This window comes from Microcoleus sp. S13C4 (assembly GCF_036700865.1).
Classification (GTDB): Bacteria; Cyanobacteriota; Cyanobacteriia; order Cyanobacteriales; family Microcoleaceae; genus Microcoleus.
Map to the genome: position 1 here is coordinate 1 of NZ_JAUBPS010000010.1, position 57671 is coordinate 57671.

Annotated in this window: 38 protein-coding genes and 1 CRISPR repeat array (1 of these 39 running past the window's edge); of the genes, 23 read left to right on the forward strand and 15 right to left on the reverse strand. The window is 43.7% G+C overall.

The window, feature by feature from the left end; all coding sequences use genetic code 11:
- Positions 1-226: 226 nt before the first annotated feature.
- The 4 genes from QT996_RS06595 to QT996_RS06610 all read left to right on the forward strand — a co-directional run bounded on the left by QT996_RS06595 (position 227) and on the right by QT996_RS06610 (position 6472).
- Entirely contained in the window at positions 227-490 is a 264-nt protein-coding gene (locus tag QT996_RS06595) for an HNH endonuclease (protein ID WP_333045373.1), read from the forward strand.
- Between the two features lie 66 nt (positions 491-556).
- Complete coding sequence (locus QT996_RS06600; RefSeq protein WP_190739197.1) at positions 557-1252, forward strand: hypothetical protein; 696 nt, start codon at positions 557-559, stop codon at positions 1250-1252.
- Positions 1249-2010: a DUF1822 family protein gene (locus tag QT996_RS06605; protein ID WP_333045374.1), complete on the forward strand. Its 762-nt coding sequence runs from the start codon at positions 1249-1251 to the stop codon at positions 2008-2010. The genes QT996_RS06600 and QT996_RS06605 overlap by 4 nt, the downstream gene beginning before the upstream one ends.
- Before the next feature lie 58 nt (positions 2011-2068).
- On the forward strand, positions 2069-6472 hold the full coding sequence (locus tag QT996_RS06610; protein WP_333045375.1) for a CHAT domain-containing protein: 4404 nt from the start codon (positions 2069-2071) through the stop codon (positions 6470-6472).
- Here the strand turns inward: QT996_RS06610 and QT996_RS06615 are convergent.
- The gene (locus QT996_RS06615) at positions 6469-7581 is read right to left on the reverse strand and encodes an IS630 family transposase (RefSeq protein ID WP_333045376.1); all 1113 of its coding nucleotides are present in this window, start codon (positions 7579-7581) and stop codon (positions 6469-6471) included. The genes QT996_RS06610 and QT996_RS06615 overlap by 4 nt on opposite strands.
- Before the next feature lie 78 nt (positions 7582-7659).
- Between QT996_RS06615 and QT996_RS06620 the strand changes: the two genes are divergently transcribed.
- Positions 7660-8211, forward strand: a complete 552-nt coding sequence (locus QT996_RS06620) for a CHAT domain-containing protein (RefSeq protein ID WP_445304543.1) — start codon at positions 7660-7662, stop codon at positions 8209-8211.
- Between the two features lie 425 nt (positions 8212-8636).
- Here QT996_RS06620 and QT996_RS06625 read toward each other — a convergent pair whose 3' ends face one another.
- Entirely contained in the window at positions 8637-9611 is a 975-nt protein-coding gene (locus QT996_RS06625; protein ID WP_333045377.1) for a tyrosine-type recombinase/integrase, read from the reverse strand.
- A 96-nt stretch (positions 9612-9707) separates the two neighbouring features.
- Between QT996_RS06625 and QT996_RS06630 the strand changes: the two genes are divergently transcribed.
- On the forward strand, positions 9708-9974 hold the full coding sequence (locus tag QT996_RS06630) for a hypothetical protein (protein ID WP_333045378.1): 267 nt from the start codon (positions 9708-9710) through the stop codon (positions 9972-9974).
- Between the two features lie 9 nt (positions 9975-9983).
- Positions 9984-10160 carry a hypothetical protein gene (locus QT996_RS06635; protein WP_333045379.1) on the forward strand — a complete coding sequence of 59 codons (177 nt, stop codon included), beginning with the start codon at positions 9984-9986 and terminating at the stop codon, positions 10158-10160.
- 93 nt (positions 10161-10253) lie between these two features.
- Here QT996_RS06635 and QT996_RS06640 read toward each other — a convergent pair whose 3' ends face one another.
- A complete protein-coding gene (locus QT996_RS06640) occupies positions 10254-14294 on the reverse strand; it encodes a hypothetical protein (protein ID WP_333045380.1) in 4041 nt (1346 codons plus the stop codon).
- A 371-nt stretch (positions 14295-14665) separates the two neighbouring features.
- On the opposite strand from QT996_RS06640, the gene cas1 (QT996_RS06645) reads away from it, so the two are divergent.
- The 6 genes from cas1 (QT996_RS06645) to QT996_RS06670 all read left to right on the forward strand — a co-directional run bounded on the left by cas1 (QT996_RS06645) (position 14666) and on the right by QT996_RS06670 (position 27672).
- Positions 14666-16690, forward strand: coding sequence for a CRISPR-associated endonuclease Cas1 (gene cas1, locus QT996_RS06645; RefSeq protein ID WP_333045381.1), 2025 nt, complete (start codon positions 14666-14668; stop codon positions 16688-16690).
- A gap of 268 nt (positions 16691-16958) precedes the next feature.
- Positions 16959-24965: a CRISPR direct-repeat array (repeat unit 35 nt; unit sequence CTTTAGGCTTCTTCGGAAGTTGAATTAATGGAAAC).
- A gap of 229 nt (positions 24966-25194) precedes the next feature.
- Complete coding sequence (cas1, locus tag QT996_RS06650) at positions 25195-26265, forward strand: CRISPR-associated endonuclease Cas1 (protein WP_333045382.1); 1071 nt, start codon at positions 25195-25197, stop codon at positions 26263-26265.
- A gap of 72 nt (positions 26266-26337) precedes the next feature.
- Positions 26338-26616, forward strand: a complete 279-nt coding sequence (gene cas2, locus QT996_RS06655) for a CRISPR-associated endonuclease Cas2 (protein ID WP_333045383.1) — start codon at positions 26338-26340, stop codon at positions 26614-26616.
- Positions 26617-26687: 71 nt separating this feature from the next.
- A complete protein-coding gene (locus tag QT996_RS06660; RefSeq protein WP_333045384.1) occupies positions 26688-26957 on the forward strand; it encodes a hypothetical protein in 270 nt (89 codons plus the stop codon).
- 69 nt (positions 26958-27026) lie between these two features.
- A complete protein-coding gene (locus tag QT996_RS06665; protein WP_333045385.1) occupies positions 27027-27398 on the forward strand; it encodes a hypothetical protein in 372 nt (123 codons plus the stop codon).
- A gap of 43 nt (positions 27399-27441) precedes the next feature.
- Complete coding sequence (locus tag QT996_RS06670; protein WP_333045386.1) at positions 27442-27672, forward strand: helix-turn-helix domain-containing protein; 231 nt, start codon at positions 27442-27444, stop codon at positions 27670-27672.
- 482 nt (positions 27673-28154) lie between these two features.
- Here the strand turns inward: QT996_RS06670 and QT996_RS06675 are convergent, their stop codons facing one another.
- The 10 genes from QT996_RS06675 to cas10 all read right to left on the reverse strand — a co-directional run bounded on the left by QT996_RS06675 (position 28155) and on the right by cas10 (position 45002).
- Positions 28155-29903, reverse strand: coding sequence for a hypothetical protein (locus tag QT996_RS06675; protein WP_333045388.1), 1749 nt, complete (start codon positions 29901-29903; stop codon positions 28155-28157).
- Between the two features lie 115 nt (positions 29904-30018).
- On the reverse strand, positions 30019-31557 hold the full coding sequence (locus QT996_RS06680) for a hypothetical protein (protein WP_333045390.1): 1539 nt from the start codon (positions 31555-31557) through the stop codon (positions 30019-30021).
- 191 nt (positions 31558-31748) lie between these two features.
- Positions 31749-33464, reverse strand: a complete 1716-nt coding sequence (locus QT996_RS06685; RefSeq protein WP_333045392.1) for a CHAP domain-containing protein — start codon at positions 33462-33464, stop codon at positions 31749-31751.
- Positions 33465-33845: 381 nt separating this feature from the next.
- On the reverse strand, positions 33846-36005 hold the full coding sequence (locus QT996_RS06690; RefSeq protein ID WP_333045393.1) for a WYL domain-containing protein: 2160 nt from the start codon (positions 36003-36005) through the stop codon (positions 33846-33848).
- A gap of 107 nt (positions 36006-36112) precedes the next feature.
- Positions 36113-37741 (reverse strand): hypothetical protein, encoded by a 1629-nt coding sequence (locus QT996_RS06695; RefSeq protein ID WP_333045394.1) that lies wholly within the window; start codon positions 37739-37741, stop codon positions 36113-36115.
- 26 nt (positions 37742-37767) lie between these two features.
- The gene (locus QT996_RS06700; RefSeq protein ID WP_333045395.1) at positions 37768-39432 is read right to left on the reverse strand and encodes an RAMP superfamily CRISPR-associated protein; all 1665 of its coding nucleotides are present in this window, start codon (positions 39430-39432) and stop codon (positions 37768-37770) included.
- A complete protein-coding gene (locus tag QT996_RS06705; protein WP_333045396.1) occupies positions 39429-39854 on the reverse strand; it encodes a hypothetical protein in 426 nt (141 codons plus the stop codon). Before QT996_RS06705 ends, QT996_RS06700 begins: the two co-directional genes overlap by 4 nt.
- Before the next feature lie 16 nt (positions 39855-39870).
- The gene (cmr4, locus tag QT996_RS06710; RefSeq protein WP_333045397.1) at positions 39871-40749 is read right to left on the reverse strand and encodes a type III-B CRISPR module RAMP protein Cmr4; all 879 of its coding nucleotides are present in this window, start codon (positions 40747-40749) and stop codon (positions 39871-39873) included.
- Positions 40749-41921 (reverse strand): type III-B CRISPR module-associated Cmr3 family protein, encoded by a 1173-nt coding sequence (locus QT996_RS06715; RefSeq protein WP_333045398.1) that lies wholly within the window; start codon positions 41919-41921, stop codon positions 40749-40751. The genes cmr4 and QT996_RS06715 overlap by 1 nt, the downstream gene beginning before the upstream one ends.
- 3 nt (positions 41922-41924) lie before the next feature.
- The gene (gene cas10, locus QT996_RS06720) at positions 41925-45002 is read right to left on the reverse strand and encodes a type III-B CRISPR-associated protein Cas10/Cmr2 (RefSeq protein WP_333045399.1); all 3078 of its coding nucleotides are present in this window, start codon (positions 45000-45002) and stop codon (positions 41925-41927) included.
- A gap of 621 nt (positions 45003-45623) precedes the next feature.
- Between cas10 and QT996_RS06725 the strand changes: the two genes are divergently transcribed.
- From QT996_RS06725 to dnaB, 5 genes are all read left to right on the forward strand, one after another.
- Positions 45624-46004 (forward strand): HNH endonuclease, encoded by a 381-nt coding sequence (locus tag QT996_RS06725; protein WP_333045400.1) that lies wholly within the window; start codon positions 45624-45626, stop codon positions 46002-46004.
- A 109-nt stretch (positions 46005-46113) separates the two neighbouring features.
- Positions 46114-46719, forward strand: coding sequence for a Uma2 family endonuclease (locus QT996_RS06730; protein ID WP_333045401.1), 606 nt, complete (start codon positions 46114-46116; stop codon positions 46717-46719).
- A gap of 62 nt (positions 46720-46781) precedes the next feature.
- Complete coding sequence (locus tag QT996_RS06735; RefSeq protein WP_333045403.1) at positions 46782-48125, forward strand: helix-turn-helix transcriptional regulator; 1344 nt, start codon at positions 46782-46784, stop codon at positions 48123-48125.
- A gap of 1138 nt (positions 48126-49263) precedes the next feature.
- Positions 49264-50967, forward strand: a complete 1704-nt coding sequence (locus QT996_RS06740) for a hypothetical protein (protein WP_333045404.1) — start codon at positions 49264-49266, stop codon at positions 50965-50967.
- A gap of 120 nt (positions 50968-51087) precedes the next feature.
- Complete coding sequence (gene dnaB, locus QT996_RS06745; protein ID WP_333045405.1) at positions 51088-52443, forward strand: replicative DNA helicase; 1356 nt, start codon at positions 51088-51090, stop codon at positions 52441-52443.
- Between the two features lie 35 nt (positions 52444-52478).
- Here dnaB and QT996_RS06750 read toward each other — a convergent pair whose 3' ends face one another.
- Entirely contained in the window at positions 52479-53054 is a 576-nt protein-coding gene (locus QT996_RS06750; RefSeq protein WP_333045407.1) for a site-specific integrase, read from the reverse strand.
- Between the two features lie 43 nt (positions 53055-53097).
- Complete coding sequence (locus QT996_RS06755; RefSeq protein WP_333045408.1) at positions 53098-53280, reverse strand: hypothetical protein; 183 nt, start codon at positions 53278-53280, stop codon at positions 53098-53100.
- Between the two features lie 425 nt (positions 53281-53705).
- Here QT996_RS06755 and QT996_RS06760 point away from each other — a divergent pair, with 425 nt between their 5' ends.
- From QT996_RS06760 to QT996_RS06780, 5 genes are all read left to right on the forward strand, one after another.
- The gene (locus QT996_RS06760) at positions 53706-54053 is read left to right on the forward strand and encodes a hypothetical protein (RefSeq protein ID WP_333045409.1); all 348 of its coding nucleotides are present in this window, start codon (positions 53706-53708) and stop codon (positions 54051-54053) included.
- Entirely contained in the window at positions 54025-54339 is a 315-nt protein-coding gene (locus tag QT996_RS06765) for a helix-turn-helix domain-containing protein (protein WP_333045410.1), read from the forward strand. Before QT996_RS06760 ends, QT996_RS06765 begins: the two co-directional genes overlap by 29 nt.
- A 143-nt stretch (positions 54340-54482) precedes the next feature.
- Positions 54483-54677: a hypothetical protein gene (locus QT996_RS06770; protein ID WP_041623899.1), complete on the forward strand. Its 195-nt coding sequence runs from the start codon at positions 54483-54485 to the stop codon at positions 54675-54677.
- 457 nt (positions 54678-55134) lie between these two features.
- Positions 55135-56376, forward strand: a complete 1242-nt coding sequence (locus QT996_RS06775) for a hypothetical protein (RefSeq protein WP_333045412.1) — start codon at positions 55135-55137, stop codon at positions 56374-56376.
- Between the two features lie 209 nt (positions 56377-56585).
- Positions 56586-57671, forward strand: partial view of a DEAD/DEAH box helicase gene (locus QT996_RS06780; RefSeq protein ID WP_333045413.1) — the 5' portion only. Its footprint extends 342 nt past the window's final position; the window shows 1086 of its 1428 coding nt (coding positions 1-1086); it begins with the start codon at positions 56586-56588; its stop codon lies off the right edge, out of view.

Genomic DNA, 57671 nt, shown 5'->3' on the forward strand with positions numbered 1-57671 from the left:
CTCTGCAAAAATTGTTGTTTGAGAATGCACGCACGATTTGGCATAATGGAGAGAGATATTTTGGTTTGTAAGGCAATTATCTATGTATATCTTGCCTTACAGATTTTTTTTGGCTCACTTTTTCAGTGCCATTGACCAGTAGACTTTAAATTATGGCTGCGTAAATTTTTAGCAGGGAGCTGATACGTAAATGAACACGTAACAGCCGTGAGGCTCCCAAAGCTTTATGTCCCCAGCTTCTAGACGCAACAAGAGACGCCAACTTCTGCAACTGTACGGAAACCGCTGCCACTGGTGCAACAAGTCGATGCAGAAATCAGAAAGAACCATCGAACACTTACTCCCGAAAAGCCGAGGCGGGTCTAACGCGCTCTCTAACCTGCGTTTAGCCTGCTTCAGTTGCAATAATTCGCGTGGAAATAGCCTCGAACCTCCGGACGGCAAGAATTTACGCACACAAAGAGCTCAACCACATGAGAAAATAGCTTAGGATTTTCGCACGATCGCGAATTTTTATAGCTAATAAACAAAGTAACTTGCTCCTCAAAAAAGTCGCATGGATGACCTAGATGAACGATTAAGCACTCTAATTGCAGAGATCCGTCAAAATCCAGCTAAGAGTAGAAAAGGGCGAACAGCGAGGGACAAGCTATTACGGGAAATTCAACAACTACCAGGACTCAAAAAATCAGTCCATCAAGACTATCCTGAAGCCCTCAATCGTACTTTTGAATGGGTTAGTCGCGAGATTGCTAAATTTGAGCCGCGCCAATCTTCTGTTTCAAAAAGTTTGGTTAACTGGATCAACGGCTACCTGGGTTGGCGAATTCAAGATTTGTATTCTCCTGACAAAGATGCTCCAATTAGTTTAGAGGCGCCGATCGCAGCAGATATTGGAGAAACAACTCGGCTCGAACTATTACCCGATTTTACGCTCAGCGGGTTGGATGGCATGATTGAAAGTGCTCAGAAAGAAACTATTCAGCGAATTGGGCGCGAACTAGAACTTTACATAGAGGAAGATCCAGAAGGCAAGCTAAGAAATAGCTACCCTCGTTCTAACCCGGAGTGTAACTGCCAATTCCTCAGCATGAGAAGAGTATTAAAAGAACCTCCTGACAAGTTTCGAGACTTAGCAACAGAGTTAAAGGTTAATTACACAACCCTGAATTCTCACTGGAAGAGAAACTGTGAACTCTTGTTGCAAAAAAAAGCCATAACTCTAGGATATAAACAGGAACCACAACCATGAACATCGCAGAACTGCCTCTGTTAATAGTACCGCTAGACTTAAAAGCTCATGAAATGGCGCGACAGTTGGCAGCCGTTCAAAGTACAGTCCAAAAAGGAAAACGAGTTTACTTGAATGCACTGGCAGTTTACGCAGTTCACAGCTATTTAAAATGGCTGCAAATTGAAACAGATTTGAATTCTTCCGATAGCTTTAATCCAGCAAAAACGACACTAGCTAATGTCGCTGACTTGGTAATTCCTGGCATTGGCTCCTTAGAATGCCGCCCAGTTTTACCTGGTGAAAAAACCATCTTCTTACCCGAAGAAGTAATAGAAAATCGGATTGGATATGTGGGAGTACAGTTTAGCGATCGCCTTGACTCCGTGCAACTATTGGGATTTGTTCCCAGCTTAGATAGCTCAAATCCACCGCAACAAATAGCAGTAGCAGAACTGATGCCGCTCGACACTTTACTTGAACAGATTACTCGTTTAGAAGAAGCGATCGCCTTTTTAGAAACAGACGATCCAGTGGCGGTACAGGTACGTTCTACGATCCAAACTCAATCGCAGAGCAATATTGTTGCCCAATTAGAGCGTATTTATCGAACTTGCGACGAGTACGAGTGGCGGTATGCAGCGGGAGAGATGTTAGCTGGGAGTGCCGCACGAGGGGAATTTACTCGTGAAAGTGTAGATAGCGCTGACACTGATTTACAAGATTTAGCCGAAGCACTGCTGGAGAAGTTAGCAGAAATATGGAGAGATGCTGCGTAATTTTGGAGCGGATGGCTGATGTGTATATGTAGTCTCCCCTTCGTAACCTGTAAAGAATATGGCAAAAGGATTCGGCCCGAAGAAAGCTCCCCAAACGACCAAACGGCAGACAGCTTATTTCAAGCTGATTCAAGCGATCCTCGAATGTCCTGGTGGTAAGGAACTGAAGATGTTAAGGAAGCACCCGGACTTGGTGGATGTTGGTTTGGTGGAAATGATGGAAATGGTAGCGACAATGCTGGTAGCACAGAGGAAGATTTCTGGTGCTAATTTGTTAATCGATTTGGCTATTTTTATAACTGAAGAACTGGAATACAGGAATTTTTACACAGGAATAGATTGCTCACCAGTAAAAGGCTCTTTTGTTAAAGCTCCAGCTTTCTTGTGGGAAGTATTGCGGACAATTTTATTAAAAGGGGACGAACAAACAGCTTACCAGATACTAGCAATTAACTCAGACAAACTGAATGAAGATTTTTTGCAGCAATTTCGCCTCTGGATAGATTGTACACTCCTGAGAACCCAGCCAAAAATAACAAAAGCGATCGCGGCAGGTATTGGGTATTTCAGCGCGATCCTCTGGCATTTTCCACTGGGCAATAGAGCAATTAACCTGGAAATTGCGATCGCAGGTTTTGAAGGATCAGCCAAGATTTTGACTCGTGAGATTGAGCCACAAGTGTGGGCGACAACCCAAAGCGGTTTAGCCCCAGCATACCGCAATCGGATTTTGGGTGATCGCTCCGACAACCTTGAAAAAGCCCTCACCGCTTGCACCAATGCTTTGCAAATTTCCACTCGCGATACTTCTCCCCAAGAGTGGGCGATGGTGCAAAATAACCTCGGTCTTGTTTACAGTGACAGAATCGTCGGAGATGAAGCTGAGAATTTAGAAAAGGCGATCGCTTGCTATGAAGGAGCCTTGCAAGTTGTTAGCCGCGAGCGAACTCCTGAACTTTGGGGAACACTGCAAAATAACCTGGCACTTGCTTACACTCGCCGAGTTGAAGGATCTCGCGCACAAAATTTCGAGCAAGCGATCGCCTGTTATCAAGTTGCCTTAAAAGTTCGCACTGATTCTGATTGGGCTAGTAGCCAATTTCACCTCGGTCTTGCCTATAGCGAAAGGATTGTAGGGGACAAAATCCAGAACCAGGAACGGGCGATCGCAGCCTACCAAGCCGCATTACAAATTTATACTCCCGAAACCTATCCAGAAAGATGGGCTAAAACCCAGTTAGATTTGGGTTTTGCTTACCGCAAATTGGCACAAAGTGCTAATGCTTTAACCTGTTTTCAAGCCGCCTTAAAAGTCTTTACTCCTACTTCGTTCCCTAGAGAGTGCATCGAAACCGGACTTGAGTTGGGAAAGGTAGCATTGGCTACTGGCAAAAAGGCGGAAGCTTTTGAAGGTTTTGAGATTGTAATTGAAGCTGTAGAGATGATCAGCCGCTGGGGTGATTCTGAATCTTTACATCAAGAAATTCCCGAAAAATTTTCTGCTTACGCACAAATACTAGGGCTTTGCACGGACTGGGGAGAACTAAAAAAAGCCAGAGAATATGCTGAACGCTCAAGTTCTCCTGTTATTTTAGGCCTACTAGAAAATGTTCACCTCCAGCAAGTAAGTTCTATTTCACAGTTTCTTATTAAAGTCTTAGACACCGTTGCAAAAAACGAAAATAATCCGCAAGCTTTGTACCATATTCTCGAAGCAAACCTAGATAAACTGGACAACAGTTTTGTAGAACGATTAAGTCTAATAAAGTTTGATATATCTCAAGTAGGGCCAGGGGAAGCAATCAATTTAGCGGCAAGAGTTCTCAACTTTAGCAGCCTGATTGAAAATTTCCCCAAAGGCAATGCAGAAAACAACTGGAAGATTGCTAAGACAGGCTACGAAGTTGCAGCTACTGTTTTTACCAAAGAAGACTTCCCCGAACAATGGAATTTTATTCAACATAAAATCCGCCCTAATTTACCCTTTGAATTATTGCAAGTTATTTCCGAAACTCAAGCTAAAATTCGAGTTGATACTTTACTTGAACATGAGCGAGAGCAAATTGAGAAGTATTTTGTTAAAATAGCGCAAAAACTTATATCGTTGAAAGCTGATCCAGAACCCATAGACGAACTTTTTATCAAGTGGGTACAGAAAATATTGCTTGACGCTAACCAAGAGCAAATTGACGAAATTTTTGTTAAGGAGATGCCAGATGAAACCGATGCTATGCTATCTGAAGTCCCACCTGAAAAAAGAAAAGAAATTGCTTCTGGTATTTTGGTTTTAAGTTTACACATCCACCAATTAAAAAAAGGGAATGAGGCTAATAATTTAGAAATTGCGATCGCAGGTTACGAAATTGCTTCCACAGTCTTTACCCGTGAAGCTTTTCCAGAAGAGTGGGCACTTTGTCAGATGTTCCTCGGTAACACTTGCTACCGCCGTTTTAAGGGCGATCGCGCCGACAATCAAGAACAAGCGATTGCTTACTGTCAAGATGCCCTACAAGTATATACCCGCGAAGCTTTTCCGATACAGTGGGCAACGATTCAAAATACATTATCTCTTGCCTATGACAACCGAATTCGGGGAGATCGGTTAGAGAATGCAGAATTAGCGATCGCGGCTGGCGAAGCTGCAATGGAAGTTCGCACCCGCGAAGCAATGCCTGAAGAATGGGCCCAAGTGCAAAACAATCTGGGTATTATTTACTGCGATCGCATTTGTGGCAACAAGGCGGAAAACTTGGAACAAGCGATCGCTTGTTATCAAAACGCCCTGTTATTCCGCACCCGCGAAGAATTTCCTGAACTTTGGGCGCAAACTCAAATGAATCTGGCATCTGCTTACCGCCAGCGACTTCATGGCGATTGGGTAGAAAATGTTGAGAAGGCGATCGCAGCTAACAAAAAAGCATTACAAGTTTACACTCAAGACGAGTTTCCCGTAGATTGGGCTAGAGTAAAAATGAATCTGGCTAATGCTTATTTGCATCGACTTCAGGGCGATCCAAATGAGAATTTAGAAATAGCTATTGCCGCCCATAAAGCTGCCTTACAAATCTTTAACCAGGATGAGTTTCCTACAGAGTGGGCTATGGTTCAAATGAATCTGGGCAATAGCTACCTCAGCCTTGAGCGAAACGAAGAGGCGATCGCCTGTTATCGAAAAGCAATGGAAGTCTTCACGCCAACTGCTTTCCCAGTTGAGTGCCTGAAGACTGGAGAAATGCTAGGAAACAGAGCATTTGTAATGGGAGATTGGCAGTTAGCCATTGAGGGATACGGTATCGCGATCGAAGCCGTAGAAACCAGCCGTACTTGGGCAACTTCTGAATTTCGCCGCCAAGAAATTTTTGAAGAGGCGATCGACATTTATGCAAACATCGTGCAAGCTTGCATCAATAATAAGCAGTTAGATAAAGCTGTTGAATACGTAGAGCGCTCGCGCTCTAAACGCCTCGTAGACTTAATGGCAAGCAATGACCTCTATTCAAGTGCAGAAATTCCTGCTGAAATTCAACAGTATTTACAGGATTTTGAACAGCTACAGCAGCAAATTGACAAGGAACGAGGGCGCAATCAACCTAGCAACGACTTTGATAATAGCAAACTTGATAACAGCCGTGCAGCACTAGCAGCTTACAATCAAACAATAGCTTATCTGGAAGCTGAAAAACTCCAAATTTGGGAACAACTTCGCCGTTTAGATCCGGTGCTTGCGGGTCAAATTCGAGTCAATCCTCTCGAATTCCCATCCATCCAGAAGCTGATCGACAAACCTACTACTGCCATTCTGAGCTTTTACACCACTGCTAGCGACACCTTGATATTTGTGGTGCGGCAAAATGAGATTACCCTACACAATTGCATCGATTTAGGATTGGATGCTTTACACGGATGGATTTTCCCAAATTGGTTAGGAAAATATGTTGAGGATAAAGCTTCTTGGAAAGAAGAGTTAGTTGGGATGCTAACTGAACTGGCAAAACAGTTAAATTTGAACGATCTAATCTTATGGCATTTAGAAGGAATTTCGGAACTGATTATAGTTCCTCATGATGCCCTTCATCACATCCCTTTCGCTGCACTACCCATCGGAGACAACCGATATTTAGGAGAAAAATTTCTCATTCGTTACGCACCTAGTTGTCAAGTCCTAGAATTCTGCCAGCAGCGTCCTTCCCCCGGCAATAACCTAAACTGTGGCACTATTGAAGATGCGACGGACGACTTGCCTTGCGCCAGCTTTGAAGGAGAGCAACTAGCAGTCCTTTATAATATCCCAGACAATCAACGCTTAAAAGGTCGCCATCAAGCTACTGTTAGTAACTATCGAGAACTGGCGCAAACCGTCCAAATTCTCCATTCTAGCCACCACGCCCAGTCGCGCTTTGACAATCCCTTAGAATCGACATTAATTTTAGGAGATGGCTGCATTAAGCTGTCAAACATCTAAACTGCATTAACTAAGTTACCTTTATTTTTGATTTTTCGGTTCCATTTTATAATTAGTTCTCCTTCATTTAACAATTCATTCAACAGAGACTCTAGTTTTTCAATAGATTCAAATAATCTATTAGCAATATATTCCTTGGCGGAATGCCATACTAATTCAACTAAGTTGTAGTCAGGACTATACTTGGGCAAAAACTCTATGATTATATTCGGCATCTCTGCTGCTATTTTCTGCAAAATCTCTGCTTTTTTATGAAAACTAGCGTTGTCCAAAATTATTACCAATTTACAGCCTTTCTCTTCAAATTCTCCCGCTAAATTCCCTTGTAATATCCACTCGGCTCTTAAATCTCCATAAAAATTTTTGAGGACGGCATAAAAATTAGCAGCATTTCCAGATGGAATAAAATCCACCCATCTTTTCTTGTCTGAATACCTCACTCCGCCCATGACATTTATACGACCCTTTCGTCGCTCTCCTCTTTTCTTGCTTCGAGTCCCTTTTTTACACCAATTTTTTCTTCTAATTACTCTCAAACTAAATCCGCTCTCATCCCAAAACCATACCTGTAGAAGAGCTGGAAATTCTTTGGCTATTCTTAGATACTCAGCTAATTTATCTTTAAATAAACCCCTCTCTACGGTATCTTGCTTCTCCTCTAAGCTATATCTAGCCCAGATGTAAACATACTTTTTTGATTTTAAAATCCTCCTTACTTGGGTACTACTCAACTCGATTCCTGTCTTTTCCCCTAGATATATGGCAAGTCTAGCTGTTGTCCATCTTCCGAACTCATAACCATATTTCTCAGGTTCTACTTCAATGGTTTCTAGGAGTAAATTAATGTATTCTTCTGTAGCTTTTCGGTAGTTACCCTTCATCCGCTCATCTTTGAAACTGTCTAAATTCTCAGGCTCACCATGTCTGCTCCAATAAGCAACTTTTCTCAGAGAGCAGCCAATTAGTTCAGCAGTTTGAGCTTGTGTATTTCCGTTATTTAGTAACAAAAAAATCAAGGCTCTTTGCCGAATATCTGGATGCTCATGCTCTTTTAATGCTTGTTGTAGACTTTTTTTTGTCTCGCAATTGAGGAAGTTTTTAGTAGGCATTGACTTTTTCTAAATATCATCATATTATACTATGCAATATGCGTTTTAGATGCTCAACAGCTTACTTTAGGTCAGCTAATGACTCCTGCATGGCGTCTCCCTCAGTTGTCGGATGTATTTCTTTCCTGCTGCGAAACAGGATTGGGATTGACTGAAATTACTGGCGATATCCTTACTTTTTCAACTGCTTTTTTGTCGGCGGGAGCCAGAAGTGTTATCAGTACGCTTTGGGCTGTCGATGATTTAGCTACAGCACTTTTCTCGATCTTTTACTATCAAGAGTGGCAGCAGGGAAAGAATCGCCCAGAAGCTATGAGACAAGCTCAAGTTAAGTTGCGAGAGCTTGCGGGCAATACCTTAGTTGCTAGTTATAAACCCCAACTCACAGAACTTTTGAAACAGAAACGTGAAGAAACCCACACCCTCCGCAAAATATCCGAGGCAGAACGAAAGGCTTGCTCCTCCGGTTCCTCAGAATATCAGCAATGGGATGAAGAATACAAAAAGTATGATAAAATTGGCAAACAAATTTATCTATCTCTCAAAAATTTAGAGAAATCTTGTCAAGAATTAAAGCCGTTCTCTCACCCTTTTTACTGGGCCGCTTTTACCTGCACTGGGATTTGGTAAAATAGACTATTAAAGAGGAATTTAGCCACACCTGAATAAACCAGTATAGCAGTTCGTTCGAGCATTAGTTAGGAAAGTTCAACTAATTCCGCAGGAGCCTCACGTTTCACCGCAACGGGAGAGTGTGAGAGGAATGGGGGTAAAAGTTGGGGGTTCGATACCAGGTGCAGATTTGGGTTCGACTGCTTTAACAGTAGTGAGAGGAATGGGGATAAAAGTTGGGGGTTCGATACCCCCAACTTTTACAATTTCTTGGCTAGTATTCGCAGATAATCTCGCTCACAAATCATTTTGAGTCCTAAATACTGTATCGCAGTATTTCAACCATATTTCCTTGGACTAGGAGTGTGAGACGAGAGTTAACAGTTTCGATGAGTTTCCCATAGTCTTGTATTCGATTATTATCCGAACATATAAATCTAAACTTAGCGTACCAAACCAGCCAGCAGCCCCGACGCTTCCCGCTGCAAGCTCTGCCGATTATCATCGTAGCAATTAAGGACGTTCGAGCTCGTATGGCGGCTCAACTTCTGCGCCATTCGCGTATTGCCGTTGCTTGCATCTAACAGCGTCGTAATTGCAGCGTGGCGTATTCTGTGCGGGCTGATTCTTTTAGGAATTCCCGCAGCGGAGCAAGTTGAGAAAACAAGCTTGTAAATAGCGTACCCGCTCAACCTCAACCCGTATTCACGCTTTGTCAAAGCGATAAATAAAGGATCGAGGGGCATTGCAGCTCCCCGCACGCTCAGCCAATCAGAAATCGCATCTGCCGTCGCGCTATGCAAGTCAATTAGCTGCGCTTGAGTTCCCCTACCTTTGCCGTAAATATTCAAAGTTCGGGCTAGCGGGTCAAAGTCGCCTATATTGGCTCCGCCGAGCTCCCCCCGGCGCAACGCATTGTCCCACAGCAGCCGGAGAACTGCATAGTCGCGCTTTCCCTGGGGCGTACTCCGGTCGGGAATGGACAACACCGACTGCATCGCCGCCACATTCTCAGAAGCAACTCGGCCAAACCCTGTAGTATCCCGGTAAGGAACCACCTTCTCTCCTTCAACATCTACCAAACTCCACTCGCACTCGCCCACCTTCCGAGCAAAATTCACCAAACTTTTGATCGCCGCCAGTCGCCGATTAATCGTCGCTTCCTTGAGTCCCTTGTCGATTAGTTTGGCTTTATACTTGAGAACCACCGCGACAGCGGCGAAGCGGTTCAGCCGTAGAAACTCGCGTACCAATGCCGGGTGCGGTTCCTGCCCCGCCATTGTCGCAAAGAAATCGTACAAGTCTTTCTCATAAGCACGCCTAGTGTTGACAGAGCGCTTGGCAGCTAACAGCTCTGCCACTAGGTCCCGCGTCGAAGCTATTTCTCCAAAGGAATTAGCAGCGTGTTCTAAGTCCATAGCCGGTCTGATAATTTGACTTTCCAGACCAGATTACCCTCATTAGGGGTGCAAAAAGAAGGATAATTTACACCGCGAGCGACGAACGTACTAATAATGAGCGGCTTAAGCAAAACCCTTGCAGGTGCAGCGGCGCTCGCTGTACTCGATCGAACGAGTATAAATTTTGATGGTCAAACAATTAAAGCGGCCTCTTGGGGAAGTTCTGCCACCAGAGTTGCCTCCTCTCTCTCAAGAGGGCAACAGCACCTTTTCAACCTTTACAAACAACATGAAGTTGCCCGTTCACCGCTGGTGCGAGATGAGCGTGCGGGTTTCTCGGCCTCTTGGGTTGAAACCGTTATTCCTTTGCTAAAGCCTTAGAAGGGAGAGGTGCGACTGTCCTCAATAGCTAATACCGCTAAGCTCATTCGATCGCCAGATCAGACTTACCTGGGCGTACCGGATGATTTTATCGATCGCCCACTATTTAATGCAAGAGTGTTTGAGGAGCTTTTTCACGCGCGCGTGACGCGGGCTGATTGTCGCTCGGCTAACGCCCGCGAGTGACGGCAATCTGTCGATCGCACGCCTGTCGCGGGCTGACTGAATTTACTATCACATTTAGATGGAAAGTGCTGTATGTAGGCTACTGTCAAACTCTCAAGTTTCCCGATCGCGAATAATGCGACTTTTCACCTCGTTGGGAATTCTGCGATCGTTCAAAATCTCATCTAGCAGCGGTGAATTTTTGCCGCAGTCGTTTGCAACAGCCACCGCCACAGCGCACTGATTTGCTACCGGCATCAGCGAATCGCCAACAATCAAATCTTCTCTGACAATAGCAGCCAAAAACTCGGAGTCAAATTTAGCGAGTTTAGTCAGCAATCCTGTGACAACTAATTTATCTACTTTGCGGCTGATGTCTACAGTTCGCAGTAAGATGCGGGTGCAATTCCCAATCTGTGGCATGAGTTCTATCTTGTCTAAAAGAGCTATTTGATTTAAAGCAATCAGTGCTGAAGCTGCTCCCATGTTGATAACATCTTGATTGGAACTTTTAACAATTCTGCGAGTTAGCTCAAAGGTGGCTTCTGCTAAATTGGGGTCAATTGTATTTACCCCTGAAGGATGATTCCAAATGGCAGTGTCTATCAATTTGTATAAGAGTTGGACTATTTCCGCAGTCGAATCGTTTGCTAAAGTTTCAAAAACAGCCATAATTTCTGAGGTTGCAACTACTTGCGAGTTGACTTTTTCAATGAAAGCTTTCACACAGTTTTGGCGCACTCCAACGAGGGGAGACTTTGCTAAAATTAGTAGCAATTGCTGTAACTGGATCTGCTTTTTTTGTTCGGCGAGGGCGAGTATGGCTGCGGAGGCATCGAGGGCCACATCTCGCGAGGAATCTAAACACAGTTTGGCGAGTTCAGAAATAGATAACGAGTAGGGAGACGGCAATGCCTTGTCATTACTGGAATCCGCTGAGGTTAATGTCTTATCATTACTGAAATCTGCTGAGGGTAATGCCTTGTCATTACTGGAATCCGCCGACGGTAATGTCTTGTCATTACTGAAATCTGCTGAGGGTAATGTCTTATCATTACTGGGATCTACTGTATTTTCGGCTTGTTGGCGGTACAATTTAACTAGGGCCGATCGCACTTCTTTTGAATCCGCATTTTTTTGTAAGTAAGGTTCGAGTTGAGGAGGAACATTATTGAGTTTCTTAAGGATATTAGCTGTTTGTGATGCTGGCAGTGTGGGAAGTAATTGTTCGAGAATCTCTGCCAAAAGCTGCTGTATCGATAGGTTATTGGCAAGGGCATCTATCGCGCGAATGAATTCTACAGGAGCTCGATCTATCGCCGGCACAATCCACTGAACCAAAGCTAATTGCAGTTCGCTACTGAGGGGATGCAAACCATTACCATAAATTGCTAGTTCTCTGAATACTAAAGTAATAGTTGATGCTCGATTGGCTGGGATAGTTTCTATGGGGATTTTTAGTAAACTAGCAGCAACTAAATCAGTCGCACCACTGTGAACTGCTGATGTAATAGCAGCGAGATTGCGCCCCGTTAAATCCTCTATATCCCTTGGCAAGCTATCGCTGAATGTACTCTTTAAAATCGCTTCTAGCAAGGCTGTATCTGATGCAGCAGCGCGGCCGACAGCAGTGGCGGAAACCGCAGTCCAGTATTTGCCTAGTGGGGCGCGGAGTGCATCTTGCCAAGTGGTTCCGAAGAGTGTGTCGCCGGCAGCTAAAAAGTTTGGTAGCAGGCTGCTGAGAAGTTTTGTGGTGTTTTCTTGTTCTTTGAATTGTTCGGAAATTGGTTGAGAGATAATTGTTAGCAGAAATTCTCGCTGTACTGTTGCGGGAACGCCGGGAGTTAGGTAAAGTTCAATGACGGTAGAACGAACGTTGCCGCCGAAGAGAAAATAATATTTTTTAAGGCTTTTTAAAATTTCTAATTCTATGCTATCTGTCCGTTTATTCGCATAATTTTCACAAAAAACACCGATGAATTTTCCCCAAATTTGATAGCGTTCTTGTCGTCGTTTATTTTCGGTTGTTTGAGACTGTCGGCTATTTTCTGCTGTTTGTGGCTGTCGGTTATTTTTGGTTGTTTGTGGCTGTCGGTTATTTTTGGTTGTTTGTGGCTGTCGGTTATTTTCTGCTGTTTGAGACTGCGGGTTATTTTCTGCTGTTTGAGACAGTCGGTTATTTTCGGTTGTTGACGATTGTGGGTTACTTTCTGCTGTTTGCGGCTGTCGATTGGCGATGGCTGCTAGGGCTCGCTCAAATCGAGAAGTTTCAGCGGGCGATTCGAGATTTACCTGCAAAACTGGGGGGAACCGCCCTAGCAATTCGGCCGCTGTTTCCGCTGCTTTGTTAATTAGTTCCGGGCCGACATTTCCTAGCAGTTGTACTGCTACTTCCCAGGCGGCGTCTCTGTGGCGCTGCGGTGCTCCTCTGGCTGCTGCTAACAGGGTTTCTTGGAAGCTGTAGTCTCTGGTAAGGGCTATTCCTAGTAGGGACAGCAACACGGCTGAGGATTCCGGTTCGGTACGGGAAACACTGGCAAAGGTGACGGCGCGAAAAGGCAAAATTTTGGTTGTGTCTAATTCATCAGAAATTTGGTTGAATTCTGGTAGGTTGAGGAGGGTTAAAAGTTGGCGAAATATCGACCAAATATAATATCTGGAATCGGCTATTTTAGCAGCAATTAAATCATTTTTAAGTTGGTCTTTGGCTCGTTCGCCTGTTTCGCTGGCATTCATCCATCTGGCTACGGTATATTCTAAGAATGTTTGGTGAAAAAAACCAGATCGCTTTCCTCCTAAATCTTTAAAAATTCCGTCGCTTTTGAGTGAATTGTAAGCAGAAAATTCTGTTTCGCTGAGGTCTAAATCGCCCTCGTAAACAAAGTCACGCAATCTATCTCCAGAGTTTTCATACATTAATCGTGCTAGTTTCAGGCACAGTTTTTGTTTGGCGAGGCTGAGGTGTTCGGACTGCAAGTTGTGGCGAACTTTGGCAATTTTCCAATCCCAATATTTTTCGTATAGCTGGCTGACGGTTAAATCTTCGGGGACTGTTTCTTCAGCGGCGAACAAGTCGCAAAGTAAAGCCAGCAGCAAGGGGTGGCAGACGATTTCTTGTAGGGATACGCTGTCTGCGGAAAGGGCAATAATTTGGTTGGCAAAAGATTGCTGGCTTGCTAGAGTGTTGAAACCAGGTTTAGTCTTAATGAATTCTTGCGCTGCGGTTCTGACTTCTTCGCTGGTGAAGGGGGTAATTTTGCAGTTGTCGCTGACGCTTTCTCGGAATCCGGCAAAGCTTTCATGGTAGGGTTCAAAAAAGTTGCTGTAGTCGGTATCGCGGCAGGTGAAGGCGATTGTTGTGCCGATTTCTAAGAGTTGGGATAAAATGCCGCGCAACACCGAAACTAAAGGTTTTGTAAGCACGATGTCTAAAGTGTCAATCAGGAGAATGCCGCGATTTTGTTGGGCTGTTAGTTGTTGGGCAATTTCCACGATTGATTGTCGCTTAGCACTAATTTTTTCACCGACTTCTAGGGCAAAGGTTTCAGCGGATTCGATTAAATCGTCGCACCGGGCTAAGGCTAACCAGCCACTGTCTGATTCGGTTTGTTCGGCGTGTAGTTCATCGTAGATGCTGCCGAGAATGGTGCTTTTTCCGTATCCGGCGGCCCCTATAATTGGGACGATGCGGCGTTTGTTTTCAACGAATCCGGCGCGTATTTCTTTCAAGCATTTGGACAGCAGGGTTTCGCGGGGAATGGGGGGGAGAATGTAGGGAGTGAGGGCGGCCCTGGCGCGGGCGGCGCTGCGTTCGGTTGCTGCAAAGAGTTCGTCGCTGGGTGAGAGGTTGTAGCTGGTTGCTGATATTGTTTCTGATATTAGATTGGCGATACTTTCATCGGATACAGCGGAAGTTATTGTGTCTGATTCTGTTTTTAGACCAACTATTTCCTGCCAGTCGAGTTCTAGGGTATCGCAAATATCCATGAAAATCGATCGAGAAATCGCCTTGCCGGTAAAGAATCCGTTGATAGTTGACCAAGCTGCAATTAGCAGTTCAACGGCAAGTGCCTTCTGTGTCAAATGTTTACGCCCCAAAGCTCTTTTTGCGAGTTCGATTCCTTTGGCTGTTGCTTGGAGAGTGCGGTTTGACATAGGGGATGCGAAGAGTATTTGTATCAATTTAACCTGAAAGACTGCCAAAGAATTAAGTCAACTGGGCTTAAAAACTTAAGTCCTCTGAAAATAACATTTTGCACCATTCTCAAAAACAGGCAAGATGCCTGTTCCACAAAGACTGAATTTTCTTGTGGGGTGTAGGGGTTGGGCATCCTGCCCGCCCGTGTATTTCTTAGTCCGTGCAGGCGGACTTCGTTCGTGTAGACGCGGTTTCAACCGCCGAGTTTGAACGATACTTTCAACTCATACACGAACTCATATAAGTTTGTCAACCACTCAAATCTGAACTCAAACACCCCCCTGCAAAAATCGAAGTTGTAAGGTTTAAAACCCAATTTGGGGGGTACATGGAATTTACACCAGAACCTCTGCACGCGGCTTGGCAGCAAGTCCGCAAGCGTAGTCGCAGCGCTGGAATTGACGGCATTACGGTTGATTTGTTTGCCGGTGTTGCCCGACACCAGTTGCAGGTTTTGCTGCAGCAGTTGCAGCAGGAATGTTATTTTCCGCGTCCAGCTAAGGGTTTTTACCAGCCCAAAGCCAACGGCGACAAGCGTTTGATTGGTATTCCTACGGTTAGGGACAGAATTGTGCAGCGTTTTTTGCTGGACGAACTGTATTGGCCGCTGGAGGATGTTTTTCTCGATTGCAGCTACGCTTACCGTCCCGGCAGGGGCATACAGATGGCTGTCAAACACCTGTATTCCTATTATGGATTCGGGCAGGCTTGGGTAGTCAAGGCTGATATTGAGAAGTTTTTTGACAACCTTTGTTGGCCGCTGCTATTGAGTGATTTGGAGAAGTTGCAATTAGAGCCGATTTTGCGCCAGTTAATTCAACAGCAGCTTGGGTCGGGAATTGTTGTTAAGGGTCAGTGTTTGTATCCGAATCAGGGAGTTTTGCAAGGGGCGATTCTTTCCGGTGCTTTGGCTAATTTGTACTTGAACGAATTTGACCGGCTTTGTTTGAGTCACGGTTGGAATTTGGTGCGCTTTGGCGATGATTTTGCAATCGCTTGTGCCGATTCTATTCAAGCTAATCGCTGTTTGGAACAGATTAGTGCTTGGCTGGGCAGTTTGTATTTAAAACTTCAGCCAGAAAAGACGCGGATTTTTGCACCCGATGAGGAGTTTACTTTTCTCGGTTATCTGTTTCGCAATGGAGAGGTTTTTGCACCGGAACTCCCAAAAACTACGGCAAAGGGGAGAGTTTCGCGGGCTTCGGGAACTTCTTTTAGTCGGGCAGTAACTCGCAAAGTACCTGTGTTTTCTGGAAAGCCTTTGGCTTGCAGTATTTCTGTGAAGCGGATTGTTTTGCCACGCGCTAATTCGGAACATTTTTGGAGGGAACCTATGAGTACGTTGTATGTCACGGATCAGGGAGCTTATTTGAGCATTCAAAACCAGCAGTTTCAGGTTTATTACCAGCAGGTATTGCGGATAAAAGTTCCAGCTAGTCGGGTAAGCCACATTATTTTGTTTGGCTGCTGCAATGTGTCTCACGGGGCTGTATCTTGTGCGCTGCATCAGCGGATTCCGATTCTGTATTTGTCGCAGCGGGGTCGCTATTTCGGGCGGTTGCAACACGACGGGCGGGCCAAGGTGGAATATTTGACTAAGCAGGTAAGTTGTTCTATGAATCCTGAGTTTGTTCGCCTGCAAGCCGAGGCAATTGTCCGGGCGAAGCTGCATAATTCACGGATTTTGCTGATGCGATTGAACCGCTATCGCAAATCGAAGGATGCTAGTCAAACATCGGTTTTGCAGGCGGTGGAAATGCTGGAAATGCTAATGGAAAGTTTGCATTTGGCTGAGTCTATGGATGCGCTGCGGGGTTATGAGGGGAAAGCGGCGACTGTTTATTTTCAAGCTTTGGGTTCTTTGTTTTCGGGCCCGTTTGTGTTTGAAGTTCGCACTAAGCGCCCTCCTACTGATCCGATTAATAGTTTGCTGAGTTTGGGCTACACTTTATTAAGTCAGAATGTGAGTTCGTTTGTGGAAGCTGTGGGGCTGCACACGCATTTTGGGAATCTGCACGTGCCCCGCGACAATCACCCGGCTTTGGTTTCAGATTTGATGGAGGAGTTTCGGGCTCAGGTTGTGGATTCTCTGGTAACGTATTTGATTAATTCTCAGATTTTTATTGCGGATGATTTTACGCGGCCAGACGAACGGGGTGGCGTTTTTCTTCAACCTCATGCTTTGAAGAAGTTTCTCAAGCATTGGGATGAAAAGTTGCTGTCGGAGACGACTCATCCCCATACTGGTTATAAGGTGGCGTACCGTCGCTGTTTGGAATTGCAGGTGCGGGAGTACATCTCAGCGTTGATGGGAGAGGTTGAGGTATATCGGCCGATGATGTGGGATAAGTAGGGTTCGGTGGGTGAGAGAAAGGGATTTTTTCTCTGTTTGTTAGTTCCACGGTTGTCTAATTAGCTTTTTCGTGGGGGGTAGGTGATGTCTGAAACCCTTATTCTGTCGTTACCCCCCACGAATTTCTTTTGGGGTAAAGGTTTGGAAGCCTTATTTTACCGTAGGTTGCTGACTTGTTGAGAATATCCTGCTTTTATTGACTTTAAATTTTGACCCCCACGAAAAAGTGCTGTAGACTTATCTTAGGGTAAGGCTTCTAGGAGCTAGCCTTTAGGCTTCTTCGGAAGTTGAATTAATGGAAACCAGAACCGCCTTGCTCCTGGGCAGGGTAAGGGTAAAAATCCTTTAGGCTTCTTCGGAAGTTGAATTAATGGAAACGTCACAGTGAACGTGGTTGCTCCGTTTGTAACTGTACTTTAGGCTTCTTCGGAAGTTGAATTAATGGAAACACCCCAACAACCTCGCCGACTTCGACAGACTCGAAGTCTTTAGGCTTCTTCGGAAGTTGAATTAATGGAAACATCTGCAATATTAGCAGTCGTAAAAGTCCGAATGAAACTTTAGGCTTCTTCGGAAGTTGAATTAATGGAAACTTGAGGCTGAAGGAAATAAACCATTGAAACCTAAAGCTTTAGGCTTCTTCGGAAGTTGAATTAATGGAAACTTCTTCTTGTTGACACCAATCGCAAAGACCAGATTGTCCCTTTAGGCTTCTTCGGAAGTTGAATTAATGGAAACATCGACTTTGGAATACTGCTCAGCATAAGTGAATCCAGGCTTTAGGCTTCTTCGGAAGTTGAATTAATGGAAACACTATTGTTCCCGGAGTTCGGCATGCCACACTCTGGACATCTTTAGGCTTCTTCGGAAGTTGAATTAATGGAAACCCTTCGCCAGTAGCGGAGACTCGGATTTCATCTACTTTAGGCTTCTTCGGAAGTTGAATTAATGGAAACAGCTAATATTCGCGCGACACCTTTCTCACTGAATACAACTTTAGGCTTCTTCGGAAGTTGAATTAATGGAAACTCGGTTGGAGCGGGAGGCATGGTGGGTTGGGTCTGCTTTAGGCTTCTTCGGAAGTTGAATTAATGGAAACTGTGTTTGTGGTATCTGTTGGTTCGTCTGCATCTCCGCTTTAGGCTTCTTCGGAAGTTGAATTAATGGAAACCTAATCCAATTGTCTGAGCCATTTGTAGGCCCAAGTCTTTAGGCTTCTTCGGAAGTTGAATTAATGGAAACTTTAGGAAGTAAAAAAAGATTTTCCTTACCTTCAAGCTTTAGGCTTCTTCGGAAGTTGAATTAATGGAAACCTAGAAACATGTTTCAACTCAAAATCTACTTCAGCACTTTAGGCTTCTTCGGAAGTTGAATTAATGGAAACCTTGAGGGAAGAAAGTGAGAATAACCAAAACTAAAGCGCTTTAGGCTTCTTCGGAAGTTGAATTAATGGAAACTTAGCTGAAATTTTTACAGTTCTTTTATGCGAAACGGCTTTAGGCTTCTTCGGAAGTTGAATTAATGGAAACCAGACATACTACCTGAGAAATCGGCAAGCAAAAACAAATCTTTAGGCTTCTTCGGAAGTTGAATTAATGGAAACCTCTTCATGGCCTTCTGGATGGTTATTCCAGTAGTGCTTTAGGCTTCTTCGGAAGTTGAATTAATGGAAACTCCAAAAAGGGATGCAATAATGGACCCAACTAGAATGCGCTTTAGGCTTCTTCGGAAGTTGAATTAATGGAAACTCTGTTCTTAAATTCTGGCGAGAGCTTGAATAGAAACGACTTTAGGCTTCTTCGGAAGTTGAATTAATGGAAACTCAGGATCCTCAGGATCCCATTCGGGCTCATCATAGCTTTAGGCTTCTTCGGAAGTTGAATTAATGGAAACGCAGCTTCAACGGATTTTTTGGCTCGTTCTACTGCTTCTTTAGGCTTCTTCGGAAGTTGAATTAATGGAAACTCTTGGCGCATCATGGTGCCAGATCCGCCTGGCATAACTTTAGGCTTCTTCGGAAGTTGAATTAATGGAAACACCGATTGCCACTGCACCGATTACCTTCGGAACCAGCTTTAGGCTTCTTCGGAAGTTGAATTAATGGAAACCCACCTCATAGCAGCTTTGAACAGAGCTTTCATCAAAACTTTAGGCTTCTTCGGAAGTTGAATTAATGGAAACTTTATTGGAACCCGGGGGATTTGCTTTATGAGTCGGGACCTCTTTAGGCTTCTTCGGAAGTTGAATTAATGGAAACCTTCAATTTTTCCAACTCTTCAGGTGGAACAACTCGCCTCTTTAGGCTTCTTCGGAAGTTGAATTAATGGAAACCTTACTACCGTCGTCGGTAGTGCCATCGGGTACACCCTTTAGGCTTCTTCGGAAGTTGAATTAATGGAAACCTGGCTGGTGTGCAGCCTGTGCTGGGTGTGCTTCTTTAGGCTTCTTCGGAAGTTGAATTAATGGAAACGTTAGTAACAACTCCATCGTGTTACTGTTGCCATCTACAACTTTAGGCTTCTTCGGAAGTTGAATTAATGGAAACAAGTGACACCAGTGAAAGAAGTTGGAGCCATCATGGCTTTAGGCTTCTTCGGAAGTTGAATTAATGGAAACTCCAAAATCGGTAATTACGACCAGGTTTACTTCAGCTTTAGGCTTCTTCGGAAGTTGAATTAATGGAAACCACGACTTGTTCCGGTAATAGATTTGTGTGGATCTTCTTTAGGCTTCTTCGGAAGTTGAATTAATGGAAACCCGCCCAATCTTTATCTCCACTTCTATTCCCGTAACTCTTTAGGCTTCTTCGGAAGTTGAATTAATGGAAACGATTCGGTCAACACTTGAGAAGTGTCTTTTTTGATAGCTTTAGGCTTCTTCGGAAGTTGAATTAATGGAAACGGTAAAAGAAGTTGGAGCCATCATGGATGTACCAGTGGAGCTTTAGGCTTCTTCGGAAGTTGAATTAATGGAAACATTCCGCACTCGGGGCAGACCCAAGCTGCCATAGCGGCTTTAGGCTTCTTCGGAAGTTGAATTAATGGAAACGAGACCTTTACCTTCTCCCCATTCTCTGCCCCACAACTTTAGGCTTCTTCGGAAGTTGAATTAATGGAAACGTGCACAGCATCAGGTCCTGAGATGTTCATCATCTCAGCTTTAGGCTTCTTCGGAAGTTGAATTAATGGAAACGAGCGGTTGGAGCAGCCATACCGCCGGAAGGAAGAATTGCTTTAGGCTTCTTCGGAAGTTGAATTAATGGAAACTGTGGGTAAAGTAGCAACAGTAACTCCAGAAAAAAAACACTTTAGGCTTCTTCGGAAGTTGAATTAATGGAAACTTCCCGTATCCTCTGGTTCGTAATTTTTGGGAGTTGTCTTTAGGCTTCTTCGGAAGTTGAATTAATGGAAACTTTTTGTTGGTAACACCTTGGTGGATGTAATTGATAGCTTTAGGCTTCTTCGGAAGTTGAATTAATGGAAACAGATGTGCCTACAGTTGCATCTAAAGAGACAAAGTAAACTTTAGGCTTCTTCGGAAGTTGAATTAATGGAAACTTGGTGCTCCAGACTTTTTGAATCGTAGCATTAGATCCTCTTTAGGCTTCTTCGGAAGTTGAATTAATGGAAACTTAAATCAAAGGTTGAAGATATTCTCCTACCGCTTCTTTAGGCTTCTTCGGAAGTTGAATTAATGGAAACATTTTGGCAAACTTCAACTTGAAGAGAGTCAAAATTTCCGCTTTAGGCTTCTTCGGAAGTTGAATTAATGGAAACCTCAATCCAGCGGGTGTTAACCTGATGTTCAAAAAAATCTTTAGGCTTCTTCGGAAGTTGAATTAATGGAAACTTTAATCGAACATATTCATTATTTGCATCAACAACATCTTTAGGCTTCTTCGGAAGTTGAATTAATGGAAACCTCCTTCAGTGTAGCCTTTTTGATTGGCTATGCTTCTTTAGGCTTCTTCGGAAGTTGAATTAATGGAAACCTGATATTTCTGAGTGTCTTTTTTAACACGGTCAGCAGCCTTTAGGCTTCTTCGGAAGTTGAATTAATGGAAACTTTTCGGTCTTCCACTTGTGGTGGCGGTGATTCAGCTTTAGGCTTCTTCGGAAGTTGAATTAATGGAAACCCTTCGGTTTGAGTCTCTTAATTCCAGCAACGATTTCAGCGCTTTAGGCTTCTTCGGAAGTTGAATTAATGGAAACCTCTTCCTGTGAAGTATGTGAGACGATAAAAACAGTATCACCTTTAGGCTTCTTCGGAAGTTGAATTAATGGAAACTTCTCCTTCTGGATGTTGTGCTGTCACAGTCTTAACTTTAGGCTTCTTCGGAAGTTGAATTAATGGAAACTGTACAACAAAGTAATGTACAATACCCTCAGTCCAAGCACTTTAGGCTTCTTCGGAAGTTGAATTAATGGAAACCTTGATTTCCTAGATTGCCCAGGTTAGGATCAACTTCTTTAGGCTTCTTCGGAAGTTGAATTAATGGAAACATTATGTAATCAACCCCCTCCACACCTTTTTGTACAACTTTAGGCTTCTTCGGAAGTTGAATTAATGGAAACATTAAGAATATTATTAAGAAGCTCAAACATTTCAATCCTCTTTAGGCTTCTTCGGAAGTTGAATTAATGGAAACTTTAGGTGGATACTCGTATGAATTACCTTTCTCTTGGCTTTAGGCTTCTTCGGAAGTTGAATTAATGGAAACTCGAAGGAGAGATGGAACCACCGATTGGCAGTCCATGTCTTTAGGCTTCTTCGGAAGTTGAATTAATGGAAACAAGTTTTTCAGGAACAGTGACATATATACGATCAGTGAGTTCTTTAGGCTTCTTCGGAAGTTGAATTAATGGAAACGATCCGTAGCGACGCCGTGACCAGCATTGGGAGCATCTTTAGGCTTCTTCGGAAGTTGAATTAATGGAAACCTGACCCTGTACGTCTACCACTGAGCCAACAGAGCCTTTAGGCTTCTTCGGAAGTTGAATTAATGGAAACCTTGCTTTTGTTGCTCGGAGCTATTTTCGATAGGACTTTAGGCTTCTTCGGAAGTTGAATTAATGGAAACAAAAGAAGGTCGATCGACAGAGGACTTGTTACCACTTTAGGCTTCTTCGGAAGTTGAATTAATGGAAACAGTTAATAAAAGCTGGGTTTTTTCTGAACTAAAAATCTTTAGGCTTCTTCGGAAGTTGAATTAATGGAAACACTCTAACTTAAAACTAGTTTAAGATAGAAGGAGGAGGACTTTAGGCTTCTTCGGAAGTTGAATTAATGGAAACTCTGAGTATCTGCCATTACGATAACTAGCCATGTAAAACTTTAGGCTTCTTCGGAAGTTGAATTAATGGAAACAGCACAAACAAAAGCCAAAAAGCTCTCCAATCGCATGGTCTTTAGGCTTCTTCGGAAGTTGAATTAATGGAAACGCCTCCTCCGGGGTTTCCCCCGTTGCCGTCTGCCACTTTAGGCTTCTTCGGAAGTTGAATTAATGGAAACACAGTTGGCACATGTATTTCCGTTTTTTTTCGACGAGCTTTAGGCTTCTTCGGAAGTTGAATTAATGGAAACATCAAGTCGTGCAGCTGATGCTTTAGCTGCTTCTTCTGCCTTTAGGCTTCTTCGGAAGTTGAATTAATGGAAACCAATCATTGGGTGAATTATGTCTTGGAGACAACCCCACTTTAGGCTTCTTCGGAAGTTGAATTAATGGAAACTCCAGCTGCGTTAACCGCAGTGTAAGTCGCTTTGACAGCTTTAGGCTTCTTCGGAAGTTGAATTAATGGAAACCTGGACACTTATCGTTTATGCAGAAGAAGCGAGCTTTAGGCTTCTTCGGAAGTTGAATTAATGGAAACTAGGAAACAACGAACCTGACTTGATTTACACTGAGTCTTTAGGCTTCTTCGGAAGTTGAATTAATGGAAACAGTACCTGCAGTTGGAGGAGCAATTGGAGAAGCAAAACTTTAGGCTTCTTCGGAAGTTGAATTAATGGAAACTGTAAATTAAACTTCAATTCGACACAACAATCAAGACTTTAGGCTTCTTCGGAAGTTGAATTAATGGAAACTTTTGCCCTACATACGCCTCGAAAGATTCAAATCTCTCAACCTTTAGGCTTCTTCGGAAGTTGAATTAATGGAAACAATAACTTTACCATCCAGGATTAACTTTCCTAGAACTAACTTTAGGCTTCTTCGGAAGTTGAATTAATGGAAACTTGATTCCCGAACCATCCCAAAGACTTGGAGGGGTTGACCCTTTAGGCTTCTTCGGAAGTTGAATTAATGGAAACACCAACACTATAGCATTACTGCTATTTAAAAACAGACTTTAGGCTTCTTCGGAAGTTGAATTAATGGAAACAAGGGAATTATCAATATCAGCAGGCTGATCATTAGCTTTAGGCTTCTTCGGAAGTTGAATTAATGGAAACCGTTTGCATCAGCATTAGCCTGACAATCGGAACACAAGACGTCTTTAGGCTTCTTCGGAAGTTGAATTAATGGAAACAGAAACTGGTTGACCGTTCACGTAGCAGGTCAACTGCTTTAGGCTTCTTCGGAAGTTGAATTAATGGAAACTTGAAAATTTGACCAGCAGGCAGCATATTTTGCAATGCAGTTCTTTAGGCTTCTTCGGAAGTTGAATTAATGGAAACTTTGGTATTCTTTTCCTTGGACCTCGTTTGCCTTAATACTTTAGGCTTCTTCGGAAGTTGAATTAATGGAAACCTGACATAGTACCAGCGTCAAAATCAGCTTCAAGAGCTTTAGGCTTCTTCGGAAGTTGAATTAATGGAAACCCGTCAGATAGCTCGAACGAGTATCCACAGGATGGCATATCTTTAGGCTTCTTCGGAAGTTGAATTAATGGAAACCAGACCATGGCTACCCTTATTCGTGTACCTTTATAATCTTTAGGCTTCTTCGGAAGTTGAATTAATGGAAACGTTAACAGGAGGGTTGTTCATGGTAGATCCTGAAACATCAGGCTTTAGGCTTCTTCGGAAGTTGAATTAATGGAAACTTTGTAATTACTTTGTCCAAAACTCGCTTGTCCCAAAGAACTTTAGGCTTCTTCGGAAGTTGAATTAATGGAAACACTCCTGGCTTGGAAGTTTGCTTCTTCCCTTTTGGTCCTTTAGGCTTCTTCGGAAGTTGAATTAATGGAAACGTAGATGTTGATGACGTGGGTGGTTCCGTTTACGACTTTAGGCTTCTTCGGAAGTTGAATTAATGGAAACAGTGTTAGCAGTGCCGCCACGAATTGCTACGACCACTTTAGGCTTCTTCGGAAGTTGAATTAATGGAAACCTTTGGGCAGTAGGTGTAGTGAACATTGGTCTTCAAATCTTTAGGCTTCTTCGGAAGTTGAATTAATGGAAACCTATTTGACAGATGTGCCAGGAATTGGTTGGAAGACCGGAGGACTTTAGGCTTCTTCGGAAGTTGAATTAATGGAAACCGGAAGTTCAGTTATGCCGCATGTTGCGATCCACTGCTTTAGGCTTCTTCGGAAGTTGAATTAATGGAAACATCCCTCAGCATTTTGAAGTTTTTCAAGAGCTCTTTTCGTCTTTAGGCTTCTTCGGAAGTTGAATTAATGGAAACATAACTGCGAGTGAAGCTTCGTAATCCTTTGGCTTCTTTAGGCTTCTTCGGAAGTTGAATTAATGGAAACTAGAGATTGATCTCTAATTATAATCGGGCCAACATCTTTAGGCTTCTTCGGAAGTTGAATTAATGGAAACATTTTACTTATGGGTTTGAAACCAATTGCAAGAAAGACTTTAGGCTTCTTCGGAAGTTGAATTAATGGAAACCAGACATGGTGCCTGCATCGAAGTCAGCTTCTAAAGCTTTAGGCTTCTTCGGAAGTTGAATTAATGGAAACATTAAGACCTCTAAGCGTGTCGCGTAATTTATTAAATGCATCTTTAGGCTTCTTCGGAAGTTGAATTAATGGAAACTATAAAACTACGTCAGCCTTTCCAACAGATTTGCTGCACGTCTTTAGGCTTCTTCGGAAGTTGAATTAATGGAAACCTTTATCAGTTTGCTTGCCTTCTTGTGATTTAGCCTTTAGGCTTCTTCGGAAGTTGAATTAATGGAAACGCTCTTTCTAATGTGCAGAACTTGCACTTTGGCAAAAACTTTAGGCTTCTTCGGAAGTTGGATTAATGGAAACGAGGAGCACAGTTGGTCTGGATCGCCACAGTACCGGCTTTACGCTTGTTCGGAAGTTGAATTAATCCCAACTGATTAGCCCCAGAGAGTTGGGCGAAGTGAAACGCAGGGTTCGCTTCACTCAACCCAACCTACGAAACTCATATACGAACTCATATACACCCCCCTCGTACTCGAATACGAACTCAAATACCCCTCTGAGAACATAGAAATACAGGGCCCAAAGAGAGCGATAGAGAGCGAAACAAACATCTCTCAAACCGCCACTTAGCCCCAGTACCACATTCATCAGAGGGAAAACATGACCGCAGTATACATCACTAAACCCGGTTCAATTCTCAGCGTCCAACAACATCATTTCCAAGTAATCCACCGAGAAAACTTGTGTCAAAGCGTGCCAATCAAGCAAGTCACCCAAATTATTCTGTTTAGCCTTTGCCAGTTGTCACGTCAAGCCGTCAAACTAGCATCGTCCCGCAAAATTCCCATCTATTTTATCAGCCGCCAAGGCGAAGAATTGGGCAACTGCGAACCCCAACGCCAGCCTGAACGACCTGCAAAATATCGCTTCCAGCAACTCAAACGCCTGCAAGACCCAGAATTTGTTCGCGCTTTTGCTGAGAGCATTACTTGGGCAAAAATGCACAATGAAAGCGTATTGCTCCAGCAGTTGCACGTCAGCAGTGCTGCATTCGAGCCTGAAGTTTACCGCGCTTTTTTCAAATTGTTAATGGATGACTTGCCGATGGCTTATTCCATCGATGAGCTGCGGGAGTACGATGTCACCGCCGAAAGCTTTTATTATCCCGCCCTGGGTTCATTGCTACCCTTGCAATTGGGTTTTCGGTGGCGCGACTTGCAGCATCCGTCAGACCCCATTAACCGAATGCTAAATCTGGGAAATACCCTGTTGCACCAACAAACATCTACTTTTGTGCAGGTACTGGGATTGGATGCCGACATCAGCCATCTGCACGTTCCCAGCCAGCACCAAAAACCCCTTGTTTGCGATTTAATGGCAGAATTTCGCCCGATGCTGGTAGATGAATTAGCCGTCAACTTAGCCAAATCCCGCATCATTACCGCACGAGATATTATCCCTCAAAACGGTAGCGGAGCCTTCCTGTCGCCTCGCGCCCTCCAAACATTCATTCAGCATTGGGAAGAGAAACTGCGAACCTTGGTAACACATCCCCACGCAGGAACCGTTAGCTACCGCCACTGTTTGGAATTGCAAGTACGGGAATATATCGCCTGCGTGTTGGGGGACATTCAGCATTACCGACCGCTGGTTTGGACACTCCCCAAAAATAACGCTGCTGCCAATTCTAACGACTTGGAAGATGAGTATCCCGTACTGGTCAAAATGTAATATACCTCGACCATATTTCTTGTGGAACAGGCCGAAAAGCCTGTTCAAGACTAACTTTTCTGGGGATGTCTAATGTTTTACCTCATCTGCTACGACATTGTAGATGACCGCCGCCGCCTGAAAATTTCTAAATTATTAGAAACCTGCGGTTGCCGAGTTCAGAAGTCGGTTTTTGAGTGCGTGTTGGATGAAAAACGGCAAGAACAACTGCAAAAACGGCTGTTGAAATTGCTGAACAAACGGCAAGACCAAATCCGATTCTATCCTCTTTCTGCTCACTGTCGATGCAAGGTAACGGTGCTGGGAGTGCAACCAAAGTTTGCAATAGACGATGAGGCTTTCATTGTTTAGATAGCCGGGAAGTTCCTGATATTGGGAAAACGGGAGGATATATTTTCTCCCTTTTCCCCCTGGGGGGATTTATGAGCGATGAAGCTGCTAAATTTAGGCTGCGGTTTTCTCCAAAAGTCCAAAAACAACTGAAATCGCTCCCCGTTAAAGTTCAAAAGCAATACCGCAAAGCTTTTAAAACAATCGCATCTGAGGGCCCGGAATACAGAAGCTTGAGAACCCACCGATACAGACATCAAAAAGGTGAAGTTTGGGGTTCTGCGGCTTCGATGGCTCTGAGGTTTTACTGGAAGTATGCGGGAGAGCAAACAATTTCGATTGAGGAAATTGATTCGCACTAGCAGCGGTTGAGTGATTTTGGGAGATACCTCGCTGGCTCAATATCTGTCATCAAAAGGAAGGTGGAATCGATGCACAGCTATGAACTCAGGTTAATTCTGGACAGAGGTGGAGATTTAATTTCAGCACTACCACTAAAAGACTTGAGGAGAATGCCGCCTGCACTTAATTTATCGGCGAACTTGAACTTTACCGAAATTCATCCCCCACGCTTTGATTACGGCGAGATAGTACGCTGGGTGGGTGTTGGCGAAGAAGGTGACTGGGGGATAGTTATTGGCAATTTTTACAACTACGAACCACGTCGGTGCTGTTGGATTTGGTGCTACATAATTTGGCTGGCTGCTGATTCTAAGAGTGTGGGTTGGTGTCAGTTTGATACGGCGCAGGAGGAAGATTTGGAGGTTTTTGAGGATGAAAAAGCCGCGAAGTTTGACAAGTAGAGAGCGCAATTTGATTGCCGTTTACAGTCAATGCCAATTGGGTATGACACCAAGACAGTTTTATGCTAAATGGGGAGTGACTCATGAGGAAATCGCTTTTATTTGTTCTCGTTCAAATTCGACTGTACGGGGTTGGTTTAAGCGGGATAAGAGCCGAAGGTTTCCTACCGCTGTCGATTTGCGTCATTTGGCAGTAATGGACTTCCTGCTAGAGCATTTTGAGGAAATTCCCGGCGAACTCAGGAACCGGCTGTGTCCGCCTTCTCAAAGTTAAAAGTCAAAAGTTGGCACTCTGCTCTGCTTTTTTACTTTTAGTCTATATCACAAATCAGCCACTTTGTCAATATCACTCTGCCCTGTCTTTGAAAGTGCAGTTTCATTAAAGTCTTAGTATGGCTTCTTTGAAGTCGAATTAATGGAAACACCTGCATTTAGGTACCCTAAAGTACAAGCCGTTGGCGATTTCGCCAGCGGTTTTTACTCGTTACCAGATTCAGAGACTCTATAACAACAATTAACAATGTAGTAGGGTGCGTCAAGGAGGATTATTTTCGTTCTAAACTAACAATCTTACAACAGAGGCAGGGGCTAACAAACGGTGCGTCAGAACGAGAATTTTTGTGATAATTCAAAATTCCACAACTGACGCACCCTACCACTAGGAATGACGCACTAACAAACGGTGCGTCAGAACGAGAATTTTTGTGATAATTCAAAATTCCACAACTGACGCACCCTACCACTAGGCATAACGCACTATTTCAATTTGTCTCTTTCTAGGCGGTCTAGCACCCAAAAAATAATATCAGAATAAATGTAGTAGGGAGTAGTGCTGCTATACCCGACAAAAGATGGTTTGGCCATATCTAACAAGTCAAAAGTTGCGCTGCATATTTTACTCATTACCTGCAATATTTCCTCCGGGTTGCAAGTTTTCATCGCTTCTTGTCTTACTTGTTTGTCTGCCGATAAGCGGTCGGATTTTAACATTTCAGACATAGTTTGTTGCGATACACCTTTAGCTAAATGAATCATTTTATTACGTTTTTGAACCCAATAATCTAATATCATCAATGATTCTTTAATACCTTCCCAAATTTTCCTGTTTTTTCCTCTAACATCCACCAAGTTTTTAACCAGCCTATACTTACTGAAGCGGTTTCTCAGGAAATAAGGGTTAGTGTCCAAATTCCATTCTTTAAATTCAGGATTTTTTTTAGTTTCTTGCCGATAGAATTTATCCCACAGGTCAGGCTCAACTAAGTTTTTTTGCAACTGCCAATCATTGATATCGCCGACAAAGTATTGACGGCCATCTAAGGTAATAATTAAATAATTGAGCAACTCTTCCCAAAATGAACTCAAGCGCGCCAAAAAGTTGGCTACCTGATTTAATTCCCAGTAAATGCGACACTGAACATATAAATTCAGCCAAGCTTCATAATTTTGCTCTAACTCTGTCAGACCTATTATTGCCGCATTGGAGTTAAGAATATTTTGCGTGTCGCCACGGTCTAAATTTAAAAAAGATAAGCCCAAATTTAGGGCGGTAATTGCCGATTTGATCGCGGTTTGACTCTTTTCAATATCATCTTTATCTACTATTCCCGCCGGGAGTAAATTGAGACTATTTTGCCAATTATCGAGAATTAGAATAGCGCCGTCAAAATCCCATCGGCTAAGTAACTGCCTTACTGTGTCGTATTTTTGACTCCGCAGATGCCGCCAATACAAGGTGAGTTTGCACTCAGAAAGTTCTCCTTTTAAAATTTTCTCTAGGTTTAACTCGGGTTCGATAAAAACTAGGTTTTTAAAGTTTGAATCAATGGTTTTAATTTGTAAAGCTGTTACCATGTTACCGGTGCCGCCTTTGATACTGATTAGAACAAAGTTATTTTTAGCTCCAGTTTCATCGGGCACTAAATTGAGTTTTTCAGCAGTCGCAATTGCTTTGAGGTGTTGTTCGTAGTCGCTGAGTAGAGGTTCTAATTTGTTAGCTTCTATTGTGCTGTCGATAATTTTTTTTTCTAGTTTGAATGCTAGGTTTTGTAATTCCAGCCACCTTACTAGAATGTCATACAGATAAATTGTATCTTTTTCGTGTCCTTCTGGCTTTTGAGGTGTCACTTGGTTGGTCACAAATATGTAACCTTTGGTTGCGCCGAGACTGATGGCTTTTTGAATGGCGCCCCCAATGCGGACTGGTTTAATTCGAGGATGCCATTCACCCGGATTATCTCGGTACTTTTCCACCACAACTTGAGTTAATTCGCGGCTAGTTTGTTTGACGCCAACAGGAAATCCTAAATCACGGTAAAGAATGGTTTCAATATAGCTGCGCTGTTTTTCCCACAATTCTTTTAGCTTGGACGGCAATTTAGCAGTTTGTTCGCCTATGTTGGGTTCGTTAGACAAATAGTCGATCGGCAAATAGTAGTTTTCTCCTTCTATGGGGATTTGGATAGCGAGATCCGAAGTGCCGATATTTGCAATTAAGATAGTCATAAGGTTTGGGATTTTAGTTTGTATGCTGCTTGGAGGTATATATTAAGGTTTTAAAACCTAACATTCACATAAATTCGCGTACCTCATATTGGTGAGAAAGGCTATATCTAACTAGCTATTTTTTATCTCGCTGTTTGATGCGATTCAAAATCCAGTTCCAGCCGCCTGCACCCAACCAAGTTAGGAAACCGGCTGCTACTCCGGCTACTACACTTAATATTAGAACTAATACTGCTGGATGAATTGTATCTATTTTCCAAGTTGGTTGCAAGGTTAAGGGCTGTTGGATGTAGTTAGCAATGCTGGAGGCGATAATGCCGCCGGTACCTACGGCTACGCCGATAACTTGAATGGTGGTTTCTAAGCGGCGCGTTTGCTGCATCAGGGCGTATTCGTACATATCGCGCACTTCGTCGTTGACTTCTTGATATAATTCTTCTATTTGAAATACTTGATGCCACTGCCGGTAACAGCGGTGGTGGTGTTCGCGCTGCATTACTTGAGTGAAATAGCCCCGCGCTGTGAATACTAGCAATTGGTTGCGAATTTCTTCAAAGACTTGTTCGCGCTGTCCGTTGCTGTGTTTTTTTGGGTTGTCGGTTAACCAATTCAGGGCTACTTTTGATGATAGCATCATCAGGGTAAAGCGCTGGTGCAGGGCAATCAGAAATAGCAGAAAATATTGGTCGCGCAGGTGAGATGGTAAAGTTTGACGGAAGAAATCAGTTTTAGGGGCATCGGCTGCTAGGAAGCTGCCACCTTCTAAGGAAAAGATAAACCACTGGCGGCTTGCATAAGGCAGCCAAGCTGGATTGTTGGGTTCTAAGTCTTCTGGGGCTGGATTGTTACCTTGTTGTTGATGGAATAAGTTTTGCAACTTGTAGAGTAAAAGTTGGGTTTCATCGACGGGTAGGTGGTCGGCAAATAATGCTGTAAAGGACAGCATCTGTCCAGGAACAAAAACTTCACTCCACCATTGTTTTGATGTCGGTTCGGGTAACGAGTTGGGTGGTAATGCTGATTTTTTTAGTAAATTTGTCACTACTTCACCGAAGTAAACTTTACCTTTTTGATATTGGGCTTGGCCTCCTGCTAATTCTGGGAAAAAAGGCTCTAATTGGGGTTGTTTTGTGTCGGGGTTGAAACCGATGCGCCGCTCAGCTTTTACGTGAGTTCCTTGCTGTCCCCGCAGAAAGCGAAAGTAGTGCAGAAAGTTGAGCCATTCGTTAATGTTGTCGGAATCGGGCTGGACTCTGACTGTTAAAAATCCGACTCCTATTTGAAACAGTGCTAGTTGGACTGCTTTGTTGCCTTCTCCTGCTTCACCAAAGGTAAATGGAATTTCACTTATGGGAGTAATTAATTGCCACTGAGCTCGGAAACCAAAAATATCGCGGGCTACTTCGTTGAGTTTCCACAAGCTGGCTGTGGGGGGGTGATTGTCTGTGGGATTGAGGTAGTTGGCGACGTGGAATAGCAAGTCGTCTTTGGGAAATGATTGGGATTCCCACAGGAATTGGTTTTGTTTGGCTGGTATTTGGGTTTGGGATATGGCGCTTTTGAGGGTTTTAAAGTCTTTGGTTTCAAATATGAAGGGGTAGACGAAATAAATGAATGACCCGTTTTGGTCTGCTTTTGCTCCGTTCAAGTTCACTGGTATTACCTTTTTGAATGGGAGGGAAGGTCGATCGCTCTCGATCATACATAATACAAGTGCTTGATTACAAAGCGAGCTAGAGTTTTGGCGTGACTGACTCCGATGCCTAGAAACCGGGGTTCTTCGTAGATATCTAGTTGAGAATCTTAGATTTTTCAGAGAACCCCGGTTTCTTTGTTTAAATCCTGTTAGTAACTCGGATTGCCGGTAATAAATGCCGCCGATACCCACTGGTCTGTATTTTGCAAGCGGAACCAGCGGTTTTCATTCTTTCCTTCTCGCGCATCCCAGTGAGTCGTACCCACGGTGGTAGCGTCAAAAGTTCGGCTGTTATTAGTACCCAGAGAGCCTACAACAGGGAAATTTGTTCCCGGCCCGCTGCGGACGTTTAAACTTCCATCGGCGGTGCCGTTGAATACCGGATTACCGGTGATAAATGCGCCAGAAACCCACTGGTTTGTATTTTGAATGCGGAACCAGCGATCGTCATTGCGCTGTTCGCGAGCGTCCCAAACAGTGGTACTGCGAGAAACTGCGTCGAAATTGCGGCTGGTGTTGGGAGTCAGCGAACCAACTATGGAACTGTTCGTTCCTGGGCTGCTGCGAACGTTAAGTTGTCCGTCTACTGTACCCCGGAACAACGTGCCAGTTACAGGATTCTGTGTGATGGGATTCTGTGTGGGATTTCCTGACAAATATACGAATTTAGCGCTATTGAAAGCACTGGTACCAGGGTTAATAGTACGCGAGTTGAAAGACATTCTGGCCGAACCAAAATTGGCTTCGGAAATCACAAAAGAACCGTCAGAATTCACTCGTTCGACAAAGCCTACATGACCTACGCTACCTGCACCGCCTTGATTGGGGTCCCAGACTATAAGACTGTTAGCTTGGGCTTGACGGCCCCAGGAACCTGCCTGGTCGTCCCAAACACCTGCGTTACCTGAAATTTTTCCTCCCAAACCGCTATAGTTTTGAAGCAAACCTTTTTCTAAGGCTCGACCAAAAGCAAAGTCTGTACACCAGAGATATGTGCCGCCAGTGCCGTTACTTGCAACAAATTTATTGCCGGAACGACTGTAATTAGCTGAGTTGAGATTGATCTGAAATTCAGAGGGCGATGATTGTTCTATGAAAACAGTTTTACCACCTAGAATAATAGTTGCTGTGTCGTCTTCTGATTTGAGAGCGAGAATTTCCGGTTTGCTCAATTCTTTGCCTCGAACAACGGCGGCAAAAATCTCGCCTTCATCGCCAGCAGCATCGGCAATATTGATTCGGGAGTCTATGAAATGCCCCATTTCTTCTAGCAGCACGCTTGCTACGGCTTCGGGATTGTTCGCATTTTGCTGAATGTACTCTTTTGACAGATAAATATCGCCGTTTAAGCTGTCAAAAGCACCGTTAGCATTATTGATCTGAGAACTGGAAATAACTGTCACTCGTGGCAGATTTTTGGTGTTTCCACTGGCGGCAGCTTGTACTAGAGTTTGAGCGGCTGCCAAGTCAATGTCATCTCCAAAGGCGAGTTTCATATCTTGGTTGAAATTCGCTGCATTAGCAAAGCGTTTGAGATAGCTGCTAGCAATTTCTTGAGCTTGTTCTATGACTGAACCTGTGAGTACATCGGCTGTGTTAGATTGGGAAAGGTTGGCGGCGCTGGATGTTGCAGGGTTAACTGATATTGCTGATGGTTGCTGGCTGAGGATAAAGTTGCTGATATCTGGTGTTGGATAGTTGAGATTAAGTTCGGGTAGGAAAGTGCCGATGTCGGGTGAACTTTTAGTGGTTCCGGTAGGGAGTGTTTTTGCTAAAGGATCTAATTTTATATCGAAAGCAGTGGGGTCAACATTAGGGGAGGTTTGCCAGGAGTTGCTGTTGTTGGAGAAGGTTGAATCTAACATGATTTTACGTTTTTATAAGTGGAAATTGCTGGTTCATTGCTGTTGTTAGTGACATCTTAATGCTGAGTTCCCGCGCTCCACTAGAGATTTTGTGCGAATGACAATTCGTGCGAATGACGATTTGATGTGGCAGATTTTGGGGTGAAATTGCAATGTTGTTGGTGCGAATGACGATTTAAATTAGGGCTTATATCAAATTCGGGGTTGATTTATGAAGGAGGCGGTTGAAACCGCGTCTACACAAACTTTCGTCCGCGCAACGCGAGACTCAAGAGTAAAGATTATGACTCACCCAAAAATTCTCGCATTTACCCGCGAGTCCGCCAGGGGTTAAAAACCCCCGGCGGACTCTCGGACTTGCGGGTTGGCGGACTCTCCGATTTATTTGCGATAAACCTCAACAATGTGATCGCCAATATTTTTAATTTTCTCGACTAACTCCGGCGGCTTAACTACCTTGACACTGCCACCAAACCCAATAATCCACTGCTCGAAATTGACATCATTTAAAGACCAGTTTGGCAATACAACTCGAAACCGATGGGGGAACTTAGCATCTCCAGTTGGTTGCAAAGAAAACAGAGATTTAAATCCTTCAGGTTTTTTCCTTCCCACAGGAGGTGACATCTTCATTACAGGAAATCGCTTAGTTCCCTCAGCAACAAATCGAAATTTATTGTCACTAAACCAAAGTTCCACAGTTATTTCTGCGCCCGATCGCACTTTTTTATCTAAGCTGAGAAACTGCTGTTGAAAACAAGCGCTGTCACCGAGAAATATCCCGGCGCTTGCTGCTAAAAGTTTGTTCATTTTTTGTAAAGATTGTTCTTGAGTCTGGCGATTGCGCTTTTTCCCTTGAGTGCGACCTAAAAACAATCTATCCAGCCTATCAAAACGCAACAAACCCTTATCTTGCTTGCCTTCACATTCAAGCCCCAAATACCAAGCAAAGTTATAAAACACTATTTGCAGCGGCCACGCTAGAAAGAAGCCGTCCGCATCTCCCGAAAATCGACCGCCACCGAGAAAACGGCCCAATTCTAAGAGTTCTCCACCAATAATTGCTGCTTCCAATTTGGCTAAATTATTTGATAAGGCTTTGCTATCTAAAATGCTGTCGGTATCGACAATGCAGCGATTGGCGATCGCCCTTACAGGATAAGCATCAGGAGAATTAAGTTTGCTGAGTTTCATCCGTTCTTTAAACATTTCAAAAACAGCTAAAGCTTCGGGGTCTTCTAAACTTTTGGCTTGAGATTGCAGAATTCCGAATACTTGATTCAGTTCGCGCTGCGATAAAATACCAGTACCTGCAAAATAGCCGTGTCGCAAAGGAAATTCTGGCAATATCTGATAAGGTTTCAGGATTTTTTCGATGTCTTTTTGTACAGTATCTAAGCAAGTGCCACTGATGATATTTTTTTCAGTGAGGCCTGCGATTAGTTCTTTTTGGCTACGGTTTTCGGAGTTGGGTAAGAAGGGATGGTGGATGATAAATCGAATTATTTTTAGCAGTCGAGTGAAGGGTTCTAAATCTGAGTAAGCGTGGGTAATTAGGGTCGGGTCTTCTATGATGGTGATATGAATATCGTTTTCTACTTGATCCAGCCTGGGCGGGCACGGGGGCACCGCCCCTACAAGGGGGGAAATAATGGGATTTGTGCGATCGGCTGAAGAAATAGTGTTATTTCCAATGCCGATTAGTTTATTTTGTTGCAGCCATTGCAAGTCGATTGCAATTGTATTATAATCGGCATAAATACTGCCTTTTTGTTGCTGTATTATAGCACAAATTTCATCTATAGAATCGGGAAATGGTGACGCTTTTCCCAAAATTGATTCTAACAATTTTGGGTCATTGATATGTAAGTATCCGATACCGGGATAGCGGATACTTAATGCTATTAAATGCAGCAAGCGATCGAAATCTTGCAGTTTTGAGTATTGGTGCAGGGTAATTTGTTTGTGTTGGGTGCGGTTGATGCGGTTGATGCAGGCGATATTGAGCTTTTGAATTTTGTTTTGAATATCTGTCATGTCAAACTCGCCGTCAGTTTGGGGAATACTGTTGACGGCTGCAAAGCCTTCTGCCGGAAGCGGCGGGAAGTCTTTCAGGGATTTGAACATATCGGCGATTACTTTGTCTGGTACGATGCGATCGCGCTGTTGATTGCGGTGCTGACAAGTTTCTAACGGGGTTTTGAGATGCCAAGCCATCCACAATATGGGTTCTGATGTGCGATCGTCCCCAGGAGTGAGGGGGCAGTGAGAATTTAACTGCGTCAGGAGTGACATTCGCCACGCGCGTTTGGCGTTGGTGGCATCGTAGATGACAGGTTGGTTAAGGGCGATCGAGTTTTGGATTTGCTGTATAATTTGATGTTCTATTTCTGTCCAATCTCCTTGAATGCTGGCATCGCCGTAGAGTTGTTCGCGAATTTCGTCGGTGGAAACAATCTGATAGTTTGCTAGGGGGGCTAGTTGTTGGGCAAAGGTGGATTTTCCGCTGCCGGGTGGGCCAATGAGAAGGTGACAAATCATGTTAGTTTTGGTATAGATTATTTATGATGAATCAGATATTACCGGCGGTTGAAACCGCGTCTACACAAAGAAAGTCCGCCTTCGCGGACTCAAAAGTTAGGGGATATTTATTGGAGTCCTTCATGTAATAATTGAGCGATCGCCCAGTCTTTAACTTCGCTATAGATGTAATGATGGGTGGAAGTACGGACGAATTGATGCAGGTATTCGGGTTTGACGATTCCTAAATTGCTGGTGAGGATTTTTGCCATGTGTTCAATTATGCGATCGGGAGGACAACTATCTGAATTTTCTGCTTTAGCTTGTGGGTACAATGACTTCATTCGTTCTTTTGACATTCCTTTACCGTGGTGAATCAATTCATTTCTGCGATCGCACCAGTAGTCGAAACTTTTTAACAGCAATAGGATTTCCTCCCAAGCTTCAATTTCTGAAATTTTGTTGCGATATTGAACTTTTCCGCCTATAAAACTTCGCTTTTCAAAGCGGTTTGTCCGATTGGGAAAATCTCGATATATTTCGAGTTTTTTAGCAGTTTCTTCTAAAACTCCTTCATAAAAAGAACTCATTCTTGACAAAAAATTAGCTATTTGGTCGAGGTTATAGTAAATGCAACACTGCGAGTAAAGATTTAACAGGGAGTCATAATTTGAGACTTGCTTAACTAACTTTTTAGATAATTTAGAGGCTAGCTGAGGATTATCTTTTAAAAAAATTTTAGCAGTTTGAATGTCTAAATTCAAACAATAATCGCCAACTTCCAGAGTTTTGACAATCCGAGACAGCAATTCATTGCTAGCCGACAATTTAGGATCGTTGATATATGGTTTTAAAAATTTCAAAGTTGCCAGCCATTTGTCGAGAATAGAAATAGCACCTCGAAAATCCCAGCGAGATTCCAAGATAATTTTGACATCTTGATATTTTTGACTCCGCATATACCGCCAGTAGGAGGCAAAATCGCATTCTGATGCTTTCCCGTTGAGAATATTTTTAACTGAAAGTTGAGGATTGATAAACAGTTGGTTAGTGACAGATGATGCGATCGCCTGCATGGTCAAAGCTAACTGCATTTGAGGAGTTCCGCCTTTGATGGCTATTAAAATAGTTTGTTCGCTGCGAATGTGCTGGAAAAAAAACTGATAGTAATAGTTGAGCAATTCATCGCGATCGACTGCTGGGATAGGTTTGGGAATGATTTTATCTATCAATTCCAGGTCGGGCATTTCCTGCTGAAACCACTTTTTTAGAATGCTAAATAGATGGATAGAATCTGAGGGATACCCCAGAAAATTGAATTTTTCTTGACCAGATTTAGGATCTAAGATAAACTCAGGCTGGTCTGTAACAAAAATGTAAGCTTTTTTGACTTGAAAATTAGGGTCTTGGGTAGCAGTTTGCAAGACACCCCAAATCCGACCGGGACGAATGCGATCGTGCCACTTTCCTGTTGCATCATTTTCATAGGCTGCTAACAGTTTTTGAGTGAGTTCGCGAAATGAAAATGATTTTTGACCATTTCTATTTTCGGTGACAGTAACTCCCAGTTCGGGACAAAGTTCGCTGATGATGTAACTTTGTCGCAACTGTGCGTCCCAGACTGTTTTTTCGTCTTCTGTCAATCCAGATTCGTCTATGTTTGGTTCGTTGCGATCGAATCCTACGGGGATGTAGTAGTCGTCAATTTTTACAGTTAAGTCAGATGTACCGATGTTGGCGATGAGAATTGCAGTCATGGCAGTTATTATTTAAGTGAAGACGATTAATTTTGAGGAAGCGGCCAGACTGGAATAGAATTTGGTGGCAAAGCGTTAGCAAAGGCGGCGCGATCGCGCTGATTTGCACCAAAAATAGTTACAGCTTGATAAGGTAGTTTGTTTTCAGGAAAGTTTGACTTAATCACGACATAGGAGGGGGTTGAACCATCCGCATTGTTACTAATCTGTCCGCCGACATTAGCATTTCCTTGTCCTTGCTGATTGACTCCTTTAAAGCGGTTGTCATAAAGTAAAATCAACGCCTTTCCCCGTATCTCTGGTGTTGTACCATTGCGTGGCCAATTATCAATCCCTTCGGGATGCTGTAATCTCTCGCAAGGTACTAAAAAAATTTGAGCGTTGTTATTCAAAACATCCTGATTGCGATTACCGGGAGTGCCAGGATTTCCGTTCGCAGGAATATCGCGGGAGGGTTGCACTGCAAGGAATGCGTTACGCACAGTGGGAAGAAATCTTGTTGTCCAAGTCGTTACATTGGATGACAAGCGTAATTTCTCTGATTTTAATTCCCAATGACATCCCCGCAGTCCTGGATAAGGGTGATTCCAATGCAGAGGACGTCTTGAACCTCTTCCAATTCCTCCCAAATGTGATGCTAGTTCCAAGACTTTCTGTATCAAAATTAGATGATTCTCTTGCTTTGCTTCCAGGAGAATCATGCCACTGTAAAAATAGGGGCGATCGCGATCGGCTGTTTCCTCTTCTTCCCACTCCACCCCAATCCGAATAGTACCTACTTGGCTGGAAGGTTCGATCGTACCAAATAGTTTAGCTTCCAAAGTTTTACATTGATTTGGAGGATAAATGCCAAGGGCGAGCGCCCGAAACCAATATCGCAACATCCCCCGTACCGCAGTCGGGCGAAATTCTGGTTGTCCCCGACGATCGTCTCTATTAGGTGCAAATGCGCCATACATTCCCGCTGTCCACAACTCGAATGTATAGGGTTTTGTGAATAAATCATTAGTCGATCTTCTTACTATCAACGCTGTTCGCCCATATCCCGAACTTACCCGCGAACCAATACCGGATACTGCGAGCGTTTGTTCCAACCATGCTTTCACTGTTTGTACATCTTCTGGGTTCTTACCTCTACTGGTAAGTGCTAAGCCGATCGCGAATTCCGGCTGTTCCATTGACAGCAAAGCATGGGGTTCCGGTTTGTATTTTATGCAACGATCGCCATCCCAATGCCAATTAGGATTCGCCATATCAACACTCAAACATGGCTTAGTTGGAAAAGCATCCAAAAATTGCACGCAACCAATCCCGTTATCTAGCGTACCTAACAATCGGTCTATTTCAAGTTGTTGGTTGTGTCTTGCCCAAGCCTTTACCGCCCCCTTAATACTGCTTGAAGGGACGTAAGGCACACCATATACTGGATGAAAAACAGGTAAAAGTATCTCTTGAAAGCCACGAACCCCCCCCACTCGCACCCGCCAGGGAAACTTTACAGTCAAAACCTCGTCAGCGATTAATCTAGTTTTTCTTGTCAATTGTTCATAAAGGCGAGCGCAAGTTTCTTCTGCTGCTACAGCGGCTTCTAAAGCTGGCTGATAAAGTTCTCCAAATAAAGTTTGATTGAGAGCTTGCAAAGGACTGACAATTTGATTTATGCGTTGCTGGTTATTGCGATTATTAATCATACTTCTTCAGCCTCCCCTAATACTGCTGGCGCCCAAAATGACCATTCTTTAGCTAGCTGGATTGCTAAGCGATTCAAAGCAGTGTAATTTCTTAAAGGCAGATGAATGAGAGTGCCTTCTTGATTAACATCAAAATCTGCACCGCTAAAAGTTTGAAGTTTGACCAAAAACTTTCGGTAAACTTTGCCTTTATATATGGTATCCTCAGCAGTTCCTGCCTCAAATTTCCTCATATCTCCACTCAGTCGGTGCAATCCCCAAGTTGAGATATAAGCAGTTAACCCTTGGATCAGTCCACTAGCTTTTTTATGGTGTTTATCTCTCAAATTATCTCTTTCTAAGTTAAAAATTTCCAACTCATCCTTGAGATCTGTCAGTGCTGTATAAGCTTCTTGACTAAATTTACGCGGATCTAGATTCATGATTTGCCCTCGTTAGTTATGCTATGTCGATCGATGTTTTAATTGTCTTCAAATCTACCCAACCTCTACCCAAACCTTCTAAACCTCCAAATTGCAGCCTTTTTGTCAGTATTTCTGGGAGTTTTTGGCGAATATTTTTAGTTTTTTCAGCATCTTTAGCTGCTTTCATTCCCCAAGGAAAGAACAACACTGCTTCTGGCGGAATCGCTTCTTCCGAACGGAAGGAACCGCCTTTTACTGTTTTGCTACCTTCTTCCAAAGCTACCCGCACTTCTCTTTGCAATCCAGTTTCTACCAACGCCACGCAATCTTCATTGCTCAAAACTACTAATTTGTTGATTAACTGACCGATAAGTCCATTATTGCCTGTTAATTCTTTCAGTTCCTTGTCAAGAGTATTTTTTTCAAGTTGATTTAGTAGATTTAGATGCTGCTGTCTTAAGAGTGCTGTTTGCAGGTAAAGATTGTTGGTTTGAAAACTAACTAAAGCAGGTTGTTCTTCAGTAATACTTTCTCGGCATTGTTTAATTAAACCAGTCAAAGGAGAATTTGTTAACCAGCGATTCCAGCGATCGAGCCACAGGGGACAAGTAATCCAAACCAGATGGTGACTTAATGAAGCGATGGGGAAAAATAGAAGAGTAGCATCGGCAAACCAAACTTCTCCTTCTGTAGGTTGTTGCCCGCCTGTAATTTTTTGTCCGAAAAAAATTCCGGCTTCGGTTTCGTGACTGCGTTCTAATTCAGAGCGGATTTTTCCCCGCAAAGAAGAAGCAGGTAAATAAGGAAATTCGGTATGAACTTCGCGGGCAATTCCCATGAGGTTGCCTTCGTTGGCACTACCTCCAGTGTGCAAAGCAGTAAGTAGGTGTAAGTAAGTTATGTAAGTATTCATTATCTCGTTCCCCACAGTAGTTTTCCGTAATTTAATTGTTCAAAAGTTTTCAGCCAACTCCCGCCCCCTGATGGTAATAATCTTTCATCTTTTTTAGGCAGTTTCTCATTAAAAATGTAAACCGTCCCTGGTGGCACAAATGCCCGCTGTGGTAGCAAAGCAAATTCAGTATCTCCGTTATTTGAGGAGTTGAGACTTCGCCGCTTAATGCTAGATACTCCCCCCCAAAGTAAAGCCCGATCGCTCGCACATCCACTCAGCAAACCTTGCCAACTTTTCGGATAAACTCCATACACCGCTGTTTCTTTTTCCGCAAGTCCCGGCGTCAGTAAATAAGCAAAATTGCTGGCTTCTGTATTGCTGGCTTCTGTTGGTTCGGTAAAACCCTCTAAAGGCTGCCATTGTTTAAAATCTGGTAATGGCGAAACCAAGGCTCGATGTCCTTCACCTCCCAAGCGCACAACCTCAGTTTTTTCTAATTTGTGGCTCATTCCAGCTACCAGTTTCCAACCCGAATGCAATCGCACCGCTACTTCAGTAAAATATCCTTCGTCTTCTTTAACTTGTCTTTCCCCCGATTTCATCTGAATGTGCGGCATGATTTGAAGGCTCCAAGGATCTGGGTGAAAATACTTCTGTTTTTCATCCTTTGGTGGTTTTAGTGTTTCTCCCTTAAGGTATTGGCTTAATGCTTCAGCAGAAATCCAAGTCTGAGGCCGGCAAATAAATTCATTTTGGTTGAGTGCAGGAGTTACCATCGGTGGCAGTTTATCTTTATCAAAACCTAATTTTTCCATAGCTTCAGGAGTCATCGGCTGAAAGCGTAGGGTTCTGTCCCAATTATCTGTTTCTTCGTCTAAATCGTCTTCTGGTGTTTCTTGCTGATTTTCTGGCTTACTTTTAACCGCTAATAGATCTTTCGGAGTCGGCAACCACATTTGATTTCGTTCGTCCATTAGAAACGGACCAATAAATTTCATATTGCGCTGCTTGTTTTCATCATTTTTAGCAGTTAAAGGAAGCAGCGATCGCAAAGCCTGAAAAACTGTAACAGGCATTGGCGGAAATTGTCCTTTTGCCCAGGAACCTTCCCCCGGCACGAAAGGTTTAGCTTCCCGAAACAGCAGCACATCTAAAGGTTCGATCGCGTACCAATTTATCCAATCGTCCATCAGTTACTCTCCTCTTCCCCATTTATCTTGCTGCACCATCTTGTCTACCCAAAAAGCACTGAATCTCAACAAATTACCCAAATCTTGCGGTTGAATTCCTAAAGTTTTTTGAGCCCCGCTTGTTCTGAGCCAATCTTCTAAACTTAAATCAGGTTTTTGAGGAGCAGGTTTTTGAGAATCTGGTTTTTGAGGTTTTAAACTCTTCACCCATTCTTCCCAAGCTTTCAGCCATTCTAGTAGGGATGCTTCAACATCTTCAGCCAGCGTCTTACTTTTATCTCGACCTTTGATAATTACTCGTGCTGCTTTCTCAAATAATTGACTGCTTTCAGTAACGCAGGCACGCTGCGGCAATTCTTCAGCTAGGCGATAAAGTAGCGGGCTGAGTTCCTCTGTGGGAGAGTTGATAAAACCGTACCAAGACTCTAATAAATCACCTTTCATTACCGCTTCCAAGATATTGCCACCTCCGTAAATTACGCGAAAGCACAAGCCATCTTTACCAGGTAATTTTTTAGCCCTTTCCTTTTCAGCAGTCCAGAGACTTTCTAGCACTGTGGGTAAAGGTACGCTCTTGTGAGCAATTACAATTCCTGCGCTCATGGTTGCCCCTTTACCCATTGTGAAAAGAGGGCGATTTGGCAATCCTTCTATCAGTTGTTTTGGTTGCCAGTATCCTGTTGAATCTCCGTTTTCAGCGAGATGATTAAATTCATTAAATGGGTCTTGACTGCCGCACCAAGCAGCTCGCAGTGACAAGAGATATTCTGGTAAATCGGCTAGCGACAATACTGCCATTACATCATCGCCGCCACTGTAAACAACTTTACCGCAAAATCGCTTTTCTGTGATGTAAGGAACTAACCGATTTGAAAAATCTAATAAAGCGCGGTTTAATCCGACATGAGTAGCTGGTCCCATGCGCTTTTTAGTTTCTTTCAAGCCTTGCAAATGCTCGGTATTTTCTAGGTAATCCTCCACTATATATTTTTCATAATTTTCCAGTTTGCTACCAGATACGTATTTGCCCATGCTATCGCCGTCAGCAAGGACAATTGCCCACCAATCACCCGGACTGCCATCGCCAAAACCGCTGTCTTTATGCGCTCGCTCGACCAATTCTCTGATAGTTTCAAGTTGTTCTCCCTCCAAGCTCATATCTTCAGCCAGCCACTTGCTAGAAAACATAACTCCGTTATAACCCTTGTCACTTTTGACAATTTGTTGCTTGTGCCCAAGAATAACAGCATCAGTTTTTGGTACTTGAAAGGGACGGCGAGTGCGGCGACGAAAATTTTTAAGCTGTTTTGAGTTAAAGATTTTATTGCCATTGGAGTCAACAGCATTCTTTAATTTGAGACGCAAGTTAATCCAATATTTGCGAATTAGTTGAGGGTTGTTGTGGGCAAATTTTGCTGCCGCGATAGAACTTAAATTAGGAAAGCGAATTAAACTCTCATAGTCAATACGATCGCCTCCAGCAGATTCATCTCTATTAATCGTAATTCCCAAAGATTCAGCTACGCCACCGTATCCCCAAGCCATGCGCTTTGTTAATTCAATCGCATTCAGTTTTTCGGAACCGTTAAATACCCCCGGATAAACCTTTGCCATTACTTGCCAAAAAAGTCGCATCGAACCCGCCGATACTCCCCCACCTTCACAAAAGTCATCTCTGTAAAGTAAATTGGGATGCACTGCACTGTATTGACCGGAAAGTGTAGAACGTTCCCCCGGTGCGGCAGGAATTTGCCAAGTGCGCGTGTTTTTGATTGATTGAATTAATCGACCAAGACGTGATTGAACGTTGCCCCACCAAGTACCGACATTAAGAGTCTTGTAAAACGTTTCTTCGGGTGCAGTTGGAGTAGATTGGTTGGAACGAGAAGGTGCGATCGCCTCTTGCGCTTGTTTCCAATCCTTGTTAAATTCCCCGTTTTCTTCTTCTTCAATCATCAGCGATTGACCGTTATCACCTAAAGGAACGGCTGTCCAATAAGCTTCCCAAGAATTATTGATTTGAGCTTCCCAAAGACGATTCCATTCCCAACATCCATGTTGCTGCCATTTTTGGATATTTCGGTCGTCAGCGGGAGTATTGAAACCCAATTCGGCGATTTTATCTCTATTTTCCCCAACTTTCAACCATTGGATCGCTTTTGTTTTTATGTCTTCTCGGACTTTTTGAGCGATATCTTGCCATTCTTTTTTAAGCTGTAGTTCCAGTTCTTCACCTAATTGTTCTGCTGCTGCTTTACCAGGAACTAAGGCGGTAATCGTATTGGGAAAGCCTGCGGTACTCAAACTGGTTGATTGTCGGTTTTGAAAACGAGTAACCGGAGTTCTGTCTGACTGCAATTGTTTGAAAAATTCGGCAAAGTCAGAATATTCTTTGAGAATGAGCGCGTCGATAATTTCCTGACCCCACAACGAAGGCGTAATTACTGCATCCGGGCCGTATTTATCGGCAATGTACCAGCAGACTTTAGCAGCTAAATAGTGCAGCAAGTATGACCCAGCCCAGAAGTCTAAAAACTTGCGCGATGCTTTAATAAATTCTTGGACTGGTGAAAAGGTAAATAACAATAAATACGGATGTTCTTTTTCAGCGGACTCCCCATCGGGAAACATCGCGCCTGTAAAAGCGGAAACTGTTGCTTTGTGGGAGTGAATCGGACAATCTGGGAGAATTTTGTGGGCGGGAACTAATAGAGCATCGGTTTGTTTTTTTGCTAAAATCTCTGGAGAGAAGCGCCAAAACCACCAGAATACTTTTTTAACATCTGATTCTTGGGCGATCGCACCCAAATCGCCGATCGCAGGTAATTGACTGTTAATCCCTGTTTGCGACTGGCCGCTAATCGGGTGTCGGATTTGACAAGTAGCGCTATTTATGATATTACTAGGAAGATTTACGCGATCGGAAGAATCTGCGATCGCCTGCGGTAACGACAAATCCGAAGTATTTATTTGCTCTAATTGCCCTTCCAAACACTGTAACTGTCTGCATATAGACAAACACGTTTCTGGATTTTCCGAGTCGTGTAACAAGGCATAAAGCTTACGGTGGTAGTAGTTCATTTATTGCAATCTCAACCAATAAAGTTAAGGTAACACCTTTGGTTTGTAGCTGAGCCTGTTGTCGTGCGAATGACGAAATATATAGGTTTACAGGTAGATACAATAGAGTTGCGATCGAGCTTAGGGCGAACACAGAGACACCGCCCCAAGCAAGTGTGACAGCAGAATGCTTAAAAACTCTTAATATTTACGTACAGCCTGGATATATGGTGTTCGAGATTAATTTTCAGTTGTCGCAAATCTACTTGCTATTGATACTCATACTTTAAATAACGAAATATGTCAATAGTAAGTAGAATTTTATGGGTGATTTTTGATTAGCAACGACACTACCAAAAAAGTCTGAAACGGTTGCTACCCGCTGCGCGAGCGCTAATTTTTATGAACTTCAAAGGACTATTTTTGAGCGATCGATTTTGTCCCTGGTTTCGCCTGATGCAACTTTCTGTACTTTGTGCATTCTAAATGGCGATCGCTCTTAAGTGAGACAAGCGTGGAATAATAGTGACGAAGGCGTTAAGAGATATGGAAGATTGAGCGAATTTACAGCACTCTTTGACTTAATGGCTTCTGAGTGATGGCAACAAAAGCGATCGCCGCAAGAGTAGTGAGAAATGAGCTATGACAAAACCCAAGAGGTATCCCGACAATTGGCAAGAAATTGCGTTATCGGTGAAAGAAAGTGATCTTTGGCGCTGTGCTAAATGCAACCAACAATGCCTCCGACCGGGTAAGAAAAGTAGCTTAACCAAGTCCGAACGATGTTCCCTAACTTTGACAGTACACCACCGCAACAGAATACCGGAGGACAATCGCCCAGAAAACTTAATAGCCCTTTGTACTGCGTGTCATCTTTCTTACCACAACCGCGGGCAATCCAACGTCTCGCCTGGACAATTATCGCTGTTCCCCGATGATGACATTGATTGGAATATAATGGATGGTTCTCTGGAATCGGCACGAGGCGATTTATCAGAGCGCAATCCGCCTCCATTAGTTTGACAAGCTCGAAGGCGGTGATGCAATCGAGCGAGTATAATAAACTTAACAGAACTCTACTTCCTACCCCACAAAACTTCTAATTAAGCTACTTCCCATTAAAAAATAACTTATGACATACACCCCATCCAAACTACTTAGCTTTGAGGAGTTTATTGCCCTATATGGGGATAATACACGATATGAACTCATTGATGGAGAACTCAGAGACATGGAACCTACTGGTCCTCACGAAGCGGTGGCAGGTAGTATTGCTGGTAGAATTTACGTAGAAATTTTTCGTGGTAATTTCAATTGGTTGGTTCCAAAAAATTGTTTAATAAAACCCCTATACGCTGAGGCCACAGCGCTGCGTCCTGATGTAGTTGTTTTAGATAAAGCAGAACTTAGTAGTGAACCCCTTTGGCAAAAAGAACCAGTGATTTGTAAAGATAGTACAATTAAGCTTGTTGCCGAAGTGGTCAGCACTAATTGGCAAGATGATTATGCAAGAAAAGTGGAAGAATACGCTTTTTTGAAGATTGCAGAATATTGGATTGTGGACTTTCGAGGCTTGGGGGGTTTGCAATTTATCGGCTCTCCCAAGCAACCTACTTTCACCGTCTGCCAGTTGGTTGATGGAGTTTACCAGCAGCAACAATATCGCTTGGGAGAGCCGATTTATTCTTACCTATTTCCCAATTTACAATTGCAACTTGACGACATTATGCCGACTTAAAATTCTCGAATTTATTAAAAACTCACTAAGTAAAATACTAGGTTCTAACTATTGACTAAACTATGAGTGACAGCACCAGCTCAGAAAATCTGGCTAAAGTTAGAGATACCCCAGACAAACCCATCACAGAACCTCGTCTGTACCAGAGTAGACCGATCGCCCCTGTTGCGACACCCCCTCCTATGGTATCCAGCCTCCACGCACAACTGAGAACAGACTTGTGGCAGCAATACCCTTCAGGTGTCGGCTACTTCCAACACCGAGCCAAGGGCAACCCCAACAACATCATCGAGCACTACATCGCCAACCCCGGCGACATCACACTGCTGCCTTTAGAAGAGGCCATGCAAATTATTGACAAGTTTGGGCTGACCGCTGCCAAGTTGCACCTGATTTTTGCTGCTCACATTATGAGACAAGAAGAGCCGTGGGAAAGCTTATTCACTCTCGAAGGCAGTGACTTAATCAAGGAAATGGGCTGGGACAAACGCACAGACTTGCCCGCGTCTAAAAAACTGAATGAACTAGCTAAAACTGCATATGCTCTAGGTTGCCTAGCAATCAAAGCCACATGGGTTGAAGGCAAACACAAAAAAGGTGGAATTAGAGCCAGCGTTGACACCTCGCGAATGTGGAATATTCAAATTCAGTTAACAGGTCAGCAGAATCTGGAGGGCAAAATAGAGCAGCCTGATGAAGTCTACATCACAGTCCAACCGGGGCTCTGGACTCATGCCTTCTTGAACAAAGCAGGTTACTTCGCCAAAGAAGCCTTGTATCAGTTTGGCTATTTAGCCCAGGAGATTCTCAAAATCGATGCCTACCATGATGAACTGGCTTTGCGCTTAGCACTTCATCTGACGATGGAAAGCCGATTTCACACCAGTGGCAGTTACAAAGTGGAAACCCTTCTAAAAGCGCTCCTATCCCAAACGGTAATCGATATAGCCCGGTCTGACCGTAGAAAAGCTTACACGCTGATGAATAGCTGGAATCACACCCTGGAAGTGCTGTTGAAACTCCAGCGAGCGTTTCAAATCGAGTTTGACCAAGAGACCTACCCAGAATGGCTGAGACCCGGTAGCAAGGATCGAAAAAAACGAGGATACTTTGACACGCTATTGGCAGCCAAAATTACCATCCATCCGCCAGCACCTATCCCCCAACTCCTGGCAAGCAAAGCTGAACTCAAACAGGTTCAACCCCGCCTGAAAGAAGCTCCCAAACCTAAACTGACAAGCAATGAGATAAAAGAAGCAAGAACAGCCAAAGGTTGGACTCAAGCACAATTGGCTGGCTGGCTAGGGGTGTCGCAGCGTTATGTATCTATGTTGGAACGTGGGGAGCGAATCCCTGCACCAGAACTAGAATCCCAAATCTGGCATCTGTTAAGCATTTCAGATTGACATATTTAGGACTTACGCACAGCCTCAATATACGGTGTGAAAGTAGGGGCAACCCCCCCTGAAGAGCCTCTATCCTGATGATGCTTAGCCTTAGTCCTAATTTGACATACTCCCCGCTAGTCAAGAGACGGGGATTCTACGCTCAAACAGCGACAGCAAGCAGAGCTTGACTAACATCGCCATCACCTTAGTTTTTTCCCCGGTTCAAGGGCTGTAGCCTCTGTATTCTCGTCCATCAAACTCAGGTGATGACCACTAGCCCTGTCTGGCGTGAGGAACGAGGTTACTAAGTTTCAGCGTTTTGATTGTGAGTCCAAGTTCCGAAAAACAATTTTTTTTGATCGAAGTCTCAAAAACCCGAACGTGAAATAGCGGTTTTATCCTTTTTCTCCGGTTCTGATTTAACACGCCAGACAGGGCTAGGTGATGACCACCCGTGTGTCCAGGACATAACTCTCACCAAAGCGACCCTACAAACCCACCTTTCCCGGCTGGTTTTTTTTTCGGCAAAAGATGCTCCGACTGTTCTGAAACTTGTTCTAAAAAAAATAGGTATTTAAAATCGCTCTCAAGTCCATACCCCATACAAGTTTGAGCGTTAGAACAAAACCTCTAGAATGCCGCGACAAAACCTCTAGAATGCCGCGACAAAACCTCTAGAATGCCGCGACAAGTCATTTTTGAAACTCTTACCACGTAAAGTTTTCAGCTTTTAGAACAACTCTGATCAGTCTTATTAGACTGATTCGCCACCAAATCCCGTATCGGCTGGTCTGGCAGGATTGAAAAAATAGTCGCGCACCCTTTCTCATCTTTTAGCGGGGCGGTCAGTCTCAACACTGCTGGATTTAGGACAACTGCATCGCTACAAAAAAGCGATCGCAAAAGTACAAGACCTTAAAACCGCTTCGCTAAAGTTTGCCGATAGTTCAAGCGACGGCGCTATGAATCGAGTTCCGGCGGAACTACTACCACACCTGGTTGTTGAAGCCAACCCGAAATCCTGTTGAGTGCAGCGAGCGCTGCATTCGCGCTCAATAGCCCGCGGTCAAATTCACAACAACCGCTCTGGCAAACCTTGCGGCTGTCACAGTCGCATGAAGGGACATTTACGCTCATTTTTACCCCGGAACAAAAAATGGTTGCAGATACAACTACCTGGCACAAACCGCCATTCGCCCGACACGCCGCAATTTACGAAGCCCTAGCCGACATACTAGAAGGCGCTACCCCCAGCGCCCTCAAACTCGCCCTCTACCTGTACAGAACCTGCATCGGCGGCAAACCAGAGGAAATCGACATCAATTGCATCCCCTTGGGCGAAAAACGAGCCACAAGAGTCCGAAACGGCAAGCCCTATAGCCCTAACACCAGGCGGGCAGCCCTCAGACAGCTCGAAAAACTCGGCTTGGTCAAAATTCTCAAAAACTACGGGCGTGGCATTTTCCGCATAGCAGTGCAGCACCTGGGCGACGTTCGCCCCTTCACTCACACCAATTCAAAATTCCAAAAACTGAGCAAGCAGTCAAAAAATCGACTGAACCAGCCAAAAATTGAGCAAACAGGGGGTTCAAACCCTGATGGTGCCGTACTCTTTACAGAGGATAAAAAAGGACAGCAAAGCACTGAAAATGTTGCTGCTGTTTTTTTTAATTTTTCTAAAGAGGAAGAAAATTTAACATCACCAGATAAAAAACCACAGCTTGTAACTGAGATCAAATCTAAAAGCACTGAATTAAATAAAAATTCAGAACAAGAACTAAAAACCTTTAGTGAAAATAAATGTTCCCCCCCAACCGCTGAATGTCTGAGAATTAATTCAGATAACAGTCAGGCAGTCGATGTGGCAATGCCTTGCACTCCAGAACAAAGAGGTTTGACCTCTAAACCCCCGCAAAAACTGCTGACAGAACTCAACAGCCTCGACAATCCAACAATCTCTGCCGCCAAATCACCAATACCTACCAATAAAGCTGTTCCGTTAAGTCCTGAAATATCTTCGCCCGTTACTCCCCAAGTTCCTGAAATTGTCGAAGCGGTTGCAATTGCCAACCCCGATGCGACTGAAACTGTCAAAGCCGTTCCAATTACTAATCCTGATGCGACTGAGATTCTCAAAGCTGTTCCAATTGCCAATTCCGAGACAACTGAGATTGTCAAAGCCGTTCCAATTACTAATCCTGATGCAACTGAGATTATCGAAGCGGTTGTAATTGCCAACCCCGATGCGAATGAAATTGTCGAAGCTGTTCCAATTGCCAATTCCGATGCAACTGAAATTGTCGAAGCGGTTGCAATTGCCAATTCCGAGACAACTGAAATTATCGAAGCGGTTGCAATTGCCAATCCCGATGCAACTGAAATTGTCGAAGCCGTTACGCGAGCCACAGGAGGCATGAATTCTGAATTAAAAATTTGTGTCCTCCAGCACAGCTTAAACGAAATCCACGCCGCCATAAACTTGCTGCAAGTCCGAAGCCAAACAAAGCAAATATCCAACCCTTCAGGGTGGGTCGTTGATTGTTTGCGCGGTCGCTGGTGGGAGAAAACTAACGGTTTTCAAAACTCGAACCCAACAAATGTTGTTTCGTCTCCAGCTTCAACAGGCTCTTCTCCAACTCCAAAAAATTCTCCTTCTGCACAGACAACAAGAATAACTGAGGATTATGTTGACCCTCATTATATGCCATTAGAAACTCATCGAACGTTATGCGAACAGTTCCAGCAACTAGGCAAAGAAGCTTTTGCCGCGCTAGGTATTCAGCAGCAAATTTACTTGCAGTGGATGCATCGATTTCCTCAGCAACTCAAACAAATTTTGAACAAATTGTCTACTACTTAGCTATGAGACCTAGCTGTGAAAACACTGATTATTCAATTCCTGTAGACAGTTTCCAATTCTGTAGGCAACTAACTAACAACACAGTTCAAGTAACAACAATCTCAAAGGAGAGTACCAGATATGGGAGTCAGTTTTGTTGACAAAATTATGCCGACTAATATTGATGCAGAGGAAGCAATTTTAGGCGGAATTTTGATCGACCCAATCGCCATTAACCGAGTCGCAAATATTCTGCGTCCCGAAGCGTTAGCAATTACAGTCCACCAACACATTTATCGGGCCGCTTTAGCGCTGCACTCTAAAGAGCAGCCCACAGACTTGATGAACGTCACCACTTTCCTCGACGACCACAACCTGCTGGAAGTAGTAGGAGGTCAAACTAAACTGGTAATGCTGGTAGACCGAACTGTTTCAGCCGTCAACATCGACCAATATGCCTTGCTAGTCGTGGACAAGTTTGTCCGGCGCGAACTCATCAAAATTGGTAATGACCTGGTGCAGCTTGGCTACGAAACTTCCACCGAATTGGATGCCATACTAAATGAAGCCGAGCAAAAGATTTTTGTCCTCAATAAGTACAAAGAAGAGCGACAGAAAGCTATTCGGCCTCTTTCGGAATACTGCCACGAACTTTGGCGATATCTAGATGAAATTGAGGAACAGCGCTTGGAGACTGCTAACTACTGTCCTGGAATCAGCACGGGGTTTTACGACCTCGACGACCTATTGGGAGGGGGATTTTACCGAGGCGAATTGATTGTCATAGGAGGTCGCCCCGGCAGCGGCAAAACAGCTTTGGCTTGCGCGCTTGGGTACAACATTGCTTCCCTCCCCACGAACGGTCGAGTTTTGATGTTTTCGATGGAAATGCCAGGTCGGGACTTGGCAGCGCGACTAATGGCACTTGAGAGTGGGGTGTCGGTGAAAGATATCAGGAAAGTTAACCTAGCTGGTAAGTACGAAGTGCTAGCTTCGGCTTTGGGGAAAGTTAGCGATGCTGATTTTTGGATAGACGAAAGTTTGGAACCGTCTCCCTTGGAGATTCGTTCCAGAGTTAGGGAGTTTGTTTGTGAGCGCGGCCCATTGGGTTTGGTAATTGTTGATTACTTGCAATTGATGGTGAATTCGGCGGATGAAAATGTTGTCAATAAAATTAGCGAAATTACGCGGCAGATGAAGATTTTGGCTCGCGAGGTTGACGCGCCGGTTGTGCTGCTTTCTCAGCTCAATCGGGGGGTAGAGACTCGCACGAACAAGCGTCCAAGTTTATCGGATTTGCGTGGCTCTGGTGGAATTGAACAGGATGCGGATGTTGTGCTTGGAGTTTACAGGGACGATTATTACAATCCTGATTCTCCTGATGGGGGAATCGCTGAAATTATTGGATTGAAAGGGCGCAATAGCGGAACGGGAACGGTTAAGTTGCTGTTTGATGCTGAATGCTGTCGGTTTCGGAATATCTATAAACTGCCGTAATATTAAAGGACAGGAAAATATTGAGCTCTGTCGCCTTACTTCAAAAGTCCAATCGCCTTGACAAGCTGTTCCGGCTGTACCTCCAAATAGCGCTGGAGACTCGACAAATTTTTGTGTCCCGAAATCTCCATAATCACCCGCAGCGGCACCCCCGCATTGCTCAAATTAGTCAGCGCCGTCCGCCGCATCGAATGTGTTGAAGCCCCCTTAATTCTTACCCGCTTGCAAGCTTCTTTAAAAATCACATCCGATGCGGCGCGAGTCAAAGGCTTCGTATTGTCTCGCCCCGGAAACAAAAAACCCACATCTGGATTGTAAGCCTTTAAATACTTAGCCAGCATAGGATGGAGCGGCAGCGTTCGCGTTGCTGATTTCCCCTTTGTCGTCGCTTTTCGCAACGTGACTGACCCCCCAACAATGTCGTGAGTTGTTAAAGCTAACGCCTTTGAAATGCGGCAGGCGCAGTAAAAAGTTACAGCAAACAAAAGCCTGTCCCTTGCTGTCATAAAACCCCGGTCAAACAGTCGGTCAATTTCTGCGGGCGTCAAAATCTTAGCGCGCCCATTCCCAAGAACCTTCACGGCGCAGCCTCTTAGAGTAAATTCCTTCATTATTGGACGAAAGGGAGTTTACGTCAAGTAGGCTAACTGGCTTCTATTCTTTGATGCCCAACCAAATCCGGCTCAATCGCTTTCTGGACAATCGGAGGCGCTTGTTGCAACTCACTTCCCGCTTATTGCTATTCAACTGACTCGAATTCTCGGGAAAGTTGATAACCGGCAAGGTAGCGATCGCGTCGATGAGGTCTCTGAAGGTAACAGGTTTTTGGGCGTTCATAACACCGCGCCACCAAGAAAATTATTAGTAACTAATCTAATTATACTATTGTTTGATTCTACCTGCAACCTTTTTTGCTGGCTGGTTATATTCTGAAGAACAAGTCCTCAATATTCTCCAATAGTTCTTCTACTTCCGGGTGTGGTTCGATTTGGAGACGTTTGTCGATCATCGCACCTCACTGACGAAAGCAACTACACCTTTACTATACAAGTCTGCTGCAACCGGATTTGATATCAACGCGATTGGGCGGGATTTCAAAAAATTGATAACCTAGCCAGAGTTAAAATTGGAAAATAGTCGGTCAAATATAGATTCCAATTGATTGATTTAAGGAAATATCGCGCTGCAATTTCTTGATCAAGAAATTGGCATAAAAACCTATCAAAACAAATCTGTTGCAGTCGATGCACAGTTAAAAACTCATGTCAATCTCAAAAGGAAAGCGAGATTTGATTTCGGCCCTGCCACTAAAACATTTGAATGATATACCACCTTCAATTGAGTTGCCTGCAAGTTTTGCCAAAATTCATCTCCCGCGCTTTGAGTGTGGCGAGATGGTGCGCTGGGCAGATGTTGGTGAAGAAGGTGACTGGGGAATAGTTATTGGCAATTTTTACAACTACGAACCGCGCCGTTGCTGCTGGATGTGGTGCTACGTAATTTGGCTGGCTCCTAATTCCAAGAGTACAGCTTGGTGTCAATTTGACACGGCGTGGGAAGAAGATTTAGAGAGGTATGAGGATGAAAAAGCCGCCTACTTTGACAGATAGAGAACGCAATTTGATTGCAGTTTACAGCCAATGCCAATTGGGAATGACGCCGAAACAGTTTTATGTCAAGTGGGGGGTAAGTTACGAGCAAATTGCCTCCATTTGTTCCCGCTCTGATTCGACAGTACAGGGTTGGTTTAAGCGGGGGAAAAATCGAAGATTTCCTACTGCTGTTGATTTGCGCCATTTGGCAGTAATGGATTTTCTGCTGGAACACTTTGAGGAGATTCCCGACGTACTGGCGAACTTGCTGTGTCCGCATTCCGAAGATAAGAAGGTGCGTTAGAAGAGAATTTGAGCAGTTTAAAGCACAAACCTAATTAATTGTCAAGGTCAGCGTGACCTGTCTTGAAGAATATTCTCTCAACTAGCGTAATGGCAAGCAAGGAAAAAAGAACGCAACCTATTACTGTCGCTGGTGAGGTTAAAATGACTTATTTTGAGAGATTGCATCCGTGGTGCATCATTAAGCTGCTTCCTAATTGTCAGCGTATTGTTGTGGCGCGATTTCGCAGGAGGAGGGATGCAGACGATCATTTTCGGGTTTTGCAGCGGTTTGTCAAAGAATTCACATTTGTGATTGTTTTTGACATCCCACCCAAGCCTACTTTGCCTAAAGAATAACGACGCAGCTCTATGTGAAATCGAATTAATCGATATAGCTGTGTTAGATTAATATATCCGCTTTCGGGCGAATTACCCCAGCTACAGCTCCTACTGATAGCTGGGGTAATTTTTTATCTACTGGGGGCTGTTAACTGGAGTGATAGATGCTCAAAACCGGGTTTGTTAAACTCTACTAACTAGAGCTTGTTATTAGAGTTTTAATTGACGCAAAGGAGCCATCGCATTTTGTATCGATTTCTCTAATTATATGAGTAATAATCCTAAAGTTGATAGCTGTACGCTCCTAGGGCTGGCTGATACCAGTATAGTTGGCGATTGCAACAGAGTCCCCCCTCTAACAACAGCTAAGTCATTTCCGGCAATGCAAGAAGCAAGAACCATTGCTTGAGAAACGCTCTAAGTTAAAAGCTACCCCCTAGCGGGAGAAGTTAAGAGCTCACCACTTCTTACGGTTATGAATGCTAACAACTCTAATATCAACCCCCACAAAACCTTTCCTGAATCAGTAAGCCAGCACTCCCCTCAAATTAAAGAAGTGATTGCAGTAATTTTTCCTTTTCTCGCGGATGCACCTGCTGAAGAACATCCCTTCAAATTAAACGATATCGTAAAAACAGGCAACCAATACGGTATTGTTACTTCTCTCAACAAAACTGAAAAACCTGTGACAATTACTTGGGACGCAAGTCCCGGCGAAGATTCATTTTCTTGGACTTATAACCTCGACGAAATCCGCGCCCTCACAATCTCCCTCGTTCCTCAGTTTATCCCTAAAAAGACTGCTGGAGAACTTCCAACTTGCACAACCATCGTACTGGCTAATTCCGACCAGGTACAATTCAGCAATGCAACTCCTTTCAAAGTAGAATCCCTGACCGAACACCACATTCTCATCTCGGCTCTCGACCAATTGTATCACTTTCCCATCAACCTGTTTCCCGGCTACCCGACAATTTGTACCATAGATATCCCGACACCCCAACAATTAAAAGCCGCCAGCTATTTATCTGTTACCGATATCAGAATCAGAGCTAAAACGCATTTAGCTCTCGAAGTACCAGACAACTTTTTAGAATTCGCTATGCCAATCCACAAACAGCAGTTAAAAGAAAAACTGGCTCGACAATTGAACGAAGAAAATTACCAACTTTTGGACTTTGACATAGCTTGGGAAGAAGCCTGGAAGCAGCAGTTAGAAAACCTAACAAAGAAACAAGGCTTCTACGGATTTAGAGAGGGAGATTGCATTTTACAGCACCGAGAAGGATTTCAACGAATGGGGAGAGTCCAACACTTGAACGTTGAAGAGCCACGTCCATTTCACATCCAGTGGAACAGCGGAGAACTCCTAAGTTACAGCTTGAGAGAACTCAAAGGTTTGGGTATTGCCCGCATCAAACCTATTGTTAAATTATCGCCCAATGTGGCTTATCAAATTAGCGAAGACGGCTCCTACTTTACAGCTTGGATTGGGTTTCGTACTAAAGCACTAGCTAAAGCGTGGCTAATACCTGTCAAAAAGCTAGTCGGCAACTTGAGCAACTTAATTGAGTGCCAAATTTATGAACTGCAACATACAGGTTCTAAATATGAGTATGCTGTAGAATGTCCCCGACATAAAACATTAAATAAGCGTCTTGAAGCTCTGGAAAAAGTTGTTAAACTTGATTTAGAAAGGATGCCATTTAGGAGATGAGTGGGAAGTAGCGAGCACTCCGTAGGGTGTAAACGGTGCTTTTTTGCTGGGACAAAAAACAGAAAAATTTCCTATTTGTCTTAAAAGTTTTATTAACAAGACTTAGGAATCTTCCTTGCCCGGAATCTAAAAAACCTACTCTTGAAAGACTTCCCCGTCAAGCTAACGCTTAATCAGAGGTTGATAAAATTAGTAACGGACGCTAACTAATGATTCAAACCTTACTCGAACAACCCCAAAAACTTACACAATTTCCCTTCACGCTCAAACCGCAACAGCAGCAAGCCCTCGACAAATTGAGAACCTTTCTAACCACTACCGAGTCATTCTTCTTGCTGTGCGGCTATGCAGGAACTGGAAAATCCACAATTGTTTTTCAAATTATCCAAGAACTTTTGAGTCAAAGCAAACGCATTGCCCTCACAGCACCTACTAACAAAGCAGTCGGCATCCTCAGAAAAATGGCAGCGTCTCAAGGCATTTTCGGAGTTGATTTTATGACAATACACCAACTTTTAGGATTAGGCATGGTCAGAAAAGAACAAGAAAAAGCCTTGTCACAGACAAGTTCCAGCAGCCTTCACCTCTACGATATCATCTTCCTCGACGAATGTTCGATGGTTGGAAGCGAATTGTGGAAATGGATAGAACGCAATTTTGAACGCACATTCTTCAATCACCGCAAGCTAATTTTAATGGGCGACCCCGCTCAACTCAATCCTGTAGGAGACAAAAAGTCGCCTGCTTTCAGCATTACCAATAAAGCTGTACTGACCAAAGTTGTCAGGCAAGCAGGGGAAAGCCCTGTGCTCGATTTCATAACAGAATGCCGCTCTTTTGTCAATAGCAAAGCAGACATATTTTTGCCACACTCTAAATACAAAAAAGGAGACAAGTCAAACGGTGCATTCAAAGTTAAATCAGAAACGCTGCTACAATATGCCGTCAAAACGATCGATCTAGAATTTAGTCAAAATCCCGATCGTTTCAGAATTCTGTGCTGGACTAACAAACGAGTCAGATACTACAATCAGCTTATCAGAGAACAAGTCTACGGTCAAGCTGCACCCCAATTTGTACCGGGAGAAAGGCTAATTACCAAAAAACCCGTCATGGCACCTGACGGCAAAACCGTAATTTTACCGACTTCAACGGAATTTACCGTCAAGGAAGTTGAGATTAACCAGCACGGAGGCTATCGAGTTTGGCTGCTAAAAATTGTGACTGATGACGGTTTATTTCGGCAAATCTTTGTCCTGCACGAGTCTGAAAATAAGCGCTACCAGGCTGAACTT

What these genes read in the sequence shown, in the direction of transcription:
- QT996_RS06595 (WP_333045373.1), top strand. Translation starts at nt 227, where the DNA reads ATGTCCCCAGCTTCTAGACGCAACAAGAGACGCCAACTTCTGCAACTG.
- QT996_RS06600 (WP_190739197.1), top strand. Translation starts at nt 557, where the DNA reads ATGGATGACCTAGATGAACGATTAAGCACTCTAATTGCAGAGATCCGT.
- QT996_RS06605 (WP_333045374.1), top strand. Translation starts at nt 1,249, where the DNA reads ATGAACATCGCAGAACTGCCTCTGTTAATAGTACCGCTAGACTTAAAA.
- QT996_RS06610 (WP_333045375.1), top strand. Translation starts at nt 2,069, where the DNA reads ATGGCAAAAGGATTCGGCCCGAAGAAAGCTCCCCAAACGACCAAACGG.
- QT996_RS06615 (WP_333045376.1), bottom strand. Translation starts at nt 7,581, where the DNA reads ATGCCTACTAAAAACTTCCTCAATTGCGAGACAAAAAAAAGTCTACAA.
- QT996_RS06620 (WP_445304543.1), top strand. Translation starts at nt 7,660, where the DNA reads ATGACTCCTGCATGGCGTCTCCCTCAGTTGTCGGATGTATTTCTTTCC.
- QT996_RS06625 (WP_333045377.1), bottom strand. Translation starts at nt 9,611, where the DNA reads ATGGACTTAGAACACGCTGCTAATTCCTTTGGAGAAATAGCTTCGACG.
- QT996_RS06630 (WP_333045378.1), top strand. Translation starts at nt 9,708, where the DNA reads ATGAGCGGCTTAAGCAAAACCCTTGCAGGTGCAGCGGCGCTCGCTGTA.
- QT996_RS06640 (WP_333045380.1), bottom strand. Translation starts at nt 14,294, where the DNA reads ATGTCAAACCGCACTCTCCAAGCAACAGCCAAAGGAATCGAACTCGCA.
- cas1 (WP_333045381.1), top strand. Translation starts at nt 14,666, where the DNA reads ATGGAATTTACACCAGAACCTCTGCACGCGGCTTGGCAGCAAGTCCGC.
- cas1 (WP_333045382.1), top strand. Translation starts at nt 25,195, where the DNA reads ATGACCGCAGTATACATCACTAAACCCGGTTCAATTCTCAGCGTCCAA.
- cas2 (WP_333045383.1), top strand. Translation starts at nt 26,338, where the DNA reads ATGTTTTACCTCATCTGCTACGACATTGTAGATGACCGCCGCCGCCTG.
- QT996_RS06660 (WP_333045384.1), top strand. Translation starts at nt 26,688, where the DNA reads ATGAGCGATGAAGCTGCTAAATTTAGGCTGCGGTTTTCTCCAAAAGTC.
- QT996_RS06665 (WP_333045385.1), top strand. Translation starts at nt 27,027, where the DNA reads ATGCACAGCTATGAACTCAGGTTAATTCTGGACAGAGGTGGAGATTTA.
- QT996_RS06670 (WP_333045386.1), top strand. Translation starts at nt 27,442, where the DNA reads ATGACACCAAGACAGTTTTATGCTAAATGGGGAGTGACTCATGAGGAA.
- QT996_RS06675 (WP_333045388.1), bottom strand. Translation starts at nt 29,903, where the DNA reads ATGACTATCTTAATTGCAAATATCGGCACTTCGGATCTCGCTATCCAA.
- QT996_RS06685 (WP_333045392.1), bottom strand. Translation starts at nt 33,464, where the DNA reads ATGTTAGATTCAACCTTCTCCAACAACAGCAACTCCTGGCAAACCTCC.
- QT996_RS06690 (WP_333045393.1), bottom strand. Translation starts at nt 36,005, where the DNA reads ATGATTTGTCACCTTCTCATTGGCCCACCCGGCAGCGGAAAATCCACC.
- QT996_RS06695 (WP_333045394.1), bottom strand. Translation starts at nt 37,741, where the DNA reads ATGACTGCAATTCTCATCGCCAACATCGGTACATCTGACTTAACTGTA.
- QT996_RS06700 (WP_333045395.1), bottom strand. Translation starts at nt 39,432, where the DNA reads ATGATTAATAATCGCAATAACCAGCAACGCATAAATCAAATTGTCAGT.
- QT996_RS06705 (WP_333045396.1), bottom strand. Translation starts at nt 39,854, where the DNA reads ATGAATCTAGATCCGCGTAAATTTAGTCAAGAAGCTTATACAGCACTG.
- cmr4 (WP_333045397.1), bottom strand. Translation starts at nt 40,749, where the DNA reads ATGAATACTTACATAACTTACTTACACCTACTTACTGCTTTGCACACT.
- QT996_RS06715 (WP_333045398.1), bottom strand. Translation starts at nt 41,921, where the DNA reads ATGGACGATTGGATAAATTGGTACGCGATCGAACCTTTAGATGTGCTG.
- cas10 (WP_333045399.1), bottom strand. Translation starts at nt 45,002, where the DNA reads ATGAACTACTACCACCGTAAGCTTTATGCCTTGTTACACGACTCGGAA.
- QT996_RS06725 (WP_333045400.1), top strand. Translation starts at nt 45,624, where the DNA reads ATGACAAAACCCAAGAGGTATCCCGACAATTGGCAAGAAATTGCGTTA.
- QT996_RS06730 (WP_333045401.1), top strand. Translation starts at nt 46,114, where the DNA reads ATGACATACACCCCATCCAAACTACTTAGCTTTGAGGAGTTTATTGCC.
- QT996_RS06735 (WP_333045403.1), top strand. Translation starts at nt 46,782, where the DNA reads ATGAGTGACAGCACCAGCTCAGAAAATCTGGCTAAAGTTAGAGATACC.
- QT996_RS06740 (WP_333045404.1), top strand. Translation starts at nt 49,264, where the DNA reads ATGGTTGCAGATACAACTACCTGGCACAAACCGCCATTCGCCCGACAC.
- dnaB (WP_333045405.1), top strand. Translation starts at nt 51,088, where the DNA reads ATGGGAGTCAGTTTTGTTGACAAAATTATGCCGACTAATATTGATGCA.
- QT996_RS06750 (WP_333045407.1), bottom strand. Translation starts at nt 53,054, where the DNA reads ATGAAGGAATTTACTCTAAGAGGCTGCGCCGTGAAGGTTCTTGGGAAT.
- QT996_RS06755 (WP_333045408.1), bottom strand. Translation starts at nt 53,280, where the DNA reads ATGAACGCCCAAAAACCTGTTACCTTCAGAGACCTCATCGACGCGATC.
- QT996_RS06760 (WP_333045409.1), top strand. Translation starts at nt 53,706, where the DNA reads ATGTCAATCTCAAAAGGAAAGCGAGATTTGATTTCGGCCCTGCCACTA.
- QT996_RS06765 (WP_333045410.1), top strand. Translation starts at nt 54,025, where the DNA reads ATGAAAAAGCCGCCTACTTTGACAGATAGAGAACGCAATTTGATTGCA.
- QT996_RS06770 (WP_041623899.1), top strand. Translation starts at nt 54,483, where the DNA reads ATGACTTATTTTGAGAGATTGCATCCGTGGTGCATCATTAAGCTGCTT.
- QT996_RS06775 (WP_333045412.1), top strand. Translation starts at nt 55,135, where the DNA reads ATGAATGCTAACAACTCTAATATCAACCCCCACAAAACCTTTCCTGAA.